The following is a 56880-nucleotide window of genomic DNA, read 5'->3' as shown; positions in this document are numbered from 1 at the left end:
TGGGACGATGCGGGTGTTGGATATGACGCAACCTGTCGATCTGGATCGAATTTATACCTCTGTGAATATCATCAAGGATGTAACTGGGCGGCGGCGGATTGGCTATGACGAGGTGATAGAGGTATGCACCCGTGAGCACTTTGATCGCTTTTTAGTCGGGACAATCCAAGAACGAGTGACTGGGCTTAAAGCGGTTGATGAAATTCAGAAGTTAGTGGTGTTGGGTAAACCGGGGGCAGGAAAAACTACATTTATGAAATATTTGGCGATGTCTTGTCTTGAGAATAAGTTTCATGGGGAACTTGTGCCGATCTTTGTGACGCTGAAGGCTTATGCGGAGGAGAGGGGACAGCCATCGCTAGAAAATTATATTTTGGCGGAATTTGCCAAGCGCAAGGTGTCGCAGGATGTAGCGAAACAGTTGCTAGATAACGGTAAAGCGTTGATCTTGCTGGATGGTTTGGATGAGGTGAAGAAGGAGGATGATCGCCGTGTTAAGCAGGACATTGATCGCTTTTCAAGGGATTGGCTAAAAAATCGCTTTGCAATTACCTGTCGGATTGCGGCGCGAGAATATCTATTTGAGAATTTTACGGAAGTTGAAGTTGCGGATTTTGATGATGGGCAGATTGAAACCTTTGTGAATAATTAGTTTCGGGAGAGGGATGAGTCAAAGTCGGAACGGTTGCTAGAGAGATTAAAGGGTAATCAACCTGTTAAGGAATTAGCAAAAAGTCCTTTGTTACTGACGCTGTTGTGTCTGGTATTTGGAGAGCGTAACGACTTCCCGCCGAAGCGATCGGAACTTTATAAGGAAGGTTTAGAAGTATTGATGAAAAAGTGGGATGCGAAGCGCAATATCGAACGGGAGATAATTTATAAGCATCTTTCGCCTCAAAATAAGGAAGATATGCTGGGACAGATTGCCTTTAATACCTTTGTGAATGGTGAATATTTCTTTCGGCAAGAGGATTTGCAACGTCAGATTAAGGACTATATCTGCAATCTCCCTGAAGCTTCCGCCGATCCTGATGCGTTACGGCTGGATAGTGAGGTGGTGCTAAAAGCGATCGAGCATCATCATGGGTTGTTAGTGGAGAGGGCAAGAAATATTTATTCTTTTTCCCATTTGACTTTTCAGGAATATTTTGCGGCGCGAGAAATTGATAGGGAAAGAAATTTTGAAAGATTGATAGAGAATATTTCTAATCCTAGATGGAAGGAGGTTTTTTATCTGACTGCGGAAATGTTGCGGCGATCGAATGATTTTTTGCAATTAATGAAGGATCATATTGATGGAATGTTTGCAAATGATGAGAAGTTGCAAGCATTTCTAGAATGGGTAGATCAAAAGACAAATTCTGTGAATTCTATCTATAAGACTAGATCTGTTAGAGCTTTTTACTCTTATGTATCTTTACATCAACTTAATCCCGATGTCATGAGAGACTTACTCGATTTTGACCTTATCAAAGGTCTTGATCTTACAGATGAGTTTGACACAGAAACACGGGGCGGTTACCGAAAGAGAGACCTAAGCTATCCCCTCAACATTCCACAAAAGGTATTTGATAACTCTCTCTTCCTCGACCGATATATCAGCCACGCTCTTAATCGTGCTATGAATCTGAAGTATAAAGAACTTGATCCCACTTCTTATATGCTAAGTTATTACCCAACCACGAACATTGAAAGTGCACTCTCCAATGCTATCGACTTAGCTATCGGCAAAGATAAACTAATCCAACTGTTACAAGTACTAAAAGAGCCGTTGTCTAATCCATATCGATGGACTTTTAAGTCATGGTGGACAGTAAATGGACACTATTGGATTGAAGAATTAAGGCAGGTAAGTGTTGATCACCTCAATATTGGTCACGATTGGCAATTTACCGATGAGCAAGTGGAACTTCTCAAACAATATTACTCAGCCAATCTCCTCCTTGTCGAGTGCATGAACCGCAGCTACGTCAGCAAACAAGTCCGCGAAGAAATAGAATTAACGATGCTGTTGCCAAGTAAAAAGTAAAAAGGCAAAAGGAAAAGTAAAGCCCCAGATCTCCGACTTTTTTTGTGAATTCGTAGATCCTTTTTGATAGCGCCCAAAAAGTCGGAGATCTTTGGACATCTGCATTAACCGATATAACCGATATTTCGTAGGGGTTAAGCATTTGCGCCACAATTTTTAAAGCGATCGCAGAGACATCATTCCGCAAATGCTTAACCCTCTTCGCCTTCACCGATCGCTTGTCCCTGCGTTGCGAGATTTAGGGCAAAGCATTCCCTAATGAAGGGAATTGATAAAATCATAAATCTCGGCGGGAATGCTTTGCCCCTACGAAATTTTGGAATTTTGACGATATTTCTCAGTGGACAAATTGCGATCGCCATCGCTTTTGCCAAGGGAAAGAGAAAAAGTATAGAAATAGATTCTTTTTGACTCTTGCTTCATAAATTAGATAATGGAAGCCATTACCCAGTTTTTTTCTTTTTCCTTTTTCCTTTACAAAGCTTGTTCCTTGATCCACAGTCGCATTTCAGTATCTGTGTCAGCATAGACAGATTGCCCAGTAATGGGATTGTATCCATACCACCACTGATTGCCAGCGCGATCGCAAATTTGCTTAACTCTAATTTCGGCTTTCGAGAATAGCAAATTCCGCAGTCCTTGCCATAGCGACGTTGCTGGTGTCTCTACTTGATTGGAGGCGATCGCGCTTCTTTCTAGCTCTAGCATCACCAGAAGTTCAGTGTTGTGGCTGGCGCGGGCAACCTCAAACCGACGTTCCAGTGAAGCCCACATACTAGCAAGATGTTTCTTGTAACTATCAGAAACTGTTGAACCGCCAAAGAATAAGGCAGAATCTGTAACTTTGTTCATAACATTATTCATGATTTTAATTGCACGCTTTCATGCTCATAGATGTTTTCAATCGGGTTACATTAAATAGTATATATTGATACAAAACTAGCTTGTGTGTATTTCTCTCTATTACAAGTTATAAAAACATTAAGAATAAAAATTCTTGCTAAAAAGATAAAGTCATCCAAAGATAGCTGAACAAAATCAACCCAGTTTTTCCTTTTTCCTTTTTCCCTTTTCCTTGAATTACGTTTTATTACAAGCCGTAACTAAGCAACAAGCCTTAGCGTCAAGCAGTATAACAATTCCCAACAAAGCTATGCTGTCAGACCCTAACGCCTCAACACCAAAACCAGCATCTCCATTTCCTCAACTATTCAGTGGAATGCTTGCCCTGTCGATCGCACTTGTCGGTAGTGCCTTTCTCGCTGGCAATGCTCTGCGATCGCTAAGGTCAAATGACATTTTGACCGTGATTGGTTCATCAACTCGTCCTATTCGTGCAGATTTTGTGATTTGGCGTAGCTCTGTATCTAGCCAACAGACGACATTGCCACTTGCTTACCAAGAACTCAAACGCTACAACGATCGAGTGCGAGCCTATCTCAAGAGCAAAAATGTTCCTGATGATGCGATCGTCGTTAGTGCGATCGAAACTCAGCCAATTCCTGAGACCAATAGTAATGGAGTCCAAACTGGTAGAAACATTGCTTATCGATTGATCCAACGCTTTGAGATTCGCTCTAAGGATGTCGATGGCATTAGTGCGATCGCACGTTCAAGCACAGACTTGATTAATGAGGGTATTCCCTTTACATCGGAGCCTGCGGAATATCTCTATACGCAGCTTAGTCAGTTGCGAGTGGAAATGATTTCGGAAGCGACTAAAGATGCAAAGGCTAGAGGCGATGCGATCGTCAATGTTTCAGGCAGTCGCCTCGGCACAATTCGCAAGGCTGAAACCGATGTCTTTCAGATTACGGCGCGATATTCCACTGAGGTCAGCAACAGTGGCTCTTACAACACAACTTCGATTGATAAAGACATTCGAGCGGTGGTAGCGATTACTTTTGCTGTTGAATAAGGGATAATTTACCCCACCCTAGCCCTCCCCTTGCAAATGGGAGGGAACAAGATTTCTGGTCTTCCCCTTTGCAAGGGGGAATTAAAGGGGGTAATTCATTTGTTCTACAATGTTAGTGAGACGCTTAGCGCCACTGCTAAACATTGTCAAAGTGTAAATAATGAGTTATTCCAGTTCGCGATCGCCATCGTCCTCCTGTCCTGTCTGTATGCGTGGCACGATCACCCCCATGCCGATGATGGAAACTTTGGCTTGTGATTTTTGCAATCATATTTTTATCCTTGAGCAAAGCGCCGATCAACGTCAGCAATTTTTGAAGATGGCAGATACAATCTCTTTACTGCGATGGGCATGGACAGGAAAGCGCTGGGAAAATGCAAATGCAGTGCAGGTTTATAACAGCCGTTGGCTAAGCTTTTTGGGGATTTTATTAGTATTAGTACCAACTGCGATCGCATCTATAGCTGTTTATCTTTTTCCAACTGAGCCAGATGTTCCTCTCGCGTGGTTTCCTAAGTTTTGGGCGATCGCCACTTTTTTTGGTCATTTGATTGTGCTGCTATCCATCACCCGTGACTATACTGAGTTTCCGATCAGGGCTTATTGGCAATCAATTAAGCGATCGCTAGCAGGGAATTTTATGGGTAAGGGCAATTCATGAATTGCCCTTACCCATGGCATAAAATGGCTATATGACAAAAAAGAAAAAAAGTGAACAAAAGGGACAGAGATCTCTTAAAAAGACTTTGCGTAAGTCTTTGACAATATTTCGCTATGGGCTCAAGGCTTTAGGTCTAGTGTGGACGACTAGCCGTCGATTAACCCTAGCGATCGCAATTTTTACCCTTGTGAGTGGACTGTTACCTGCGGCGATCGCCTATGTTGGCAAATTGATCGTCGATAGCGTTGTGTTGGCGGCGCGGAGTGGATTGTTAAGCGATCGCAATTTAGCGCTCAGTTACGTGGGATTTGAAGCAATCTTGATCGTGATTTTGGCGGCAGTTCAAAAAGGACTCACCGTATCTCAATCATTGCTGCGTGTGCTGCTTGGGCAGAATGTGAATGTCTTGATTTTAGAAAAAGCGCTTACCCTCGATCTGGCTCATTTTGAGGATTCAGAATTTTACGACAAGATGTCTCAGGCAAGGGCGCAGGCTTCTAGTCGTCCGCTATCCTTAATCAGTCGGATCTTCGGTTTAGGGCAGTCAGCATTAACTCTATTGACCTTTAGCGGATTGTTATTAAACTTTTCCATTTGGGCAGTGATTGTTTTGGTCTTAGCGGCGATTCCTTCTTTTATTGCGGAAACTAGATTCTCAGAACATGCTTTTAGACTATTTCGATGGCGATCGCCTGAAACCCGTCAGCAACATTATCTAGAGACTTTACTAGCGCGAGAAGACTATGCCAAGGAAGTACAGCTTTATCAATTAGGCGGAATGCTATTGCAGCGTTATCGTGATGTCTTTGATCGCCTTTATGTGGAAGATCGCAATCTCACAATTCAAAAAGGATTTTGGGGCTATCTGCTGGGATTGCTGAGTACGGGCGCATTTTATGGGGCTTATGCATGGATTGTGATGGAAGCGATCGCAGGCAGAATTAGCCTCGGAGAAATGACAATGTATCTAGTCGTGTTCCGCCAAGGTCAGTCTACTTTCGCATCAGCATTAACTTCCATTGGCGGTATGTATGAGGACAATCTCTATCTCGCTAATCTCTACGAATTTTTAGAACAGCCAGTTCCCCAATCTCACGGCAAGATTACTAAAGGAATTGGGTCAGCAGGAATTCAATTTGAGAATGTGTCTTTTTGCTATCCTGAGAGCCAAGAGCCAGTTTTAAAGGATATTTCACTGCATCTCAAACATGGCGAAAAACTCGCGATCGTGGGCGAGAATGGCTCTGGCAAGACTACATTAATTAAATTATTAACGCGATTATATACGCCTAGTAGTGGCAGGATTTTATTAGATGGAGTTGATTTGAATGATTGGGATATTGATACGTTACGCAAAAGAATTGGTGTGATTTTTCAGAACTTCGTGCAGTATCAATTTACCGTAGGCGAGAATGTTGGTGTCGGTGATGTGGAACGCATCAATGACGATCAAGAATGGGAAATTGCGACTGAAAAAGGCATGGCTAAACCTTTTATTAACAATATGCCACAAAAATTTGGGACGCAGTTGGGCAAATGGTTTAAGGGTGGTCAAGAGTTGTCAGGCGGACAATGGCAAAAGATTGCGCTTTCGAGAGCATTTATGCGATCGCAAGCCGACATTCTTGTTCTCGATGAACCCACGGCGGCAATGGATGCTGAAGCAGAGATGAATATTTTCAATCATTTCCGTTCTCTCACCAAAGACCAGATGGTCGTTTTAATTTCCCATCGGTTTTCGACTGTGCGCATGGCGGACAAAATCATCGTGATGGCAGATGGTCGAATTATCGAGCAAGGTAGTCACGAGCAGTTATTGGCAGCAGATGGACGCTATGCCCATCTTTTTTCTCTGCAAGCAGCAGGTTACAAATAATAAGTTTTATTACTAAATCAATCAAGTCAATCATTACAGCAAATTAAATCAATCATTGCAATGATTGGATAATTACAGGGCTTTACACCAAATCAAAATCCAAATAATATCTAAGTAAGATATTGCTTGTTCCCTTTTTGAATATAAAAAAAGCTGTATGTAACGAGTGAGATTGACGCAAATCGCTTGATTTTACTCTCATTATTTTTTGAGAGTGTAGAAATGACTATAACAAATGAGAGAAATACTCATAATCCAGATTTCATCAAGTATGCGGCCAGTATTGATGGCTTGGGACTAGCAAATAGTAATGCGATCGCACCAGCAATTCATGAAGAAACTGATAATGATCAAGCTGAGACAGAAAGCATATGCACTGTTATAGCTATATTTCCTTCAAGACACGAAGCTAACGATGCAGTACTAGAAATGCAGAAACAAGGTTTGAGTTCACCTCAGATTGTCATCATTTCTACCCAATATCAAGAACATCAAAACTCAATGCATTGGGAATATATTGCTTCAGATAATGGCTTACCATCAGTGCTGACAGGACTGGGAATTAATGTACTGGACATCTTACAATTTTTAGAAGCTGTTAATGATGGCAAGTTTTTAGTAATAGGACTAGTCAACGATCGCGATGCTAGTCAGGCTCAGTATATTCTCAAGAATATCGGACGTAAAGTGATCGCTGTTTATTAATTTATTACGATGGTTTTAAATTTATCAAAGGTAAATTCAAAACTCAAAATCAAGTTTATATCTAAATACAAAAAAGAATTTGGATGAAAACAATGAATAATCTAAATGAAGGATCGATAGTTTTTTCTGAGTACATCAATACAATTTCAAACCAGAATACTTGTACAAAATATCAAGGAAAATCTCTAAATTATTTTGTACCTGAATCAATCAAGGTCAAGGAAGTAAATACTACATTTATGATTGACGAGGTGATATCTGATAGCATCTTGAGGCTGTCTAGAATTGAAGTTCCTAGAGGGATTCAGATTTTATTTGAGATGAATCATGATTCCATTGTGTATGCACGTCGAGATATGATCTGCTGCATGGTTAGGAATCTCATTATTAATATCGTAAAATTTAGTTCTGATGAGGAGAAGATAAAAATTTCTTCTGAGATTGTTCAGGATAAAGTTAGAGTATCTATCTCTATCTCTGGCGGAAGTACTAACAAAAATGATTTTTATCAGCTATTTCAAGATTATGAGAATATAGTTAATTTCAACAAAGTTGACGAGATAATTGCAAGGATTGAGTTGTTATTGTGTCGCCAATTTGCAGAAGCAAATAATACTGATCTATCAGTTATATATCGAGAAGAAAAACAAGATCTCTTGTTTACATTTTCTCTGTCAAAAGGCATTGCGCGTATACATGATAATAAAGTTAAATCGAATATTACAGCTAACACATCAATACATTGGCATAGCAGCTTTTAAGGAGCTATGCACAATTAAATATAAAACCTCAAAACATTTACCGCCCGCGTAGCGGGCGGTAAATGTTTTGATTTTGTTTTTTTAATTATGCCAAAATACTTAGAAGTTTTTACAAGAGAAAGACTCTTTTTCAACCTATTTGAAAGACATGCAAAATTCTGATTTACATAAATCTAATAAAAAGCCATATTGCTACATTAACCAAACTAAACGGATTCAAATTATTCGATTACAGATAGAGTTAGATGAATGTATTGAGAGAGCAGTTTTTCCAGAAGAGGATTTTTGTTTTGAGGCTCCATCTGATGCTTATTTAGAGATTAGTACTTACGCGATCGCGACCGCCGTTTTAAGCGATCGCATTCCTTGCCGACAACTTTAAAGATATAAAACCCAAATAGAGAAAGGCGGCGCGAAGCGCCGCCTTTCTCTATTTGGGTCTAGTTACACTTTCGGGAATTGGTATAAGTTGATAGACTGTAAGCATCCGCATAGCACGCGACTGCTTAAAAGTAAGATGACAATGCAAGATTTTAATTGGAAAAAGCTCCAGAATGGCTCCGATATTCGTGGCGTAGCGATCGCAGGAGTACCTGACGAATTAGTAAACCTAACTCCTGAAGTTGTTAACATCTTAGGCAAAGCCTTCTCTAGCTGGCTATCTCAGAAATTAGATAAACCAACATCAGAGCTATTAATCTCCATCGGGCGCGATAGTCGGCTCTCTGGCCCAGCATTAACGCAAGCCGCGATCGCAGGAATTAATACATTAGGTAGTCAAGTTTATGACTTTGCGATCGCCTCTACGCCTGCAATGTTTATGAGCACGATTACTGATGGCTTTAACTGCGATGGCGCAATTATGCTTACAGCCAGTCATTTACCCTTTAACCGCAATGGTTTAAAGTTTTTTACGGCGCAAGGTGGTCTAGAAAAAAAAGATATTACAGATATCCTCACGCTTGCAGAAAAGAATGAATTTGTACTTTCATCTGCTCAAGGCAAAATCACCGAACATGATTTTATTTCCGTTTATGCGCATCAGTTTGTCACTAAAATCCGTGAATCTGTCAATCATCCTGAACACTATGAGCAGCCTTTAAAAGGGTTGAAAATCATCGTTGATGCTGGCAATGGTGCTGGTGGATTTTATGCCGATAAGGTTTTACAGCCTTTGGGCGCAGATATTACGGGTAGTCAGTTTCTTGAACCCGATGGCAATTTCCCCAATCATGTTCCCAATCCTGAAGACAAGGTTGCAATGGCTTCTATTTGTGAAGCTGTTATCAAACATCAAGCGGATTTTGGGATTATATTTGATACCGATGTCGATCGCAGTGCGGCTGTCGATCAATTTGGTAAGGAGCTTAATCGTAATCGCTTGATTGCCATAATTTCCGCGATCGTTTTACAAGAGCATCCTCAATCAACAATTGTTACAGATTCCATTACTTCCGATGGCTTAACCAAGTTTATAGAGCAAGATTTGCAGGGTGTGCATCATCGTTTTAAGCGTGGTTATAAAAATGTAATTAATGAGTCTATCCGCTTAAACCAGTCTGGACAAGAATCTTGGCTTGCGATCGAGACTTCAGGACATGGCGCAATGAAGGAAAATTATTTCCTTGATGATGGTGCATATTTAGTCAGTAAGCTGTTAATTGAACTAGCCAAGTCGAAACTGGCGGGTAAATCTCTCACTGATTTGATTGTCAATTTGCAAGAGCCAGTTGAGAGTGAAGAATTTCGAATCAAGATGGGAGTGGAGGATTTTAAAGCATTAGGCGATCGCGTAATTACTGATTTAAAGGCTTTTGCGCTCTCGCAATCGGACTGGAAAGTTGTTCCTAATAATTATGAAGGTATCCGAGTTTCCTGTACTTCCCCAGATGAAAATGGTTGGTTTTTATTGCGACTTTCTCTTCACGACCCTGTAATGCCTCTAAATGTTGAGTCAAATGTTCAAGGTGGAGTTGCAAAAATCGCCCAAAGATTAACCGCTTTTTTCCATCCCATTGATTCCCTTGACATCTCAACACTTCTAGCAAACCTTATTATTCAGTAACACTAATCCCCAAACAGACAAGGCGCACGCTAAGCGTGCACCTTGTCTGTTTGGGGATTAAGCTTTAGGTACTACTAAATATTTTTTCTTGGCTCTCCCCTAGTAGACGGTCAAGGAACGGAGAAACAGAAGCACATTTGATCACTATAGCTTGTAGTAGTCCACTCGAAGGTCATAATGAAAGAAAAAACAATTGCGAGCGGAATATGGGCTTCTATATATGAATGCTAATATTGTTCTAATTGCTTCAACTTGAGTATCTTGCCTATAATCAAGAAACCGTTCAAGATCCTGATCGATAAATCGACGCAGAATCAGTCGTTGAGCTGATTTAGGGAGAAAGCTTTGTGGAAACATTTAAAGCTCTTTCCAAGACTAATACGCAAGTGAAAATTTATAATGCAACTCCTATTTTGATAACCACACTTGGAGCTAAGTGCATATGCTTAGCTCCAAGTGTTAGAGCCCTTTTTCAAGTTCTGTTTGAATACTTTTCTTTCGCTCCATCCAATCATCTAAATTGGAAACAGCATAGTACGATAAAGTCAAAACACCGAGATGAAAGGTCGGCCAACTACTGCCACTGTCCTCAATTACAATTTTTTTGAGCCCTTCCTTGATGGCTTCTTTGCCGAGGTCATCGATTGTGATCGCTTTCAAAGCATCAATCAGTGGACGAAAATAGACTTTGTAAAATGCATCCTCGTACAATTCAGCGTAGCCCTCTGTTGCGAGCGAGTCCCAATTTACCTCAATGGGTATTTCAAATCCAACTATTGCGTCTATCTCTTGTTTGAGCTTGAGATACCGTCCTTCTGAGAAGGCTTTGATCGCTCTTCGTTCAGCTAATCCCATACAATTTCTCCACAAAGAAATGACCAGATATGATTGCCAATTTATACTGTTGTCCCTAACTAAAGTCAACCCCAACGTATAGGCTAACAGCTCAATGCAGTCATTCTAGCCTTTGATTCTCAACAAATCAATCTTAACACTGAGCACATATACAGTAAAAAAAACTCCAACGCCCCAATTCTTTTGTCAAACGAGGTAGCATCAACAATCAATCGCCTAAAGGTGATCGCTAATACTGTGAGTCGTGATTAATAGAGATCACTACATAAGTCGATTATGCGATCACAATGCTTGGCTAGGATGGAAGTCTCCTTAGAATAACCATCCTTGGGCAATATTGTGATGCTTGTTAATTTTCTTAGTGGATTTTGAGGAATCCCTGACAACTGCGCTAGATTAGCAGCAGTTCTGAAAGAGTGGTTTTACCTGTGAAGAAATTAATTAATATTCAGGATATTGGTCAAAACTTTAGCAAGAAATTTTGGCAGCGATCGCTTGTTTCAGGCGCAGCCATCGCTATGCTTGGTACTGTCTCATTACCTGCTGTCAGTATTAATGAATCGGCGGTCGCCCAGCAAATTTCGCAGAAAGATACAAATCAAACGCGATCGCAACCTGTACAAATGATGCAAGCTGGCGATTTCAACTTTCCATTATGGGTATGGGGAATTGGTGGCGTAGTAGTCGTGTTTATTTTTTTGCCACAGATGGGCTGGATCTTAGGACTAATCGTAGTTGGCGAGCGGGAAGTTGGCATTGTCGTCAAGAAATTCTCACTGAAGGGAGATTTACCTCCTGGGCAATTAGTAGCTCTCAATGGTGAAGCTGGCTATCAAGCGGATACCCTCGCCCCAGGGTGGCACTTTGGCTTTTACCCTTGGCAATATGGCATTCGGAAGGAATCTGTCATTGTGGTTCCTCAGGGTGAAATCGGGTTGATTATTGCTAACGATGGTAAGTCAATTCCACCCGATCGCATTCTGGGTAAAACCGTACCCTGTGATAACTTCCAGAACTCTAGAGAGTTCCTTTTAGCTGGCGGCGAGAAAGGAAGGCAGCTTGGTATTCTGACCGCAGGAACCTATCGAATTAATACGGCGCTATTTACGATCATCACTTCTGCTACTGCCGCCGCAAATGGCATGTCTCCTTCAGAATTAAGACTCTATTCCGTAGCGACTGAAAAAGTTGGTATCGTTACAGCTCTGGATGGAATTCCCATTGAGGCAGGTGCGATCGCAGGTGCGATTATTCCCGAGCATGATAATTTCCAAAATGCACAGCTATTCATTAATGGTGGCGGTCGTCGTGGCTTGCAAGAGCAAGTAATTCTCTCAGGCTCATGGAATATTAATCCTTGGTTTGCCCAAATTGAACAGGTAAAAATGACCGAGATTCCTATCGGCTATGTCGGTGTGGTGATCTCCTTTGTCGGTGGCGCTCAAGATGATGTCAGTGGGGCTTTGTTTACTCATGGGCATTTAGTAAACGTCGGCGATAAAGGTGTCTGGATCGAGCCGCTTTACCCTGGAAAGCATCCATTAAATACACATATTATGAAAGTAGAACTAGTTCCCACTACTAATATTGTGTTGAACTTTAGCGATCGCACTGAAGAACATGGCTATGATTCCAAACTCAGAGCTTTAAATGTGCGCTCTATCGATGGGTTTGCCTTTAATCTAGAAGTAGCCCAAATCATCCATGTCGGCTCTTTGGATGCACCAAGAGTGATTTCACGTGTTGGATCGATGCAAAATCTAGTCGATCATGTATTACGTCCTACCGTCGGTAATTACTTCCGCAACTCAGCACAAGCTTATACAGTCCTAGATTTCTTGATTGCCCGTAGCGATCGCCAAGCTGAAGCCGCAGATTTTATTCGTACAGCAATGCAGGCTTATGACGTGCAGGCGGTCGATACATTATTAGGTCAAATCGAGCCACCTGAAACCTTGATGCAAACCCTCACCGATCGCAAGATTGCGGAAGAACAACGCAAAACATACGAAGTCCAGCGGATTTCCCAAACGCAACGACAAGAACTCGTCCGCGAAACATCTCTTGCGGATATCCAAAGAGATGTGGTCACAGCTGAACAAGGTGTGAGAATTGCTGAACTGCAAGCCAATGCCAAAGTCAAAGAAGCAAGTGGTGAAGCTGAAGCAATCAGAGTCACTGGTGAAGCTAAGGCTGATGCCTATCGTGCTGGGGTCGATGCTCTTGGTGGTAACTCCTATGTTGCCCTGCAACTGATGCAAACCATCGGCGATCGCAATGTGCGGGTTGTGCCAGATGTGGCTGTCAATGGTGGCGATCGCGGTGGCGGGTTGCTCGATGGCGTATTAGGAATGTTGCTTTGGAATCAAAATAAAGAAGCCAAAGAAGCCAAAGCTGATAGTCTGCCGAAGCTTCCGTAATACCAAAGCACAAAATGGCGTAGCCATTTTGTGCTTTTTAAACCCTTACAGGGTTTGGTTTTTAATTCACAGAAGTGTCGTTACACTTTTGTGAATTTGTATAAAATCCATAGAGAAAAAATCAAAACCCAAATAACAGAAAGGCGGCGTGAAGCACCGCCTTTCTGTTATTTGGGTTTTATGTACCAAGCAAAACTTGGATTGCTATATAATTACAAAACTGACAAATTTTTTGAATAGTCTAGGTAGTCATTGAGCGTGCCAAAAGTCGGGATTATATATAACGACGCAAAACCTGTCGCTGAACGTGTTGCGTTGGATATGAAGTTATGGCTAGAAAAGCGTGGCATCCAGACTGTTATGGCGACGGGAACTGGCGGTATTTTGGGCTATGGTAAGCCAGATGCTCCTGTATGTCACACCTTGATTGAAAGCTTAGTACCGTTAGGATTTGATCAAGATGTCATGTTTGCAGTAGCTTTGGGCGGCGATGGTACTGTACTATCCGCTTGCCGTCAAATTGCTCCTCTCGGTTTACCAGTGCTAAACGTGAATACGGGACACATGGGCTTTTTAACTGAAACTTACCTAACTGATTGGGAAGATGCGATCGCCCAAGTTGTCGAAGGTAATTATGTTGTCGAGCAGCGATCGATGATGGCAGTGCGTGTTTATGACAACCAAGGCTTACTCTGGGAAGCACTATCGTTGAACGAAATGGTGCTTCACCGCGAACCATTGACCAGTATGTGTCATTTTGAGGTGCAGATTGGTCGTCATATGCCCGTGGATATTGCGGCAGATGGGGTGATTATTTCCACACCCACAGGCTCGACAGCCTATGCTCTCTCCGCAGGTGGCCCAGTGATCGAACCAGGGATTCCTGTGTTTCAGCTGATTCCGATTTGTGCTCACTCGATGGCTTCACGAGCATTAGTATTTGCCAATACCGAGAAAACAGTCGTTACACCTGCTAATAGTCATCGTTTGGTGTTAGTTGTCGATGGCAATGCTGGTTGCTATGTCTATCCCGACTATCGCGTTGAAGTCGAGCGATCGCAATACCCCGCAAGGTTTATTCGGCTCCAAAAAGGAGAGTTCTTTAAGGTCTTGCGTGAAAAATTAGGCTGGGGACTGCCACATATTTCTAAGCCAACCTTGGGCGAATTGACTTAAAATTCATAAAGGTTATGTAGATGTTTTGCGTCTATATAACCTTTATGAATTTATTACAGGCGCTATGAGTCAAAGCCTCAACTTTGCAAATCAAGATTTGCGCGATCGCTCGTTTAAAGGTAAAAATTTAGTCGGTGCTGATTTTAGCGGCGCAGATATTCGTGGATGTGACTTTTATCGTTCTCAACTTAAATCGGCTAATTTTGCGAATGTACGAACGGGGGCAAGCCAACGTCAAAATGTAATCGCCAGTATGGCAGCGTTTGTAATGGCGCTAATGTTTGCTGGTACAGCAATGATTGCCACAATATTACTGATCTCATTTACGATCGCTTTCATTTTTGGTGCAGCAAGAATTGATCGTGCAACAGTCTATTGGGTAGCGATCATCGCAATCGTGGTATTTTCTGTTTGTTTTGCGATCGCTTTCACAGCTAGCAGCTTTACCTTCACTGGTAGAAAAGGAACTTTCATAGCGACTACCATCTCGTTGATCGTTGCCTTTTTATTTGGTTTCTTTGGTTCAACATTCACAAAAATCTTAGTTGCTGGTGCATTTAATGCGATTATTGGCTTATTAAGGTTTAATAGTTTTACAGCGCTACTAACATTCTTAGCGATCGAGCCATTACAAATTTTTGGAAGTCTTTATTTGTTTCGCCTCACAATTAATACATCACGAACAATGATTGGGACAAGATTTCAGTATGCAAATCTAACTAAAGCCTCTTTTCACAAGGCAAACTTAGTTAATTGTGATTTTTCCCATGCAATTACAAATGATGTGGATTGGGAACAAGCTCAAATATCTCGCTGCAAGCTATAGCTGTTTTGTAAAAACTACAGCGCTTTGCGCTCAAAACCAAACCAATACACTTTTTGAAAGCGTTGCGAAGCAACGCTTTCAAAAAGTGTATTGTGGTTCGTTTGATCGGCAATTGCTGTAAAAAGAGAATGGCGGCGCAAAGCACTGCCATTCTCTTTTATCTAAAAAAAGAGTCGCAAAGCGACTCCTTTTTTTATTCATCTTCGGCAAACTGATAGCGGAATAAATCCTTAGGATCGGGTTCAGGAGAAGTCTCTGCAAAGCGGACACATTCTTCGACCACATCACGAATCTTCTTATCGATCGCCTTCAGTTGAGCTTCTTCCACCAACCCATGCTCCAGAAGACGGCTCGCAAAGATTTTGATTGGATCGCGACCAAACCATTTATCTTTGTCTTCCTTGCTCCGCAACTCATCGGGGTCAGCCAGAGAGTGACCTCTAAAGCGATAGGTCATACATTCTAAAACTGTAGGGCCTTCACCCGCACGACCACGACGGATAGCCTCTTGGGTTCTTTCGCGGACTGCCATGACATCCATCCCATCCACTTCAAACCCAGGAATTCCAAATGCTTCAGCTTTCTTGTGAATCCTGACATCAGAAGTAGCGCGATGATGTTTCATACCGATCGCCCAATCATTATTTTCAATTACAAAAATAATTGGCAACTTCCACAAAGCTGCCATATTCAAAGTTTCAAAGAATTGACCATTGTTGCTAGCCCCATCTCCAAAGAAGCAAGCCGTTACTTGGTCGGCATTAGGATCGCCCATCACTTCGCGACGATATTTTGACTGAAATGCTGCTCCCGATGCGACGGGAATTCCTTCAGCTACAAAGGCATATCCACCCAAAAAGTTATTCTTGGCTGAGAAAATATGCATCGAGCCGCCACGCCCCTTACTACATCCTGTCTCTTTACCAAAAAGTTCTGCCATGACTTCGTTAGCGGTAACACCTGCGCTCAAAGCATGAACATGGTCACGGTAGGTACTGCATACATAGTCATCAGGGCGCATTGCTTTAATTACGCCGCTAGCGACGGCTTCTTGACCGTTATACAAATGCACAAACCCAAACATTTTTCCGCGATAATACATTTCAGCGCACTTATCTTCAAAAGTACGCCCCAGTACCATGTCTTCGTAGACAATTAGGGCTTCGTCTGTGGTGATATTGGGTGCAGAAGTCGAAACAGTCGCAACAGTGTCTTGAGGCATCGATTCAATAGGTGTGCTAATCGTTAAATTTTTCTTTTTTTAGTCTAGCAGTGAATGTCGATAGCGGTACAGAGACAAACCCTATTCATAGAGTTGTGGCTTTACTTTTTTGAGGTTCAATGCGCTGTAAAATTCTATCCATCAAATTCAATTAGAAAATCAACCAAAATGACTACTCATTTTATTACTGCGGAAATTGAGATTAACGAAAATCAAGAAGAGATCGCTAAAAGTGTCGAGCAAGAGTTAGCCAAGCATGGCGAACCATTGCGCTGGGCAATCGCCTCTGTCGATAGCAAAGTTGATGCAGCGACAAATCTCAAAACTCAAACTGCCCATATTGAGGCAGTCGTAACTCGCAATTAACTAGAAGCGACGGCGCAAAGCGCCGTCTCTTCTAGTATTTATGAAAGAGATCGATACATCTTGATAACAGTATCTCTGATACTTCGGGTTAAATTTTCTGATTGTAAATCTAGCAATATTTGCCGAAATTCTTGTTGAGATGCCGTTAATTCTTGAACTTGTTGCTGAAGTAAAGCAATTTCATCTAGCTTTTGTTGCATACTTTCTACCAGTTCGCCAACCCTTTGTTGCAAATAATCAACTTTTGTCTGTGTTTGATCTGAGGTTATCCCTTGAGCACAACTTTCTAGCACATCTTCGATGGTTATGGATTCCAAATCAACACCATAGGCTTCTTGTGGAGCATTTATTTGTGAAAAGTCACGAGGATAAGAACTAGATTGATATTGGATTTTTTGATCTAGTTTTTGCATAGCAATATTGATGGCTTGATTAATAGAAGTTTCACTATTTTTGATAAGACTTCTATCCAGAATCTCATTTGTATCCCCATCAAATAAAATGAAGTCTTTGGATACCGCAATCTCATCTAGCATTGGATGAGTTTCAGCTGATTTAGCTTCTAGTTCTTTAGATAGTTCCACTCTTTTGACGAAAAATTCTTCTTGATCATGGAATTCTTCCAAAGACTGATTATCCCCAGATGGAATTTTCTCAGGTGACGATTGACTTGCAAGTAACGATTGTGAGGGTGTGAGCGATCGCAAACTTAATTCCCAAGACTGTAAACATTGACCTAAAACTTGTGATAACTCATACAAGAAATATGCTTCTTGAGGTTGCCATTGTCTTGTACGATCGCATTGTTGGACAAATGATAATCCCCAGATTTTGTCAAATTCCGTCAAGGAATTGAATAAAATCGGAGCTGACATCATTGCTTTAACCTGAGTCTTTTGCCAACATTGATGTAGTTTTTTTAGCTCAGATATTTGATTAATATCTGACAGTTCGACAGTGCGATTACGGCTATATATTTGCAAAGAATCCACTCCAAAACAAGAGATTGGATATATTTGGTTTTTAATATTCTGGGTATTAGGCGAAATTGCCTCTACTAAGATAATTCCCTCATTTTGATTGGTCAATTGATAAATTGCGACTCGGCTAACTGTTAAACGCTCGCCAAGGCTAGTTAAAAAAATTTTTAATAACTCTTCAGGACTATTGCTGGAAAACATTGCTGTAACAATTGATCCACTCTCTATCTTGTCACTAGGGTCAAAAAATGTGGAAGCCCCATTCATAAGTTGTAAAGTATCAGCGATCTACATAATGCCTCTATTTTAAGATTTTCTGTACCTGTAAAATTTAAAATTCGATTTCATAAGTACATCGTTTTCATAAAAACCAAAACCCAAAGAAGCTGATTCGCCCGCTTCGCGGGCGAATCAGCTTCTTTGGGTTTTATATTTAATTGCGCCTACTTAATATGAATTACTGACATAATTTAAGTCTATTAGTCACTGATTGTTTTGCGAAATTGGTCTACCAAATCTTATGAGTACAGGTCGGTTAGTCGTCCAGTTAGGCATCGCCGCCTATATTTTATTTACCCTACTACCCGATAGTAGTTCGCAGATGGTTGCTTTCCCTTGGATCTTGCTGTGGCAAATGGGATTGCTATGCTTTGCGATCGCGGGGTTGCTAAATTTATGGCGGCGCGAGAAACCATTTTATTTATTAGGTAGTGGCTTTGACTGGGCGATCGGTGCTGGCTTGGTAACCCTGTGCCTATCGACAATGTTCTCGCGCTTTCCCAATCAAGGTATGTGGTATAGCCTGACAGCTTTTGGCTATTTTATTGCGTTGTATGTAACTAATAATTTTTTGCATAGAGAATCACCCCAATCAATTTCTCTCCCGCCTTCGGCGGGAGAGAAATTGTCAGCAGTTTTGCCAATTTTGCGCTTTCAAGGCTTATTAGGATTTGTGGTGATTATGTCAAGTTTATTCTTGTGGATCACTCAGACATGGCTGCCACAATTAAATAATTTTGCCAAGCTAAATCAATGGGGATTAAATCTTAGTTACGATTTTTCGGATTTGCAATCTCGTAATTGGGCTCCAATGGGACATCAGAATTATGTGGCGGGATTTCTGATGTTGGTTTTACCGATTTTTGCAAGTTTGGCGATCGCCCAAAAGGGAATGTGGCGATCGCTATGGCTAACTGCGATCGGTTTAGGTTTAATTGATTTGTACACTACCAGTTCGCGGGGCGGATTTTTGGGGCTGGGAGCATTAGTTTTGTATGGAATTATGGTGGCTTTATTACGGAGCAAAGGTAATCGTTGGTTAGTTGCTTTCGGCAGCGGTGGCGCGATCGCCTTACTAGCATTTTTAATTTCTACCAACAATCGCCTGAGATCGCTAATTTCAGGATTAGTTACTAGTTCTGCAAATCCTACCCAAGGATCAGGTGAATTGCTATTTAGAGCGATCGCGGCGGATGTGGGCTGGAGAATTGGCTTAGATCATTGGTTGTTTGGTGCAGGCGCAGGCTCAGCAATTATGCTCTATCAGCAATATCGTCCGCAATGGGCAGGACGAGAAGCTGAGCTTTTATTTCAGTTACATAGTACACCTGTGCATCTTTGGGCAGAACTGGGAATTGGTGCAGTAATTACATTTGTGTTTTTATTAGTGGCGATCGTTGCCCTATTTATCAAATTACATAAATCTCGCACTTGGAAGAATAATCCACAAGAGCAGGCGATCGCCTATGGATTATTTGGCAGTGTGATTGGTTATGGCATGTTAGCGATTACTGACTATCAGCTTGATGTTCCTGCAATTAGTGGCAGCTTAGTGATTGTATTTGCTTGTCTGGCTTATTTAGGGCAAAGACATACGGGCGAATTGATCAGCCTTGGTTATCAAAGGCAACCGCGCCTCTGGTTAGCAACTATTGCCACCGTCTATTTGATAGCCGCGATCGCATGGCTCGTTCCTGTAAACATGGCTTGGCAAGCTTCAAATGTGGGCTTTATCTATTTATCAAGAGCCAAAGAAGATTTAGCGACAGGAAAACAGGAAATCTTACCCGAAGCGATCGCGGCGATTGATAAATTCCAAGATCGGCTCAAATTTGCCCATCAATTTGCACCTTGGGAGCCTTACTATCCCTATCAATTGGGATGGAATTTAGCAGATCTTGCGGTTAATTATCCGAATTTGCCACAATCATCTGCATGGCAAAAAGAAGGCTTGACATGGATTAAAACAGCGATCGCGACTAATCCTAATAATGAAGCTGGATATAATGCCGCCGCTTGGCTTAGCCTGCGGCAAGACTCTACCGAGAAATCGGCTCAAGACGCAGAAGCTTATTTTCGACGCGGTTTGCAGCTAGTTCCCAATAAGCGATCGCTTTCCTTCGGTTTAGGCGTGAGTCTATTACGTCAAGGAAAAAATGTCGAAGGGCTTGCGGCTATGACGACTGAAGTAATTAACGATCCTATTTTTATTACTAGCCCAATTTGGAAAGATCCCCCCTTTCACAACCTTTACCCGCAAGTATTAGCTAATCTGGAAAACAACTATCGCAATAACCCCAATAAAGCAACAAATCTTGCGGCTCTGAGATGGTGGAATGGCAATCCTAATGCAGTGGTCGAACTTAAACAAACAGGCTATTCCACGGCAGTTTTACTAGCTAATGCGATCGCTAATGAGACTCAGGCTCTGCAATCGGTCAAGCAAAATCCTCAAACCCCTTTAGAAATGGTGATTTCAGCTTGGTTAAATCCCAACTTGCGTGACAAGCTACTGGAACGCGCCTATGTATTTGCTACGCGAAGTTTGCCTGACGCTCGTTCAGTTGCAACCGTCAAAGCGATGAGCGATCGCATGGCGCAAGCTCCTAATTTTGATGCTTGGCTGCGTTTACCTTTGCAAGCTAATAGTCCTTTAGTGATTAACTATCGCAGGGCTAGGCTGGGCTTTAGTGTGGTCAGTCGGCACTTGGATGGAGTGGTTCCTCTTGATTTCTTCAATGTCAGCGATCGGGCAGAGATATCGCTCTTTCTCAAAGATTTATTCTCTTGACTTATTTTGCTTAATCCAAAAGATAAGTGGCGGCGCTTCGCGCCGCCACTTATCTTTTGGGTTTTGAATTATACTTTTTCGACTGGGAACTGAATCTCCGTAATATAAGATTCATTATCAAGTTCCGCGCCACCTTCAATGTAAAACTCACGGTTTGCACCAATGCAGCGATAGCCGTTATTCTCAATCCAAGTTAGCAGATGTTGATAACCCTTATTAAGCGTGCTGTAGCTTCCATGATGAACCACACAGGCGATCGCATCATATCCTTGAAGTTCATAGACTTTAATGCGTTCATTCCCTTTTATCGAAGCAGGTACAGACACAACCGCCTCACTATCAACATCGCTCTCCTTATAACCATTGTCATGCCAGATGCCAGCATCATAATCGAACTTGGTAAGCCCTTGCTGAGCGAGATATTGATATAGCTCTTGAAAAAGCTTTGCGATCGCAAAATAATTAGGCAAAATCTCGCGAATTGAAGCAACCGTGATCGGTTCTATCTTCTTAATTACAACTTCATAGTCAGACATTACATTCTCCTGTTCAATTTGTTTGAGTCGGGCTGCTACTCTCATCAATCTCTCTTGTTCTTCCTCAATCTGTTGTTGCAAATCAGCTTGCTTCAGCCGCAACATTCCACGTATCTGCTCTGGAGAAACTTCTTCATTGAGTAATTGAGTAATTTGCTCTAAAGTGAATCCTAAATCCTTGAAAGCGATAATGCGATTGAGTCGGGGCAATTGGCTAGCAGAGTAAAACCGATATCCCGAAGAGCGATCGACTGAGATTGGTTTGAGTAATCCCATTTCGTCGTAGAGGCGCAGAGCCTTAATGGACACCTGACTGAGTTTGGAAAAATCTCCAATTTTGAGCATTTCGTTGACCTCATAAACCTCTAATACCAATTCACAGAAGTGTCGTCACACTTTTGTAAATTAAAAAACAAACCCTATAAGGGTTATACCAAAGTACAAAATGGCTAAGCCATTTTGTACTTTGGTATAAATGTGATTACACAGTATCCCCCTAGGGGAGAGTCAAGAAAAATATTTAGTAGTACCTAACGCTTAAATCCCAAATAGACAAAGTACCCGCCGCTTAGCATGGTGAGCATCTCAGCTTAGTACTGAGTACATATACTCAGGAGAATCAAGAAAACCATTGAGATAAGCACAGCGATGTTTCAAAACTTGAGAGATATTTTTATGATTCCATTGAGCACCAGAAATCTTAATGCGCCGCCCAATTTGCTGAATCTAAGATTCAACTGTGCCAGAGCCAATCGTCAGACCAACTTGACGAAAGTAACTATATTCGGGAATCCGTAGACAATGTTTGCGTATATAGCTCACAAACTTCATGGCTCGATTAAATTTGCAACCCTCAAATAGTGTTGTCACACTTTCGTGGATTGATATTATTACCAATGCTGCCAACCGCAATGAAAATGGGAGAATTTTTATAGGAGGTTTACCCACGGTTCTAGCATTCTGAGAAAAAAATAACAGCTATTTGCATTAGGCAAATAGCTGCGCTTGTTCTAAAGTGAGTTCCATTTTTCGGCTGCCGAGGAGATCGCTTTGTCGCTAGGTTTCTCTTTGAGCATGGCTAGTTGTAGTTCTTCGTAAATAATCTTGCGCAGTTTCTCTATATCTTTGGCAGGAGGAATCAAGACTTCAGATTGAGGCAATTGCGAGGCACTGATAACTCTGGCGCGATCAAGGATTGAAGCATCTTTGGCAGCCTCCGTAAAATAGCGATCGCTAGAACTCTTAACAGTAGAAGGCAAAAGATTCTCTACTTTTGTAAAGGCTAACTGATTTTCAGCATTGGTTAAATACAGTGCAAATTTTACTGCCATAGATTGATTTGTGGATGTAGTTGGTACGGCAACATTCATCACTGCTGCGCTCTTTTTACCCGTTGAACCCGTAATTTGTGAGCCAATATCAGTTACTTTAGCGGTTTCGGGTGCATTCTGAGCCACCGTTTGTAGAAACTGGGGTCCAGTCAATAAAATCGCTAATTCACCAGCTTGATATAGTTCTACTGCCTTGCGATGTCCTTCAGTCAAGATTTCGCGAGGAATTAATTGTTTCTCAAATAGATTGACCCAATAGTCAAAGGCAGCTTTACCAGCAGCATCATTAAAAGCAGCCTTACCATTGGCATCCAGCAGCTTCATTCCCATCTGTACCATCGATTCTAGGACTTGCCCACCATCCATCGTCAGCATAAAAGCATATTTACCAGTTTTCGCTTTAATCTGTTCCGAAACCTTAGCGAGTTCTTCAAAGGTTTTTGGAGGTTTTGCGGGATCTAAGCCAGCTTTTTCAAATAGTGATCGGTTGTAAATTGTAATATCAGTTGCCACATACCAAGGCAGCCCAAAAGTGACGTTATCAAGTTGATTGGCTTTCCAGATGTTCGGGAAATAGCTAGCCTTATCAGCATCAGAGATGACTTTACCCATATCCACTAATGCTTTTTTCTCGGCTAGTTTTGATGCAAATTGAGGATTTAGATTCACGACATCAGGGGCGGTCTTTGCTGCTACTGAACTCAAAATCTTGGTTTCCATCTCTCCCCAAGGAATATCCACCCATTCCACTTCAGCTGTCGGATTTTCTTTCACAAATCCCGCAATCAAGTCCGTCATGTATTTGTCAAACTGCGGTTTTAATTGCATTGTCCAGAAGACTATTTTGCTTTTCCCCGAAGTTGTAGGTTGAGTGGTTTGAGCTCCACAAGCACCTAATAGGAATAGCGTAGAGAGTCCGATAAACTTGCGTCGATTAAGGATTGAGAAGAGATTAGGTGTCATATCAAAGGTACTAACTTGAACTTGATTATATATCATGTTATGTAGTACATGGACGACAAATCTCTTACTACTAGAGCGGTAGGGCAATAGCTACTAGATTCTTGTCTAAATAATTTAGTCTAACTCTTTCCACCAAAAGTTTAGGATTAGTGGTGCGCAGCTTCGCCGCGCACCACTAATCCTAAGAAGGTATATGGCTACGGATGGTGTGTGTCAGTTCTATACCTTAGTTTTAAAGACTTCCACAGAACATCATCTTTTGGATCATCGCCCTTAAACTTCTGCGTAAAGTGCTTTTCTAAAATTGTTGACTGATACTGAAATAAAGAGAAGACTCTTGCAACTTAGAACTGCGATCGCTAAGGTTAAAGTAGGGTGCCGATCAAAGCAAAATATAGTCATAAGAAAAACATCTAGAGGATGATTTACAGCAATTTAATAAGGAACCGATTTTTGATGGCGTGGCAAAGTCGCGCCATCAAAAATCGGTTCGGTAAATCCTGACCATCATCTTTGAAACAGCCCTGTGCCTTAGTCAAGCTTTCAAAAAAAATATAATGAGAATTGCTACAGATACACAACCCACGACTACCAGACAGCAGGTAATATGGTTTGTATATCTTGGTTTTAATTATGCCAAGGTACTTGTCTAACTTTTTGATGCCCAATATTTGGATCTGCATTAAGCATAAACAAAATTGTTAACTTAACCCAATCTGTATGTAACAGACGTTAGAGATGTTATAAACTCTATATAATTGCTATTTGATTCGCTAAATTTTCTACTTCTAATGAGTAAAAGTAAGATCACTATTCTTGTTGTTGATGATACTCGATACAATCTGCAAATTCTATCAATCATGCTAGCTAATCAAGGCTATGCTGTTTTAGAAGCATCAAATGGAATCGACGCGATTGATCTTGCTAAAACACATATGCCAGACTTGATTTTACTAGATATCAAAATGCCTGACATGGATGGATATCAGGTTTGTAGTAATCTCAAAACCCATCTGTCAACTCAACAAATCCCAATTATTTTTATTAGTGCGATTGAAAATGTAGAAGAGAAAGTTGAAGCGTTTACAGTTGGGGGCATAGACTTTATTAATAAGCCTTTTCATCTAATCGAAGTACTAGCAAGAGTAGAGACTCATCTGCGGGTAAGCTCATTACAAGCACAACTATTAGCGCAAACTAAACTTTTGGAAATTCAGAATATTAATTTGCAAAAAGAAATCTCTAATCTGACAGGATTTGATTGGGATTTATATTCGGAGGTAAAAGAAGCTATTGACAGGCAAGAGTTGAGATTGTTCTATCAGCCAATTGTAAATTTCCAAACCGACTTAATTACGGGGTTTGAGGCACTAATTCGCTGGCAACATCCAACAAGAGGCTTACTTGCGCCTATTCATTTTATTGATATTATCGAAGGAACAGATTTAATATATCCAGTTGGACGGTGGGTACTTAATACTGCTTGCAAACAGTTACAGAATTGGCAACAATCTTTTCCTAAATATACTGATTTGACGATGAGTGTAAATGTATCAACTAAGCAGATTTCAGAAATCAACTTAGTTGAACATATCCGTGAAATATTACAGGAATCACAAATTAATCCCCATAGTTTAAAGCTAGAAATAACTGAGAGTACAGTCATGGGCGATCGCGATCGCACTTTACAGATTCTCGATCAATTAAAAGATTTAAAGATTCAGTTTTGTATTGACGATTTCGGAACGGGTTATTCGTCGCTAAGGCGGTTAACAGACTTCCCGATAGATATCCTAAAAATAGATCGCTCTTTTATTAATAATGAAGAATGGGTAATTGTCAAAGCAATTGGCTCGTTAGCGTTTACGCTAGGAAAAAGTGTTGTAGTTGAAGGAATAGAAACATCTACGCAGTTAGAAACTCTCAAAACCTTATTTGGTTCTTCTCTAAATCGATGCTATGGGCAAGGGTATTTATTTGCTAAACCACTTGATGCTGAATCTGCTTCCCAGCTTTTAGCAAAAAATACAACATTTATTAAGTGAGAATAAGTGAGAAGTAATACCAAAGCACAAAATGGCAATGCCATTTTGTGCTTTGGTATAAAGCCCAAAAAGCAAGTGGCAGCGCAAAGCACCGCTATTTTCTTTTTGGGTTTTGTTATAAATCATCAATCTGGAAGTTTTCGAGGGCGATCGCTAGATGTGTCCAATGTGTCCCGCCTTGCAGAAATACTGTATAAGGTTCACGCAAAGGACCATCTGCTGAGAGTTCTAAAGTGCTTCCATCAATAAAAGTCCCCCCTGCCATAACTAGCTGACTGACATATCCAGGCATTTCCCCAGGGATAGGATCGACATAAGAATCTATGGGAGAAAAGCGTTGGAGATTGCGACAGAATTCAATAAGTTTTTTTGGATCACCCAGTTGAATTGCTTGAATAATATCGCGGCGTGGTTCAAAGGGAAGTGGTTTGACTTTGTAGCCAAGTTGATCAAACACATAGGCAGCAAGGTGGCTGCTTTTCATCGCTTCGCCGACCATTTGTGGCGCAAGAAATAGCCCTTGAAAGAGTAAACGATTGAGATCAAAAGTTGCACCGCCTTCGCGCCCAATACCAGGAGCCGTAAGGCGTTGGGCTGCTAGTTCTACATATTCAGCCTTGCCTGCGATATATCCCCCAGCAGTGGCGATCGTACCACCAGGATTTTTGATTAAAGACCCTGCGATAATATCAGCTCCGATCGCAGTAGGCTCGCGATCGCTGATAAATTCCCCATAACAGTTATCCACAAAGCAGACAGTATTGGGATTTTGCTGTTTTACTAATTGAATGATGCGTTCTATATCGGCAATGGATAAACTCTCTCGCCATGCATAACCACATGATCGCTGAATTAATACCATGCGAGTCTGTGGTTTGACGGCTGTTGCCAATGCTTCCCAATCTATCCCGCCTACAGGAGTTAGATCCACTTGTCGGTAGGTAATCCCAAAGTCTTTGAGCGAGCCTGTATAGACAGTTCCTTGACTATCAGATGTGAGTGGATAGCCAATTACTTCTTCGAGAGTGTCATAGGGTGCACCCGCAACTGACAAAAGTTCGTCAAGGGGTCTTAAAATTCCAAATAAACAACAGGCGATCGCATGGGTTCCTGAGACAAATTGCACGCGCACGGCGGCAGATTCTGCGCCCATGATTTGCGCAAACACCTCATCTAAAACATCGCGCCCCATATCACCATGTCCGTACCCTGATACGCTAGCAAAGTGATGTGCTCCCACACGGCGATCGCGAAAAGCTTGCAAAACCCGTTCAAGGTTTTTCTTTACATGAAGGTCGATTTGGGTAAATGTTGGTACAAGAGCGGTAACAGCTTCTGCAACTAGCAACTTCATTTTTTCAGAGGTCATTTGTGCTTAGGATTTTTTGACGGTTCATGATCCTAAGCGAATATGAGTGAATTTGTCTAGCAAAGTTAAATTGAAACCAATTTTGTAGTTTCCATAGCCATGTGCAACGGAAACTACAAAATTGGTTTCATGATCAGAATTGCTGAAATATAACAGTCATTATCTTGATTAAGAATCAATTAGCAGAGTCATCTAACAGATGACTCTGCTAATTGATTCTGCTAATTGATTCTGCTAATTGATTTTCGGATTTGCTGCGCCGCAGGGTCTGAAAAAGTCCAAAACTAATTTCATATTTAATAGCTATAAAATTGCTGAAACAGGAAAAAAAGTCAAAAAAGCGCCATTTTCGCTTTCTGGGATTGAATTTGTACTAGTATCATATAAGTACAAATACTATAGCAATCCTAATTTTGTTTCAGTAACAAAAAGCTTCTCACATATAGAAATCCTAATTCATTTGTGAGATTACAGCTATTGATGCTCACATCCCAGCCAAAAGATTTGTTGAAGGTGTTGCTCTTTACAATACTTTCAACAAATCTTTTGTGGATTGTTTGAACACAAATTGCTGTAACACCAAAAAATAAAATCGCTACTCCATTTTTGTGAAATAAAAACCCTTACTGGGTTAGGTTTTTAAATTGCTATAGACGATTTAGGCTTGTTATAGATAGTTTTTAGATATTGTGAGGAAAAAGTCTTGCCTACACTCGGAGTAAATATCGATCATATTGCTACCATTCGCCAAGCTCGTCGAGGAACAGAACCAGATCCTGTGGCAGCCGCCGTGATTGCCGAGTTAGCTGGCGCTGATGGGATTACCGTACATCTACGCGAAGATCGTCGTCATATTCAAGAGCGTGATGTCCGCTTGCTGAGGCAAACCGTGCGTACTCGCCTTAATTTGGAAATGGCAGCAACTCCCGAAATGGTAGCGATCGCCCTTGATGTAAAGCCCGACTATATTACGCTTGTGCCTGAACGCCGCGAAGAAGTTACTACTGAAGGTGGCTTAAATGTGAAGGCACAATGCGATCGCTTAGGTAAATTTGTGCATCAATTACAGGGTGCTGGTATTCCTGTAAGTTTATTTGTCGATCCAGAGCCAGAGCAAATACAGGCTTCAGCTCGAACAGGTGCAAAATTTGTGGAGTTGCATACAGGAACTTATGCAAATGCCAAAAAAGATGAAGAACTGAAGCATCAGTTAGAAGCCTTAACTAGAAGCGGAGCTTTAGCGATCGAGCTGGGACTAAGACTTAATTCTGGACATGGCTTAACCTATTGGAATACCCGCGCCGTTGCTCAAATCGCTGGCATGGAGGAACTAAATATCGGACATAGCATTATCAGTCGTGCTGTATTAGTGGGTTTAGATAGAGCAATTCGCGAAATGAAAGAATTGATAAACCCATAAAAGAAGGGGCGCAAAGCGCCCCTTCTTTTATTTGTGTAGACCAATCTTCATACGCTCTTCAATATTTTTGATGACGATATAAAGAATCGGAACGATGAATAGGCTCAGGAATGTCGCTACACACATGCCTCCCATAACCGCAGTGCCAATTGACTGTCGCGCCGCCGCACCTGCCCCCGTAGCAATCACAAGAGGGAAGATCCCAATAATTGTCGAGAAGGCAGTCATCAGAATTGGGCGCAGCCGTTGCTGTGAAGCCTCGATTACTGATTTGGTAATACTTAAGCCCCGTTCTCTTAATTGATTAGCAAATTCCACAATCAAGATCGCGTTTTTACTTGCCATCCCAATTAGCATCACCAAACCAATTTGGGTATAGACATCATTGGCGAAACTAGGATTAAATTGACCGCGAAACATTACTGCCAAAAGAGCGCCCAATACCGCCAGTGGCACTGTCAGCATAATGATGATCGGATCAACATAATTTTCGTACTGGGCAGCTAGAACTAGGAAGACAAATACAACTCCAAGCCCAAAGATAAAGAATGCACTATTACCAGAGCCAATTTCTTCTAGGGATAATCCCGACCACTCATACCCAAAGCTCTTAGGTAGAACTTCAGAAGTAATCTTACTAATCGCATCGATCGCTTGTCCAGAGCTTACTCCAGGGGCAGTATTTCCTGTGATTTGGACAGAGCGAAACAGGTTGTAGTGATTGATGATCGAGGGCCCAACGGTTTGGGTAACTTTTACCAAATTACTGAGCGGAATGCTCTGTCCTGTTTGCGATCGCACATAGAGCTTATTGATATCGTCAGGATTAGAACGAAATTTGGCATCAGCTTGCACATAAACCCGATAAGTACGTCCAAAAGTATTGAAATCGTTAACATATTGCGAACCCAATAAGGTCTGCAAAGTACTGTAAATATCCTGCAAAGAGACTTGCAAAGCATTAGCTCTAACGCGATCGACTTCCACAGTCAACTGCGGCGTATTGCCATTGAAGTTAGGACGCAATCCAGCCAAAATCGGACGACTGGGATCGGGATAGGTACTTGCTTTACCGAGTAAAGCTCCCATTGTCTGCTCAATCACGGGAAAACCTTGATTTGCCTTGTCCTGTAATTGAAATTCAAAACCACCATAGTTACTTAATCCTTGAATTGCTGGTGGAGGAAACGGAATCACAAATGCCTCCTTAATAGAAAGCAATTCAGGCATCAGTCCAAAAGGCTTAGGAGCCATCCCACCGATAAGCCCGTCAGCCGATCGCGATCTTTCTTTCCAAGGCTTTAACGTCGCAAAGACAATCCCGTTATTTGGAGTGTTGCCACTAAAGCTAAATCCTCCAATAGCAAAAATATTGGCGATTTCAGGATAAACAGGTTCACCTTTTTCATCCTTACGGCGCATAATTCCTTCAATATTTTCTAGCACCTTTTCTGTGTAATTAAGAGATACTCCTTCAGGAGCCTGCACAATCGTAATCAAATAGCCTTGATCTTCTTGTGGCAGGAAGCCTCTAGGCACGATTGTATATACCCAATAAGTCAAGAAGAGTGAAATTGCAAACAGGATTATTAAAATTCCTTTGAAGTTAGTTGATTTAGTAACTAACCACTTATAGTTCTGTCTTGTACCATCAATTACCCAATTCACCCGACTAAAAAACCAATTGCTACTTGGCTGTTCTTGCTTAAGCAACAACGCCGCTAAGGTTGGTGACAGCGTTAGCGCATTAAAAGTGGAAACTGTAATCGAAAAGGCGATCGTCAACGCAAATTGTTTATACAATTGCCCAGTTGTCCCAGGGAAAAAAGCTACAGGCACAAATACAGCAATTAGCACCAAAGAGCTAGCGATTACTGCTCCCTGCAATTCATTCATGGCTGCGATCGCAGCTTCCATAGGATTCTCACCTTTTTCTTGAATACGGCGGCTAATATCTTCAACCACAACAATCGCATCATCAACCACTAGTCCTGTAGCCAGCGTCAAACCGAACAGAGTAAGGGTATTGATATTAAAATTGAGCAGCTTGATAAAAATGAATGTACCAATTAGGGCAACTGGAATTGCGATCGCAGGAATTAAGGTAGAGCGCCAATTTTGCAGGAATAAAAAGATAATTATGATGACTAGAACAATCGCAATTAAAAGTGAAATAATTACCTCTTCTGTTCCAGCTTCGATAAAAGTAGTTGTATCAAAGGCAACCTCATAATTTAACCCAGGAGGAAAGCTTGGCTTTAGTTCTTGCAATACCTTCTTAACGGCATGCGCCACATCCAATGCATTCGCATCAGGCAACTGTGATACTCCTAAACCAATGCCTCTAGTTCCATTAAATCGTAGCGATGACCCATAATTTTCAGCTCCTAATTCTACTCGCCCAACATCACGTAGCTTAATAGGCGATCCATCACTTGCAGTTCTAATTACAATTTCCGAAAACTCTTCCGTACTTTTTAATCTTCCAGTAGCCGAAATCGAGAGTTGATATTGTTGATTAGGTAAGTTTGGCTGCTGCCCAATTTGACCTACTCCAACTTGTAAGTTTTGTTGCTGAATTGCAGATACGACATCTTGAGCGGTTAATCCCCTCGCTGACAAGCGATTAGGATCTAGCCAAATACGCATGGCGTACTTACGTTCGCCAAAGATAATAACGTTACCGACACCCTTAACCTTCTTAATCGCATCAACAATATAAAGATCAGCGTAATTACTCAAATATAGATCGTCATATTCTCCCTTTTCAGCATATACACCGATCGCAAATAGAAACCCTGAAGATTCTTTACTAACACGTACGCCCGTCTGCTGCACTGGTCCTGGCAACTGCGATTCCACCGTAGAGACGCGATTTTGGACATCAACGGCGGCAAGGTCTTTATCTTTGCCAAGATCAAAAACTAAATCAACGGTACTAGTTCCATTATTAGAGCTAGTTGAAGTTATATATCGAACTCCTTCAATTCCGTTAAGTTCTCTTTCAAGAATATTGGTAACTGTGGACTCGACAACCTCTGCATTTGCGCCAACATAATTGGCGGTAACAGTGACTTTGGGTGGCGTAATTTCGGGATATTGGGCAACGGGCAACAGGAAAATACAAGCTGCTCCCAATAAAGTGATCACTACAGAACAAACTGTCGCAAATACAGGTCGTCTGATGAAAAAGTCAGAGATTGATAGCAGCATGGGCAGAGATATAGGAATTAAGAGTTTCGGAAGTAAGCCTAGCCACTGACTGCTGTAATCTTCTTATAGCAATCCTCAAAACGGTAAAGCCATTTTGAGAATCCAAAAACTTTACTGGGTTGGGGTTTTAGCTCCCAAAAGCAGAACTCCACCTTCGGGAGTTGGGATTACAAAAATACTGCCAAAATATTTGGTAATAATAGCACGCAAGCAATTAGCAAAGCAGCAATCGCTGCAATTAGTACTGCACCAGCCGCGCAATCCTTGGCAATTTTAGCTAACTGATGAAACTCGCGCCCCACAGTCAGATCAACCACAGCTTCCAAAGCTGTATTCAATAATTCCAACACTAGTACTAGGGCGATCGTCAAACTAATAATTGAGCAAGCGACGGCTGACAGGTGGAAATAAAGACTTAAAGACAATGCGGTCACACCAATGATCAGGTGAATCCGAAAATTGCGCTGTGTCTGAAAAGCATAGCTAACACCCTGACCAGCATATTTGAAACTAAGCAACAAATTTGTGGCAATTTGAAAGGAATCGTTGCGTTGGGCTGCGTTCTGTTCAGATGTTTCTAAGTTATCAGTCTTTGTCATTTGCTGGGATAAAGAAGTCGATTTCAACAAAAATAGTCTTGATAGCGATAAATCATTGTTCATGGATATTATTTCCCAAGAGACTTTGCTACGCAATTGCCAAAAACTTTAAAGATTTTAACTCTAGGAAATCAGTTTACTCAAATTACGCACACAAATACTTAAGGATCTTTAAATAAACCCCAAGAATGCTGCGGCGGGCGTAGCCCGCCGCAGCATTCTTGGGGTTTATAGTGAAACTAGCTGCAACATAAGGTCTTGCTGTTTTAGCATCGCCTCTAGACTTTCTTCGTCAGGGTGATCCCAGCCCAATAAATGCAATAAGCCGTGAGCCGCTAGCCAAGCTATTTCATAGGTTAATGAATGACTACGTTCCTCAGCCTGCCTAATTGCCGTGGTCTGAGAAATGATGATATCACCCAAATAAGTTGGCTCAATATAATCAGAGTCATCACTGGGAATCTCTGGTACATCTGACTCTAAAGCCGCAAAAGACAAAACATCAGTAGGGCAATCCAGTTGCCGATATTGCAAATTTAATTTTTGAATTGTTAAATCATCGGTAATTGCTAGTGATAGCTCGTATTCTCCATCTGCGATCGCCTGCTCAGATTGGAGATATACCTCCCACTTTTCAAACCATTCTTGCCATTGCTCCTGTGAGATCGGATGGAGATCGGCAACTTCAGGATAGATTTCACAGTACAGATCAATACTCAATGCTTTGTAACCCCATAAGCTAAACGATAAAAACAACAGAAATAGTGATTCTAGAGAATCTTTAATTTACAGCAACTTCCGATCAAACGAACAAAGAAAGTTTTTGAAAGGGTTGCCAAACAACCCTTTCAAAAACTTTCTTGATTTGGGATTGAATGCAAAGCGCTGTAAGAATCAATTAAAATCATCTGTAGGAGAAAAATAACAAAAAAAAAAAAAAGAGAATTAAGAAGGGCAAAAGCAGAAATTTATGCTGGCTTGGAGACTTCTCAAACACACTTTAAGTTGTTCAATATAGTAAAAAACTTAGCCAATAATCTTCTTAATTACTACTAGAGTAAAAGTGGAATTGAAGTTTTCTATGGGATTAATTCCACTCGATTCAAAGACAAGATTGAATTGCTATCCACAATAGTTGTCTAACAAATCAAATAATTTGAGAGATACCGTTTCACGTACAGAGTCTCTCAAATTATTTAATATCGCAAATAGATCATGGTTATTATATTATTTTTGAAATCTAGCAATTAAGCTCTAGAGATTAGAAAGAGAGTAAATCAAGCCCTAATCTCTTTTGAGTTTATATTGCTAATATTTTGGCAATTACTAATAAAAGGATACAATTCACAAGATTAATTGTTTATAGATACCAATCAATTACTAATGAAAGGCGATCGCTAATCCTATCAATGTCCCAATCACTCCAAAGATCGTAAGTGCGAAATGAAATAGAGATGTACTCCCTTTTTTAACCATATTTCGCATCGCCAATTTCACAAAACCATCGTTCTCTTTTTGTTTACTATTAGTTGTAGCTTGGTTGTTAGGATCAATACCATTAATGTTATTTAAATCGGAATTGGAAGAAATATTTGGATCGCTATTCATGATTTTCTAGGATTTTATGGGGCAATCATCAATGGGTAATTCGCAGAAAAATATTTAGTGTCTTGACTTTATTCTCTTAAAGAAAGTTTATCATCATCTTTCGTGATATCTTATAGAATTAAAAATGTAATCTTTATTAAATAAAGCAAAATTAAGTATAAGTAATTTTGCTGTTGTATAGTACAGTTTGCAAAGGCAGAATTTATATGCCTAACATAGTTAGCTCAAGGAGAACATTACTATGGCAGTCGAAAAAGTCAACTCTTCCTCTAGTCTAGCGGAAGTCATCGATCGTATTTTGGATAAGGGCATTGTCATTGATGCATGGGTAAGAGTCTCTCTCGTGGGAATCGAACTATTGTCAATCGAAGCTCGTGTTGTTATCGCCTCGGTAGAAACATATCTTAAGTATGCTGAAGCAGTTGGTCTAACAGCATCGGCGGCAGTTCCTGCTGCTTAGTCATTTATTCCTAGCATATCGCTAGTAGTGAGTCACTAAACAATAGATTATTAGCCTACCGATTTCTTCTCTACCCCTTTCTCACTAAAAACTATCTTGTCGGTTTCTTGCTGACAAGGCAATAGATTTTTGGCAGGGTAGTTATACGGTGGGAAGGGGGATTAATTCATGAAACTTGCGGCACTTTGAAAGTTTGATTAATTTTGATTTGAATGAGTTAATTTGAGGTTAACGTTATGGCTTCTTTGATGCAAGAGTTTGCAGAAGCAAGGCAGAGACGATTACAAGACAGGGCAGATTTTTTGGCTGAACAACAGCTAGCACGGGAACAAAGGGAAAGAGATTTACAAGTCCAATCAGAGGAAACCACCAAATATTTGGCTCATGCTGAGCAAACTCGTCTTGCATGGGAACAAGGTAGACAGGCAATTGCTGAAAATGCTTTAGAATCTCGTAGGGAAGAAGTGCAAAACCGCGCAGAGCAGGTGTCTGAGTTCTTAGAAGACTTAAATACTTCGCGCACTGAGCAAGCCATTGAAGACAGTGAACAACGCGCTCAAGAGGTCAGAACCCGTACTTTTAAAACTCGATCACAGCTAAAACATATTCGTAAAGCACGTATTCGAGCAGGTCAAGCCGATCAAGCTCAGCGCCAACAACTAGTGCAAGACCGAGCTGTTTTGACGCAAATGCAACTAGAAGATCTCAATAAGACTCGTTTAGCCAATGCAACTGTCGATGCACAGCATAGAGCGCAGGAATTTAGCGATCGCGTTGCTAATGTCAAAGCCTCGTTAAAGCAAATAGAAGCTAATCGGATTGCTGAAGCCGAAGCCCAAAATCTGAAACTAAAAGCTTTTCGTGCTGAATTAGGTGACTCAGTTTGGTCAGGTTCTCGCTCTGTCGCTGTTGGCACTCCACCAGCTAATCCCCAACCAGTTGTTGCTACAAAGCCTACTGAGGTCTCTAGCTCAAAACAAAAAAAGAAAAACACTAAAGCAGAAATTGTTGAGTCTCCAGCACCTGAGCCTGTGATCGCCAAGTCTATAGAGGTAAAGGAATCGCCAAATGAAACTTCTAAACCTTCTGGCAAAATTGAGCAATTTGTGATTGACTATGTTTCCCAATTGTCTACAAACTCTAGTTTGTTAGCAGTCGTCAATGATCGCGATACTGTTAGAGATTTACTAGCTCAAGGGGCAAACACTTTAAAAGTTGATCCGTCGGATATTCTTAATACCCTGCTGCAAATGGCAGAAAACTCCTCATCATGACCACAGTTCTTCACGCCAATGCGCGTCAGTTTATTAGTACTGACTTCACCAAGCAAATAGTCAGAAGAGCTTTACGCTATTTGCAATCGGGCTTTGCGATTCATTTACGGGGCCCTGCGGGTACTGGTAAAACTACTTTAGCGATGCATCTTGCTGGGTTAGTCGGCAGACCAATGGTGCTGATTTACGGTGATGAGGATCTGCGATCGTCACAATTGATTGGTTCTAATTCGGGCTATACGCGCAAGAAAGTTGTTGACAACTATATTCATTCAGTCCTAAAGGTTGAAGACGATCTACGCCAAAGTTGGACAGATTCGCGCCTTACTTTGGCAGCTAAAGAAGGTTTTACTCTAATTTATGATGAGTTCAACCGATCACGACCTGAAGTAAATAATGTATTGCTCAGTGCACTCGAAGAAAAGCTGATCGTCCTCCCCCCCGATAGCTCTCAGACAGAGTATGTAAGAGTACATCCTCTGTTTCGAGCAATTTTCACTTCTAATCCTGAAGAATACGCGGGTGTGCATCCGACTCAAGATGCACTGCTAGATCGCATGATCACGATTAACATTGGCGAAGCCGATGTGGAAACCGAGAAGCAAATTTTGGTAAATCGGGTTGGTTTAGAGCGCACTGAGGCTCTAAAACTAATCAATTTGATTCGTGGGTTCCGCCGACAAATTCAATGTAGCAAGGCTTCGAGTTTAAGAGCTTGTCTCTTAATTGGAAAGATTTGCCATGAGCATGAGATTGCTATCTCTGGGACAAATGATGATTTTCGCGATCTTTGCTTTGATGTGCTGATTTCTCGCTATGGTAGTGGTGAGCCTGAGTCAGAACTCGGACTCGCTAAATTATTGGATCAGATACCTTAATGTCTCAAGCGCTTAGACCTCAAGCAATAAAAACCAGCACAACTGGCTCTTCCCTTGCGGATATTCTCGAAAGAGTATTGGATAAGGGAATTGTCATTGCAGGTGATATCACTGTGTCTGTCGGCAGTGTGGAGTTACTGAGCATCAGGATTCGTTTGCTAGTTGCATCTGTGGATAAAGCCAAGGAAATTGGAATTAACTGGTGGGAGTCCGATCCCTATTTGTCTTCTAGAACTCAAGAGTTGCTTGCGTCTAATCAGCAGTTACTGGAGCGTGTAAATCTTTTAGAAAGAGAGCTAGCTGCCACAAAGCAACTAACCGAGAATTAGCTAATGGAGGCGCTTCGCGCCTCTATTAGTTTTTTATAGTGTCAGCAAACTTTTTGAGACTGATCAAGGCGATCGCTAAAGCAAAAACGCATAATAAAGCTCCATTCATGGAAGAGATTTCGCTTTGAGTTACAACTAATGCGGCAACCACGGCTGTTGCCATGCCATTACCACCAAAATATAAGCCTGTACCAAATCCTGCTTGATTAGGCAGAACCATCGCTAAAGCTAGGGGAATAGTATTTGTCAAAACTAGCCCTAGAGCCATCGCCGCGATCGCACTAATTAATATCAAATAAACGCCATTTTGGCTTAAAACTGTCAATGTGAGACAACCTGCGATCGCTGCTAACCCTAATCCCATGCCAAAGGTTACTTTGTATCTGCGAAATAGCGATCTCAAAGGTAATGTCGCAACTCCTGCAATTAATAGGATTCCCGACTGGATATATTCAACTGAGAAACTGTCTAATGCCTGGGAAAGATGCCGAGGGAGAATATGAAGTAGCAAGTTAATTTCTAAGCCAGATCCTAAGCCTACGACAAATGGCAAAGCGTACTTGACTACTGATTTTGTGGTTAATTTTGTGGTTGAGACTTCGGGGCTTGTTGCTGTGACTAGATGGCGTGGCATCGAGACCCATAATAGTACTGAACCAATTAATAAAGCGATCGCTCCCAAGATAAAAGTCATGGATGCGCCAATCTGTTTAAGTATTAAGCCTAATATTGGGCTAGTAGCGCTAGTGATTGCTAAGACCAGAGCCAAAATCGCATTTGCTTGAGGTAACTGATTAGTTGGCGCAAAGCCTTGGAGTAAAGCAATCGCTGGCCCTCGAAAAATAATCATCGCAATTACCCACATTGTCATCATCACTGGGACAATCCAGCGCATTCCCTCCGAAAGCTGCGTTTCGACCAGCCATGAAGCGATCACAAAAATTAGTCCCGCGAGGGTCACACCCACAACTACCTGTGGCAAGCGACTACCAAATCTCCCAAGAATGCGATCGGAAAACCAACCGACAATTGGTTCCACGATCGCGCCGAGCAGCCCCTGAAAAATCCCTAGCCAGATTGCTAAATCAACAAACCCAATCCGCGCCAAAATTCTTGGCTGGTAAAATCCATAAGCGATCCAACTAAAAGTAATCGCAGCTAATAAAGCTGCTAATCCCCAAACCTGTTGCCACAGAATTTTCGTAGGGGCATTTGGGAAAGAATTAGTTTGAGCATCAGTCACGACATTCATTTCTTTATTAAAGTTGTGTAGCGCGGCGAGTAGGGTGGGCATTGCCCACCTTACAATTTTAGAACCAGTTTTTTGTGGCGCGGCGAAGCCGCGCCACAAAAAACTGGTTCCTTAGACCTTGAGAATCCAAGCATCACGGGTGTCTTTGCTGACAAAAGCAGCAGGAACCACATTCAGAGCAACGCCCAAGGATTGAAATGCAGCCCGAATTACGGTGGCATGGGAAGCTTCAGTGGAACCAATACTTGCACCTGCGGTAATCAGCTCAGGGCTTTTGAGAGTGGCGACCTCACGTCCATAGGCGATCGCAGCATCTACCTCTAACGCAAGGGCAAGCTTAGCAATATTTACATCTGAGTCGAGATTGCCTTCTCCCTTTTCGATATAAGGTGTGACCGTCTTTAGATACTCAGCCTTCGCCATTACAGGGCTACCACCGAGTTTCTTTACTACCGCAGTCAGCAAGTCACGATGCGCTTTGTGATCAGCTTGGTTGGCTAAGGCGATCGCTAATACGGCTTTACCAACATTGCTACCAGTGAGTTTACCTGCCGCAAACCCATAGGCCCAGATCGCTTGATGCTCATAGAACAAAGCGTTATTAAGAACCTTGATGTCATTCATAACATCGTTTTTCTTGGGCATTGCCATGACTTCAGGGACAACTGCGACAGTTGCAATTCCCATAGCCCCAAATAAGCTTGCTTTAATTAATTCGCGGCGCGAAGCGGAACGAGAAAATCTTTCTGTTCTAGACATGGTTTTTACCAGATGATATATAGTTAAAAATCAGTTGTGGCTAGTCAGCGATCGCAAATACAAATGCTCTTATCTCAAAGCACAAAATTGCGTAGCTATTTTGTGCTTTTAAAACCATTACTGGGTTTGTTTTTAATACACAAAAGTGTGGTCACACTTTTGTGTATTGGGATTAAAGATTATTGAAATCGCTGATTTAAAAAGGAATACGAAGAGGATCTGATTTTGGATTCATGCGATCGCAAATTTCTTGAAATTGACTGTGACAGCAAGGTTGACGAAATTTCACTAATTAGCCGAATTGCTGAAATGGATCAAACTGCCCTGTCGTTGCTGTACGATCGCTACTCCAGAGTGATTTATACGATCGCCTATAAAATTCTTAATTCGTCAGAAGAATCCGAAGAGATCGTTTTAGACGTATTTACTCAAGTATGGAGAATTGCGAAAAACTACAATTTCCAAAAAGGTAGAGTAGATACATGGCTGTTTATGCTCACCCGCAGTCGCGCCTTAGATCGCTTACGCAGTCATGCAAGGTTTGACAAAGCTGTTGCTGCTTCAGAAGATCTACTAAAGATGCATTCGCACGTCGATAGTCCAGAAAAAGATGTCCTAATGCAAGAGCGAAGCTCCTATGTTAAGGCTTGTCTTGCTGAACTTCCCGATGAGCAACGTTCAGTTCTAGAACTTGCCTATTTTCGTGGACTTAGCCATAGTGAAATTGCCGCTAAAACTGGTATTTCCCTTGGCACTGTAAAAACTCGCATTCGGCTTGGGTTAAAAAAACTAAGGGAAGCGATCGGCGATGAGTGGTTTAGTTTTTAGGGAATGCTAGTAACATCCATCAAAAAAATAAAAAGCCAAACATTAAATTAATAGAAGCAATGGGCAAAAGCCAAAAGCTAAAAAATCAGGATCTAAACTGCATGAACCAAGAAGAAACTAATAATCTATTAGCATTAACAGCCATGACAGCGATCGCTCCTGAAGAGATCCAATCCGTAGAAGAAATGGCTGGTTTCTCTCCAGAAATAGAGAAAGAATTACGATCGCTACGCGAGACTGCTGCTACTCTTGCCTATGCTGAACCACCTTTAGATGTTCCTGCTAGTCTCAAACAGAGACTCTTTAACCGAATTCAACAGGAAACAGAAGTTTTGGATTTTGTCGCTTTGCGATCGGGCGAGCTAAAGTGGAAGCCCCATCCTGTGAAAGGACTGATGATGGCAGTGTTGCAAATTAATCAAGAGCGAAGAGAGATATCAGCATTAATTCGCGCTGAGGTGACTGTTGATTATCCATCTCATCAACATGCTACGGGGGAAGAAATTTTTATGCTTGAAGGTGAGTTAATCGATCGCGGGGTTACTTATAAAGCAGGGGACTATCTTTACTCCAAGGCTGGATCTGTTCATACGCCTATTGCGATCGCAGGCTGCATGTTTTTTGTGAAAACATCTCTAGATGACAATTTTGTCTAGAAAAGCTATTTAAAAATTAGTTTCAGCAAAATAATTGCCAAAGCTACAAAAATAACAATTAAAACAAATTTCCTTAAAAGTCTTTCAGTAGATGTAAGGGGAATTAATTCCTTTTTGAGTAACAGACAGGGAATCCAAATATATTCAGAAGAATAAAATCCTGACTTTCTAACTATAGAGTATCCGTGCTTCTGGTAAAAATCTATCGATTCAAGGGATGACAAAACAAATAATATCCTTGTTCTTTGAGCTATATAAGTAAGCTCTGCTTCTTTCATTAGTTTTCCACCTATGCCTTTACACATATAGTCTGGATGTACATATATCCCGTATATGTGTACATATATTCCGTATCTGCTAGCCAACTTAAAATTATTTGCAAAAGCTATAAATCCAATTATTTTATCGCTCTGTTCAGCAACAAAAATTGACTCAAAATTTAAAAATGCATTTTTTCTGGCTTCTGCTTGAGATGTTATAAGCGAGCTAATTTGATTCTCGTTATACTTTCTATTATTAAAATTGTTGCCTGATAAAGATAAAGTTTGTAACTCAATAATTGCTTCTATTTCTTCAGGTTTAGCTAGACGGATACTAACTTCCATATTTATTTAGAACTAAGCAAAAAATTATATCGCGGTTAATAAATTAGAAACCATTAAACCAGTACCACCCACTAAGCTGGCGGTACTGGTTTTGACGCTGAGTTTTAATTACGTCGATTTACTTAGAAATGCGTAATTCTCTAAGTTGATCGTCAATACGACGCAAAACACCATTGATAAATCTATAGCCGTCTTCGCTGCTGTAGCGTTTGGCTAATTCTACTGCCTCATCGATCGCAACTTTGCTAGCCACACTCATAAACATCATCTCCGCAGTGGCAATTCGCAAAATATCTTTATCTACCTGAGCAAGGCGATCGATTTGCCAATTAACTAAAGCGCTGCTAATCATCTCATCGATCTCAGTGCGTTTGACGTTCACAGTTTTGAGAATATCGATCGCATAGTTACGTACTTCGTTACGTTGAGCTAATACCAATGTCACAGGAAAATCTAAAGCTGCACCAATATTGTTAATTGCATTTTTTGTTAATTCGATCGCTTCGCGCACCATGCCCTCGACAGCTTGAATGTCTTGACGAATATCACCAGTGCGGGTTTCGCTAGCGGACACACGCTCTTGTCCACGCTGTAGCTCAGCGCTGGCAGTTTGTAATAACTCTTTGGTCTCATCGTGCAGCGATCGCACCACTGCCGTCACAATGTCATCTAGGGTTTTTGTTTCTAGTTTTTGAGGTTGACTAGGCAATTGGTTGATGCTAAAGAGTGCGAGTTCGCGGGCGATGTGACGAGGTTGCATAGGAGGAGATAAAATTAAGCCAATTGAACATCGTATCATTCTCTTTGCACAATCATTAAACAGGTAAAGTGTGACGCAAAGCTCAACACCTTACCCATCAACAACAACCAGAAACAAAAAAACGTACCGCCCGCTGCGCGGGCGGTACGTTTTTTTTTGATTTACAACAACAACCAACTAATTTTTAGAAAAATGACTCAGACTTTTACAGCCACACTTCATCATCAAGGACAAACATTTACTGTGTCTGTTCCTGAAAATCAATCGATCCTTGATGCTGCGATCGAGCAAGGGCTAGATTTGCCATGTTCTTGCTATGCAGGTGTATGTACGACTTGTGCATCTCAAATTGTCAAAGGTGAAGTCGATCAGAGCCAAGGTATGGGCATTGGCGGCATGGGTGAAGAGCTAGATGCCAAAGGCTATATTCTCCTATGTGTATCGCACCCTAAGTCCGATGTCGAAATCTACACCGACAAAGAACAGGACGTATACTCGATTCGATTTGGATCTAGCTCCTAAAATTTTTCAAGCAAGAGTGCGCATAGCGCACTCTTGCTTCAGCGAATCGATTAGCAATATCTTGTTTTGCTTGTTCTCGAAAATCGATGAGGTAATTCCCACATGTCAATAAACACTCGCACACAACTCCATCAACAAATTGACAGTTTGCCAGATCACATCATCGAACAAATCGCTAAATTTACTCAAATATTGACGAGTAAGCAAGAAATTTCAGAATATAGTGATTGGGAAAGTGGTCAATGGCAGGAGTTTTCACTTGCCCAATTTTTTTTGGAAGATGAAGAAATCGAGTATTTCTTAGAAGATGCTAAGTAAGTCTATAAATCATGAAATCGGGAGATATTGTTCTAGTTCGGTTTCCTCAAGCTGAATCATCGATTATTAGCGCTCGTCTTGGGAATATTTCACTGGACAGATTGAAACGTATCACAGTTAGTTTGATTGATTGGCTAAACACATAGCAATAGCAAAATGGTAAGTTCACTTAGGAAAAAAACGGCGCTTTGCGCCGTTTTTTTCCTAAGTGAGGCTAGCAATAAAGAGGCTGCCTATACATGCCATACTGACCCCCCACATTGGCGATCGCAACCAAGGTAAATCGAGAATATAAAACAGGCTAAATAAAAATCTTGCTGCTAAAAAAACAAGTACATAAAGCGAAGTTTGATCAGAAGCAACATTGCTAACATAGGCTGTTAGTGCCGCTGCTGCAAAGAGAGCAAATACTTCAAAAGAATTTTGATGTGCCCATGTTGCCCGTTTTGCATAGTCAGGCAAGCGATCAAACATCGCTCTTGGAGAATTCATGTCATAGCCAATACTCACCCGCCCAAATGCGACAACAATATATGGCAAATATACAAGCCCTGCCGCGATCGCAATACCATAAAGCAATATATGTGAAGGAGAAAAAGTCAAATTCATTGTGCGTTTGATCAACCAATCTAAAACATTTTCTATTTTAGAGCTATAGCAATGCAAGATCCCAACAGATAAGTGACAGCGCTTTGCGCTGTCACTTATCTGTTGGGATATAAGCTAAAGCTTATGATATAAGACAGCTAGAAAATAAAGGCTTTGCAAGGAGTACTCCATGATTGTTACAGAGCGATCGCTGTTGGCTAGTCTTCAAGCTTATGTAAATCGATTTGAAACACCTACTTCTCGCGAAGATCTCCTTGCGATCGCGAGTTCGATTTTGACATTTCAGCAAAAACAAGGAAGCATTGCGATCGCGCCCAATCAAGCTGAAGCTTTAATCCAGCAGGTCGTCGATCAGTTTAAATCAACAACTGGATCTTCTGTTATTGAAGCAAATACTGATACATTGGTTCAAGAAGTAAATCAATGGCGGCAGTCATTAGAAGATCAGGTTCTTAATACGCTCAATGCCTACGCTCAGAAGGTACAGCCAGAGAAAATGTTGGATTTATTGCCAGATACGATTTTATCTATTCTCCCTTTAGTAGAAAGTGCCCAACTGCGTAAAGTAGAAGCTGAGTCTTTAATACAGCAGGTAAAATCAAAATTTAATTTGACTAATGCGTTAGCGCAGGTCATTGATCCCAAATCTCTGGCGAATGCAGAAAAATTAGTGCAATTATTAAAGTTTGAGAACCTAGAGAAGTTATTACAAGATTCGCTTTTGGGAAATCAAGACTTAATCAATCACACCCTTGAGAATGTAACTGAATCTCTGGTAGAAAATGAACTCGCCAAAATCCTCGGCGGTGATGCTGTAAATTTTGATATTGACGTTGATGCACAGCAACTTATGATCAAACAGGTAACGCTCAAGCTCAATCTGATGCAATCTTCTACTCCACCTTCAAAAAGCAACGAGGAAATCTCTGCGCAAATAGATGATGAAATCGAGCGGTTTAAATCCTCCCGTCCAACTCCATTTCGTTTGTTTTAGCTGAATAATTATTCAAAGCGAGTATTTACAATTTATGTCTCAAGTTCAATTTACGATCCGCGCTGCGACTATCGCTGATACTCCTGCCATTTTTTCTTTAATTGTCTCGCTTGCCGACTATGAGAATCTTTCTGATAAAGTCACAGGCAATATTGAATCTCTACAAGAAGATTTGTTTGGTGCAAAACCTTGTATCGAAGCGATCGTCGCAGAGATAGAACCAAATCAACAAATTGTCGGATTTGCACTATTTTTTACGAGTTATTCCACCTTCTTAACTCGGCGTGGCATCTATTTAGAAGATCTGTTTGTACTGTCGGAATATCGCGGTATGGGTATCGGCAAAGCTCTAATCACCAATCTTGCTCAAATTGCTGTATCTCGAGAATATGGACGTTTTGAATGGTCGGTTTTAGATTGGAATGAACCTGCGATCGCATTTTATAAGCGCATTGGTGCAGAAATCCTCCCAGATTGGCGCATCTGCCGAGTTAATGGTGACGCATTAGAAAGACTGGCTAATCAATAAAGGCGGCGATTGCGCCGCCTTTATTTAACAATCACGATTTGAGGTTAATCCGTTTGATAAAACTGTCTTACAGAGCTTTGCATTAACTAACTGTGCTTCTGAAATATTTGCACTAGTCAGATCAGCTTCCGTCAGATCTGCTTTATCTAAGATCGCGTTGGTAAAGTTGGCTAGCAACATCTTGGTGCGTTTAAAGTTGGCATGGCTAAGATTTGCGCCAGTGAGATTGGCTCGGCTCAGATTTGAGAAAGTAATACTCGCGCCAACTAAGTTAGCCTGACTTAGGTCAGAGGCTAGTAAATATGTATAGTCTAAGTTGCTAACTGGTAGGTAGGCTCCTGTCAAATCACAGACTTGACAGCTTTTTGTCGTTTGCAATTGGACAATTTGGCTAGGATTCGCCGCCCATGCTGGCAGGGGGAACAAAAATAAGATAAGTAGCACGATCGCTAAAAAAATACGGTATTTCATAGTTCAGGATTTTTTACCTATTGAAAAATGATCTGAGTTTGATTAGAGCGTCAAGTACTAAAACTAATCAATGGTCACAATCACAGGTGTGTGATCGCTGGGTTGTGTGAGTTTCCGAGGTTCAGGATCGATCGCACAGGCTGTAGCTCTTTCATAGAGTGCATCTGTGAGGAAATGATAATCAATTCGCCAACCACGATTGCGTTGAAAACCTCCAGAACGATAATCCCACCAACTATAGTACCCGCCGTCTGATTCAAACTTCCGAAATATATCTTTAAACCCAAGATTTAAGACTTCAGCGAGAGCTTCTCGCTCGATATCGGTTGACATTACTTTGTTTTCGCGACCTTTTGGATCATATATGTCAATATCTGCGATCGCGACATTAAAGTCACCGCAAATCAGGATATTGGAATTTTTTGCTAATAATGCCTGCAAATATTCTTTTAATAGTTTCAGCCAGCGTAATTTGTATTCATATTTCTCGCTGCCTACTTCTGAGCCATTAGGCACATACATATTCACGATTTGAGTGTCGCCAAATCTACAGGTGATCAAGCGTTTTTGGTCATCTAGGCTGGGTTCTGAGATTTCGCCTAATACTGAGGCAAACCCTGTTTGAATATCCTCAACAGGCGATCGCGCAATAATTGCTACGCCGTTATAGGATTTCTGACCATAGATGTGAGTCTGATAGCCTAAATCTGTAAATGGTGTATGGGGAAAGTCGGCATCTACGACCTTTGTTTCTTGTAAACACAACAGATCGACTTCAGGATTTGCTTGTAGCCAATCACAAACATGGGTAATCCTTGTACGAACCGAGTTTACATTCCAAGTTGCGATTTTCATTAAATCAGTATTTCAAAAATGTGTAAGATAGTCTGGCGCTTTGCGCCATTAATACTATCATTTTCAGCAGATTATGCTGTGAAAAGCTTAAAGTCCAAAATAGAAAATGGCATAGCCATTTTCTATTTCTAAAACACTCACTGAGTGTAATTTTTAATTCACAAAAGTGTCGCCATACTTTTGTGAATTGGTATAACCTCTTGCATATGGCACAATGTGAAAAGCCCAATTAAATTTTGTACATTTTGAGTTTGTCCAGCATGATTTCCCAAAATAATATTGCCGAATTAATTAGAACTGCTTTGCCCAACGCCAAAGTTCAAGTTGAAGATCCTAATCAAGATGGGCAACACTTCTCCGCGATCGTGGTTGCCGAGCAGTTTGAGGGCTTATCGATGATTAAGCAGCATAAACTGGTTTATGGAGCAATTCAGGAGCATCTTGATACTGGTGCAATCCACGCGCTGCAACTAAAGACTTACAGCCTTTCTCAGTGGCAAAGTATGCAGGTTCAGGTTCTTTAACTACTACAGAGTCTGAATTATTCAAGCAGGGAAACTCCTCCGTGTTTGCCCTGCTTAGCTAGCAGATTCAGATCGTAAATTTAAAGTAAGTGATTGCGAACTGCAAAAACTGCCGCTTGCACGCGATCGTTCACACCGAGTTTGTTCAAGATGCTATTGACATGAGACTTGATTGTGTTAAGGCTAAGATATAGTGCGGAAGCTATTTGGGGATTACTTTGCCCTTCAACGATCCTTGAAAGCACTTCAAATTCTCTTTCTGTTAGTTTAAAACGATAGGGAACAGGGGCTTTGATGCGGGAAGTTTTAGGTGAAGACATAACTGTTATTCCTTAAAATTCAAAAATTTTTAAAATAGCGCATTGGCGATCATTGAGCTTCAGGATTTTTCGCCGCAAGTCTGCCATCTTCCATATAGACAATGCGATCGGCGACATCCAAGATACGGTTGTCGTGAGTCACCATCAAAATCGTGCAGCCTTGTTCTCTTGCTAGTTTCTGCATCAAAGTTACGACTTCTCGACCAGACTGTTTGTCCAAGGCAGCGGTTGGCTCATCGGCGAGGATGATTTTAGGATGACTGATCAAAGCACGGGCGATCGCAACTCTTTGCTTTTGTCCACCAGAGAGATTCTCAGGATAATAGTCAATTCGTTGCTCTAAACCGACAATGCCGAGGATTTCTCTAGCCCGATCGCGTCTTTCTGGACGGGAATAGGTTCCTTGGACTTCTAATCCCATCATCGCATTCTCGATCACAGTTAGAGAACTATGTAAATTATGAGCTTGAAAGATATAGCCGCAGGATCTTCGCGAGTTCAAAGCAGTGCCCTTAGGTGCGCCGACTAGTTCAGTGTCAATAATTTTGAGGCTGCCAGATTGGGGCGATCGCAACCCGCCCATGAGAGACAGTAGGGTGGTTTTACCAGATCCAGAGGGACCAGTCAGGATCACAATCTCACCACGATCAATTGAGAGATTAATGTCAAATAGAACTTGTTTTTGGAGTTCGCCTTTACCAAAGAAGTGACTCAAGTTTTCAACAGAGATCGCCTTTAGTATAGGGTCTCTGGGAGATTGAGCAATGGTTGATAGAGATTTGTTAATTTGCATAACTATCCTAAATTCAAAAAATGTCCGCAGGATCGGCGGACTGAAGCTTTCTGATTGCAATCAGCCCTGATACACCACACATAACTAAGGTGAGAAAAAATACAAAAGAGAACCGAGCAAACGTCATCGCGATCGGCAAAGCTGCAACGTTCTGAATCAAGGCATACTGGGCAAGCGCTAAACCCACCCCTGGGATAAATCCTAATATGGCAAGGATCATTGCTTCTTCTAAGACAATAAAAACGATGAAGCGATCGCCATAGCCCATCGCCTTAAAGGTGGCATATTCCGAAAGGTGATCGTTAACATCAGTAGATAGAATCTGAAACACAATCACAATGCCGACCACAAAAGCCATTGCTGTACCGAAGCCAAAGACGACACCGATAGGAGTTGTTTCACCCCAGTAAGCTAATTCATAATCGATATATTCCTGCTTAGTGGAGGCGATCGCATCTTTAGGCAGAACCGCTTTAATATCTGCTAGAACTTGTTTAACATCAGATCCATCCTTTACTTTCACTAGTCCTAGAGTGATCTGACCTGACGTGCGTTCAGGGAAAAACCTCAAAAAGTTCTCTTGACTGGTAATTAGAGTGCCATCTGTCGCAAAGGAAGCACCCAAGGAAAATAATCCTGCAACTTTGATGGAACGGCGCTCGATTTCGGTAGTAGCCATCTTGCCATTTTCCACTGCTGCGACAACATTCTCATATTTACCTCTAGCTTTGCGGTCAAACAAAAAAGTATCTGGCTGCTTGAGTTTATCTAAGTTTTTATTTACTTCAGGAAAGTTCAAAGCTGGTCTTTCCACACTCTGCCCCACCAAAGTGAGTTGGGTCTTGAGGCGTGTTTCAGGATTTCTCCAAACTACAGTGGAAATGTAAAGTGCATCCGCAGAGGCGACATTAGGTATATCTTGAACTTGATAAATGCGGCGGCGCGGTAAGGTATTTGCCAGAGACAAATCTCGATATTGAGCGCTCCGAATCACAATATCAGCATCCATACTCCGATTAAGTAAGACATTGCCATCAAAAAGTGCAGCTTGGATTCCCATCTGAGCAAACATAAGTAAATCAGCAAACCCAATTCCTGCGATCGCCACAAATAATCTGCCTTTTTTCTTGGTTAATTGTTTCCATCCAATCGGAGTACGTTGAGTGAAGCTCTGCCAAAATCCCTGTTTAGGTCTTACTTGTGGTGCTTCTAGTAATGGAACTTTGGGTTCTTCTTGCTCAGGCAAAATTAAAGTCATAGTTGAATCTCTCCTGTCACTTGGAGATTGGTCAACGATCTCACTTGGCTCGCTGAATCAGGATCGAGTTTTACCCTTACTTCCACAATTCGTGCATCAATATTTGCTGATGTATCGGAATTCACAACATTCTGACGTTGCACCCTCTTGCCAATTTCGATTACTTCACCTGTAAGCGCCTTGGGTAGACTATCGCCAAAGAGTTTTACCATTTTTCCTTTCTCTACTTTGACAATATCGCCTTCAAACACTTCTAGAACTGCCAGCATCTGATTAGTTTGTCCGATCTCGACAATGCCATTACTAGAAACCAATTCTCCAGCGCGAGTATTTACTTCTAGTACCACGCCCGCTTGAGGTGTTCGCACATAGGCTAAATCCAGTTGCGCCTTGGCTTGTTGCACCAAAGCGATCGCGCGATCCACCTGTGCTTGCGAGGCAAAGATATCCACAGTGCGAACTTCAGAAATTCTGTCTAAAGTAGATTGGGCTTCATTTAATTCAGGCGATCGCGTAGTTTGAATACGATTAATGACGGCTTGAGCTTCTTGTAAATTCCTTTGAGCTACCGCTAAAGCCAATCGCTTACTATCCCGCAGCGAGGCATTGGTTGCCCCCTCGGTATAGAGCATCTCATAGCGTTGAGACTCTGTTTGCGCATTTTGCACTTCCATCTGAAGTCTGGCAATTGTTGCTTGTTGCGCTTGAATATCTCCTTCGCGTTGGGCGGCAATACGAGAGATCGTCGCTTGCTGGGAATTAATTTCTCCACGTTTTGCGCCAGACTTGACTACTTCTAAATTTGATAGAGCTACTTTTACCTGCTCTTCAGCTTCGGCTAAGGACGCTTCAAGGCGATCGCGACTATCCAAAATCGCCACTACTTGACCCGCTTTAACCGTATCGCCTTGTTTGACCAAAAGTTTTTCTACGCGACTATTGCCGCCACTGGATGACGAAGGCGCGGCAAGTTTAATTACTTTGCCCTGCGGCTCTAAATACCCCAAAGCTGTAACAGTCTTGGCTTTAGGTGCAGCATTTTCAGTAGGCTGAGCTTGTGAACTAGGAGATAGCGATCGCCGCAAGGTAAACGTACCGAATGTGCCGAGGAGTATGAGAGGCAAGATTACAAAAATCTTTTTGGGAATTTTAGGGGTGTTTGCTACCTGCATATTACAAGCTCCTTACTGAACTTTAGCGAATAACTAAACTAAACCGTTTAGTAAAGTTTATTTGTTAATAAATTAAACGATGTAGTAAACTTGTGTCAAGTACATCTCTAAACTTTTTTATTCATGGAATCTTCCAAGCCTTCGCAGCCCAATCGCCCCGAAAAAACAGCAGCTATCTTAGATGGAGCTATGCGGGTTTTTTTAGATCAGGGATATGCTGGCACGACAATGGATAAAGTTGCCTCGGCGGCGGGGGTGTCAAAACCAACGGTATACAATCATTTTCAAGATAAGGAAGCGTTGTTTAACGCTCTAATGAAGAAACTAGTTCTTGAGAAAGAATGGGCAAAATGTCCGTTAGGCCTACAAAATTTCTCTTCAGAGCCACCTAATATTGTGCTGAAGCGGATAGCTAACGAAGTGCTAGATAATTGCACTACTTCTTCTGAACAGATGACTTTTATCAGACTTGTGATAGGGGAATCAGGACGTTTCCCTGAACTCAGTAAATCATTTGTTACAAATATGGACAAGCCAATTATTGATGCGCTCACTAATTATTTTACAAGCCAAAATATACCAACGCCTGAAGTGGCAGCGCGAATGTTTATGGGTACGTTGGTTTTCTTTTTAATGACGAGTGAGGTGATGGGAGGAAAAGATATTATTCCAATCGAGCGTGATTATTTGGTGGATAATTTGATTAATATGATTATGAAGCAAAGCGCATAGCAGGGTATACACCAAACTTTAAAGCGATTTGGAGAAATAATTTAAAAGTAATCAGGGGAGAAACAATCACTTTAACCTAACTGTTCCATAAACCAAGAACCAATTTGGGAATTATCTATTTCACGGCTACGTTGTAAAGCTTCCTCTAACAAACTCAAGTGTAATCCTCCCAATACAGAGGATTCTGTAATTCTTTCGCTTCCCAAACCCTGCAAGATGCGGAACGCAGTGATTTTCATATTCTGAACATCAATCACCCAATATTCACCAACGCGCACTTCTTCGTATAACAAGCGCTTTGCACCGAGGTCATAGCCTAATGAGGTGTCGGCAATTTCAATCACGATATCAGGGGGCAAACTCTCATCAAGATCGACAATGGCGCTACTTTGAGGTGCGTTCTGAGTGCGATCGCCTACATAATAAGAAATATCTGGCTGACATTCACGCATTCCCACTTTGCGATAACTACAGTTTGTATAGCCCTTGAGAGGAATTTTGCACATCATACAGTAAAGATTTACTAAAAAACCAATCAAATCATTATCAAAAGCATGATCTGCACCAACACCCATTTCGCTGTAGTAACTCCCTTGAAAATAGTAAAATTTCGCCTTATCATTACTTACTGCCTGAGATATCTGCAAGAAATCTTCCCAAGTTGCTGATATCCATCCTTTCGGAATAATACTTTGATGTAAAGCTGGTTCTTTTTCAACTATCGCAACCATAACCTCTTGCCTCTCAAGATAAAAAGTAAGATCTAAATTCCTAATTGCTACTCATATAATATCTTATTCTCTTAAAAATCTCCCAATCTCGACTTAATAATCAAATCAATATTTTGCCATTCTTCAATACTGGATTGAAACAATGTCAGATGTTTTTGCGAAGCCAATTTCAACTTATCTTCAATCTTGTAATATGGGTCACGTTGGTTTGCCAAAGGGTCTGTCAAATAATATTCAGCTATGGCAGTATTGAAGGAAAACCATAGACAATAAACTAAGTAGCAATAACTATCATTTCTCAGTTTCCCTAAAGATTTTTCTATTGCTGAAGCTATTCTACCAAACTCTTCTTCTGCCTTGGAATTAGCCAATCCGATTTCGCATACTAGATCATAATTTAGTTCAGAATATTTATTTTTGGCTTTAGTCCAGAATCTATTAAAAAGTTCATCGGGATGCACTTTTTTTGAGTTTTCTTGATTATTGATGATTCTACAAATAGAAGCTATAAGATCATCAATAGCAAAATAAAGGGTGTAAATTTTGGCTTTATTGATCATATTGATTCGCGCCTAGCTACTTATGAGCCTCAGGCAATTGAACCACGTTGCCTGCAATGAGTTGCCATTGACCATTTAGGATCGCCCAAGTTCTTCCATATCGGTAATAGCCATGAAAGTCTTGACCATTCATAGTGCCTCTAATTTCCGCCTTAACGGTTACAGTAGCTAAATTTTCAAATGATTGAATGATTTGGTCGGTGAAAGTGATGCTGTGGAAGATGACTAACTTATTCCTATGCGCTTCTAAGTCGTCAGATTTTGACGCTACAGATCCATCTAGAAAAACGAACTGCAACTGATTAGAAATCAATTCGTCGAGTGTATTTACATCATTAGAGAGTTGAGCTTTGCGGATGCGCTCTTCCAGATCTTGAATTATTTTTTCCATATTTATTGCCATATCAATATTCTTATTTTTATTCTGACTCATAATTTTTCCATATCGCCAACTAATCCCCACTATCAAATCCTCTAAATATAACCAAAAGCTGTGGTGCACGCTGAACGTACACCACAGCTTTTGGTTATATTTTTTAATTATGCCTAGCTACTTACAACAAAAAATCTCTACTATAATCAAAACAATCCAAACACCAGTTCAGGAGACAACCATCATGGTCAGTCAAATCAGCAAACCTGAAATCATCTACCCTGACAGCGATGGTAAGCCAATGGCGGACAATACCAAACAGTTTGAACTCATCGTTGAAATCAAAAAAGGCTTAGATCTACTCTATATCAACGAACCTAACGTTTTCATTGCAGGCGACCTTTTCTGGTATCCCGTTCAAGGACAGTCCAAAATTGTTACTGCCCCTGATGTCATGGCGGTTTTCGGTCGTCCCAAAAGCGATCGCGGTTCCTATCGCCAATGGGAAGAAGACAACATCGCCCCTCAAGTCGTCTTCGAGATTCTCTCTCCCAGTAACGATCGCATTGAAATGAGCAAAAAGCTTCTCTTCTTCGATCGCCACCAAGTCGAAGAATATTACCTCTATGACCCCGAAACCAACTTTCTCGACATCTGGATTCGCACTAGTGAAGGACTAGAACCGATCGCCCAATCCGATAACTGGATAAGTCCTCGCCTCGGAGTCCGCTTTGACACTTCCACAGGTCGCCTCCAACTCTACAAACCCGACGGCACAAAATTTTACTCATACATTGAGGTCAATCAATTACTAGAGCAAACCACACAACAACTCGCTGAAGCCCAAGCTTTATTACAGCAATATCGCGATCGCTTCGGTGAATTGCCTAGTAGCTGATAGTTTTAATGGGAATTAATTTCCTCATTGCAATAAAAATTGTAAGTTGTTTTTAAGCGATCGCCTGTTCGAGTAGGTAAGCAATCAACAAAAAAGCAGCCTGTTTGACGGACTGCTTTTTTATTAGGCGATCTCGTTCCCCAGTGAGTAGGAGACTAATTTTGATAATGCTAAAATTGACAATAACTCGTCAGCTAATAAGAATCGATCGCCTTAATCACCTCTTCCAAATCTTTATAAACCTGTGATAGCAAATTTGATTCTATTCCTGATTATATTTTTTGAAATTTTCGGCTTGTTCAAAAATCTCTTTAAATACTTCATCTTTAGGAACTGGCGGATAGTCATTTTCGGCAAGAACCAAAATCAAGGTAACTTTTAATTCGGCTTTGATATCTTCCCTCTGTGACCAGTCTGTATATTTTGCTTTGTCATCGACAATACTCTTAACTTCACGGGCAAGCTTAATCAACTTGTCTTCTGGATATGTAAACTCATATTTTGGAGCTACAGATTTTAAAATGTCGTAAAAAGCTTTCTCTTCAAAATTGATACCTAGTAGCAGTTTATAGGCTGAGCATAATTTTTTGACCATGCCCATAAAGCGCTCTACAAAACTTGACGGTTGATTAAAACAGAGTTTTAGCTAATAATCACTATTTTGGCTTTCAGGAAATTTACGCCTTTCACCAGTTAGGCTTAAAATGCTAACCTAATACCAATTTTGCAAATTAAGATCTAAGCAAATCTAGCTATGACTATGCTTTACAAAATCCCATTATTATTAACTCCACAGCCAGAAGGTGGTTTTTACGCTGACTTCTCCGCTTTCGCCAGAGTTAGTTACGGAGAATCTATTGATGAGGTTTTAGTCAATGTGCGCGATGCGTTTGAGGCTATTCGTAAACTTTATGAAGATCTAGGTAAAAAACTAACAATCTAGGTAATTAAAATGTATGAATGGCGATTAGAGATATTCTTCAAATATGCTTTCAGTGATCTCAATAAATGGAGAAAGATAATTGGCTTATTAGTTCAGCATAATGACCTTAAATGGGGTGTTGTTACACGAATTGAGGGCAACAGTAATGTAGTCATAAATATAGACGATAAAAATATTTGTGTTTACTTTGATAAATTGCTAAAGTTTTCGTGGCAAGAATTTTTCTATAATTTTCAAGATATTATCCTAAGTGCCGAGCTATTAATTGAATTATATGAATATTTTATTGTTCAAGATCGAGCTAGTCGATTAAATGAAAATCTATATAATTTACTCACAGATGAATATCTACAAGAACAAATTAAAAGTGATGAATCAATAATTGAATCTATACGATCAGCAAGATATAACTCTGATGATGACTTGTTAGAAATGAATTTAAGAAGACAAGTTAAAACTGATAAATCAATAGTAGAGAGAGTAGAATCAGATAGATATAAATCTGACGGTGATTTAATAAATGATGAATTTTTAGTTGATAAATTCTTAGAACGCTTAGATAATTTATCTTCTTTAAATGAAAAAAAACTTCTTCTAACAAAAGAAATAAATGTACTATTTGAAGAAAAATTTCTAAGTGTTGATGAATTTTATCAACTTAAATGTACTTCTTATGTTCCACAATTAGAGTATCAACACAAGAAACAAATATTTATTCAATCATGGGTACAAAGAAATAATTTAGGCAATAAACCTGATCTAGAACAAGCCCTAGCCATTGGTACGGTCAATAGCCATGTGCAAGTAATAGCAAGGGCTGGTAGTGGTAAAACATCCACTCTTGTTAATCGTGCAATTTTTCTACAAAAGCACTGTGGGGTAAATCCTTCAGAAATATTATTACTCGTATTCAATCGTAAAGCGGCGCAAGAAATCACAGACAGATTAAAAAAATATCTGCCAAATGATATGCCTCATGTGATGACATTTCATGCTTTAGCCTATGCAATAGTTCATCCTACAGAAAAACTTCTATTCAATGCGCCCAATGGAGGACAAGACCAAAGCCGTGCTTTGCAAAGTGTTATTGATGACTATTTGCGTGATCCCAATTACTATGAGGAGATTAAGACTCTGATGATGAAAAGATTTAGGGAAGACTGGTCAAAAATCATTCATCAAGGTTTTGATAAATCTCCAGAGGAGGTAATTAAATTTCGACGTTCTTTAACTGAGATGGGAATTGATGGTAAATATTACAAATCATACGGAGAAAAAGTTATTGCCGATTTTTTGTTTGAACACAATATCCAATTTGCTTATGAACGTCATGTTTGGTGGGACGGAATGAACTATCACCCTGACTTCACTATTTTTTCTAATACTTCTGAGAAAAAAGGAGTTGTAATTGAATATTTTGGAATGAAAGGTGATCCTGACTACGATGAAATGTCAGCAAAAAAAAGACGATTTTGGCAAGATAATTTTGAATGGGATTTTGTTGAACTAGATCCACAAATCTTGAGAGAAGAAGGACGTGAAAGTTTTGATAACTTTTTAAAAAGTACTCTACAGGAGATAATGAGGGTTGAATTCAACCGTTTAAGTGATGAACAAATTTGGTTGAAAATTAAAGATAGGGCTATAGATCGATTTACCAAAGCAGTGGTTAGTTTAATGCAGCGTTCGCGCAAATTATGCTTAACCCCTGATCAGCTTAGTCAAAAAATTGATAACCATCAGCTTAATGATTCTGAAATTGGTGAAATTGAATGGAGATTTCTAAATCTTGGACAAGATTTCTACAAGTCATACTTAGAACGTTTAGAAGAAACAGGTGAGGAAGATTTTGATGGACTTATGCAACGAGCATCCCAAACTTTAAATGATGGAGTTACTCAATTTAAACGTAAATTAGGATCTGGCGATCTGAAATCATTGAAGTACATCATGATTGACGAGTATCAAGACTTTTCGCTACTTTTCTATAATTTAGTTCAAGCAATTAGAAATCAAAACAATGAAGCATTATTTTTCTGTGTTGGCGATGATTGGCAAGCTATAAATGGTTTTGCTGGATCTGATCTCCACTACTATGAGAATTTTTTACAAATATTTAATCCATCACAAAAGTTAAACATTCCAACCAACTATAGATCGAGAACTAAGATAGTTGAGATTGGCAATAAATTAATGGAAGGGAAGGGTATAGCCGCCAAAGCATCTACAGAGGTACAAGGGATAGTTGATATAGTTAATCTTGCCAAGTTTAAGTTATCTACTATTGAACAAACAGAATATAAAAATGACTCTTTTACTCCTGCAATATTGAGGTTACTAAGGAATGAAAAATAAATAACTTATGCATTTCAGTTATTTTGAGGAATAGCTCTATAATTCCATTTAGGAAGATATTCATCAAAAATGATAGGTAGATTTTCCTTGAAACCATCAGCGACTTCT

The 56880-nt window shown here is 40.8% G+C and carries 58 protein-coding genes and 1 pseudogene (1 of these 59 only partly in view); 31 read left to right on the top strand and 28 right to left on the bottom strand.

From position 1 onward, the window contains the following. Nucleotides 1-652: the 3' portion of an NACHT domain-containing protein gene (locus tag PseudUWO311_RS19520; protein WP_142656893.1), read on the top strand. The gene continues 290 nt to the left of window position 1, outside the view; the window shows 652 of its 942 coding nt (coding positions 291-942); its start codon lies beyond the left edge, outside the window; its stop codon occupies nucleotides 650-652. Between the two features lie 33 nt (nucleotides 653-685). Beyond that, nucleotides 686-2029, top strand: a complete 1344-nt coding sequence (locus tag PseudUWO311_RS19515) for an NACHT domain-containing protein (RefSeq protein WP_142656892.1) — start codon at nucleotides 686-688, stop codon at nucleotides 2027-2029. A 191-nt stretch (nucleotides 2030-2220) separates the two neighbouring features. On the opposite strand, the gene PseudUWO311_RS24150 is transcribed toward PseudUWO311_RS19515, so the two are convergent. Further along, complete coding sequence (locus PseudUWO311_RS24150) at nucleotides 2221-2391, bottom strand: hypothetical protein (RefSeq protein ID WP_190303575.1); 171 nt, start codon at nucleotides 2389-2391, stop codon at nucleotides 2221-2223. Nucleotides 2392-2503: 112 nt separating this feature from the next. Beyond that, complete coding sequence (locus PseudUWO311_RS19510) at nucleotides 2504-2881, bottom strand: hypothetical protein (protein WP_190303574.1); 378 nt, start codon at nucleotides 2879-2881, stop codon at nucleotides 2504-2506. Between the two features lie 301 nt (nucleotides 2882-3182). On the opposite strand from PseudUWO311_RS19510, the gene PseudUWO311_RS19505 reads away from it, so the two are divergent. The 7 genes from PseudUWO311_RS19505 to PseudUWO311_RS19475 all read left to right on the top strand — a co-directional run bounded on the left by PseudUWO311_RS19505 (nucleotide 3183) and on the right by PseudUWO311_RS19475 (nucleotide 10015). Beyond that, complete coding sequence (locus PseudUWO311_RS19505; protein ID WP_142656890.1) at nucleotides 3183-3947, top strand: SIMPL domain-containing protein; 765 nt, start codon at nucleotides 3183-3185, stop codon at nucleotides 3945-3947. Between the two features lie 160 nt (nucleotides 3948-4107). After that, entirely contained in the window at nucleotides 4108-4608 is a 501-nt protein-coding gene (locus PseudUWO311_RS19500; RefSeq protein WP_142656889.1) for a hypothetical protein, read from the top strand. 31 nt (nucleotides 4609-4639) lie between these two features. Beyond that, nucleotides 4640-6484, top strand: a complete 1845-nt coding sequence (locus PseudUWO311_RS19495; RefSeq protein ID WP_142656888.1) for an ABC transporter ATP-binding protein — start codon at nucleotides 4640-4642, stop codon at nucleotides 6482-6484. 222 nt (nucleotides 6485-6706) lie between these two features. Beyond that, nucleotides 6707-7189 carry a hypothetical protein gene (locus PseudUWO311_RS19490; protein WP_142656887.1) on the top strand — a complete coding sequence of 161 codons (483 nt, stop codon included), beginning with the start codon at nucleotides 6707-6709 and terminating at the stop codon, nucleotides 7187-7189. Between the two features lie 92 nt (nucleotides 7190-7281). Beyond that, nucleotides 7282-7950, top strand: a complete 669-nt coding sequence (locus PseudUWO311_RS19485) for an ATP-binding protein (RefSeq protein WP_142656886.1) — start codon at nucleotides 7282-7284, stop codon at nucleotides 7948-7950. Between the two features lie 148 nt (nucleotides 7951-8098). Next, nucleotides 8099-8332, top strand: a complete 234-nt coding sequence (locus tag PseudUWO311_RS19480; RefSeq protein ID WP_142656885.1) for a DUF1830 domain-containing protein — start codon at nucleotides 8099-8101, stop codon at nucleotides 8330-8332. Nucleotides 8333-8473: 141 nt separating this feature from the next. Beyond that, nucleotides 8474-10015, top strand: a complete 1542-nt coding sequence (locus tag PseudUWO311_RS19475) for a phosphomannomutase/phosphoglucomutase (protein ID WP_142656884.1) — start codon at nucleotides 8474-8476, stop codon at nucleotides 10013-10015. A gap of 459 nt (nucleotides 10016-10474) precedes the next feature. Here the strand turns inward: PseudUWO311_RS19475 and PseudUWO311_RS19470 are convergent, their stop codons facing one another. Continuing rightward, on the bottom strand, nucleotides 10475-10870 hold the full coding sequence (locus PseudUWO311_RS19470; RefSeq protein ID WP_142656883.1) for a hypothetical protein: 396 nt from the start codon (nucleotides 10868-10870) through the stop codon (nucleotides 10475-10477). A 518-nt stretch (nucleotides 10871-11388) separates the two neighbouring features. Here PseudUWO311_RS19470 and PseudUWO311_RS19465 point away from each other — a divergent pair. The 3 genes from PseudUWO311_RS19465 to PseudUWO311_RS19455 all read left to right on the top strand — a co-directional run bounded on the left by PseudUWO311_RS19465 (nucleotide 11389) and on the right by PseudUWO311_RS19455 (nucleotide 15292). Further along, entirely contained in the window at nucleotides 11389-13290 is a 1902-nt protein-coding gene (locus PseudUWO311_RS19465) for an SPFH domain-containing protein (RefSeq protein WP_142656901.1), read from the top strand. Nucleotides 13291-13548: 258 nt separating this feature from the next. Beyond that, nucleotides 13549-14466 carry an NAD(+) kinase gene (locus PseudUWO311_RS19460; RefSeq protein ID WP_142656882.1) on the top strand — a complete coding sequence of 306 codons (918 nt, stop codon included), beginning with the start codon at nucleotides 13549-13551 and terminating at the stop codon, nucleotides 14464-14466. Nucleotides 14467-14530: 64 nt separating this feature from the next. Continuing rightward, complete coding sequence (locus PseudUWO311_RS19455; RefSeq protein WP_142656881.1) at nucleotides 14531-15292, top strand: pentapeptide repeat-containing protein; 762 nt, start codon at nucleotides 14531-14533, stop codon at nucleotides 15290-15292. A gap of 193 nt (nucleotides 15293-15485) precedes the next feature. Here the strand turns inward: PseudUWO311_RS19455 and pdhA are convergent, their stop codons facing one another. After that, nucleotides 15486-16514 carry a pyruvate dehydrogenase (acetyl-transferring) E1 component subunit alpha gene (pdhA, locus tag PseudUWO311_RS19450; RefSeq protein WP_142656880.1) on the bottom strand — a complete coding sequence of 343 codons (1029 nt, stop codon included), beginning with the start codon at nucleotides 16512-16514 and terminating at the stop codon, nucleotides 15486-15488. Between the two features lie 168 nt (nucleotides 16515-16682). Here pdhA and PseudUWO311_RS19445 point away from each other — a divergent pair, with 168 nt between their 5' ends. After that, entirely contained in the window at nucleotides 16683-16880 is a 198-nt protein-coding gene (locus PseudUWO311_RS19445; protein WP_142656879.1) for a hypothetical protein, read from the top strand. Between the two features lie 38 nt (nucleotides 16881-16918). Here PseudUWO311_RS19445 and PseudUWO311_RS19440 read toward each other — a convergent pair whose 3' ends face one another. Beyond that, complete coding sequence (locus tag PseudUWO311_RS19440) at nucleotides 16919-18127, bottom strand: GAF domain-containing protein (RefSeq protein WP_142656878.1); 1209 nt, start codon at nucleotides 18125-18127, stop codon at nucleotides 16919-16921. A 253-nt stretch (nucleotides 18128-18380) separates the two neighbouring features. Here PseudUWO311_RS19440 and PseudUWO311_RS19435 point away from each other — a divergent pair, with 253 nt between their 5' ends. Then, nucleotides 18381-20930 carry an O-antigen ligase family protein gene (locus PseudUWO311_RS19435; RefSeq protein WP_142656877.1) on the top strand — a complete coding sequence of 850 codons (2550 nt, stop codon included), beginning with the start codon at nucleotides 18381-18383 and terminating at the stop codon, nucleotides 20928-20930. A gap of 68 nt (nucleotides 20931-20998) precedes the next feature. Here the strand turns inward: PseudUWO311_RS19435 and PseudUWO311_RS19430 are convergent, their stop codons facing one another. From PseudUWO311_RS19430 to PseudUWO311_RS19425, 3 genes are all read right to left on the bottom strand, one after another. Beyond that, nucleotides 20999-21811 carry a MerR family transcriptional regulator gene (locus PseudUWO311_RS19430; RefSeq protein WP_142656876.1) on the bottom strand — a complete coding sequence of 271 codons (813 nt, stop codon included), beginning with the start codon at nucleotides 21809-21811 and terminating at the stop codon, nucleotides 20999-21001. Between the two features lie 381 nt (nucleotides 21812-22192). Beyond that, nucleotides 22193-22336: a hypothetical protein gene (locus PseudUWO311_RS24955; protein ID WP_190303573.1), complete on the bottom strand. Its 144-nt coding sequence runs from the start codon at nucleotides 22334-22336 to the stop codon at nucleotides 22193-22195. A gap of 140 nt (nucleotides 22337-22476) precedes the next feature. Next, the gene (locus PseudUWO311_RS19425; RefSeq protein WP_190303572.1) at nucleotides 22477-23760 is read right to left on the bottom strand and encodes an ABC transporter substrate-binding protein; all 1284 of its coding nucleotides are present in this window, start codon (nucleotides 23758-23760) and stop codon (nucleotides 22477-22479) included. Nucleotides 23761-24551: 791 nt separating this feature from the next. Here PseudUWO311_RS19425 and PseudUWO311_RS19420 point away from each other — a divergent pair. Further along, nucleotides 24552-25805, top strand: coding sequence for an EAL domain-containing protein (locus PseudUWO311_RS19420; protein ID WP_142656875.1), 1254 nt, complete (start codon nucleotides 24552-24554; stop codon nucleotides 25803-25805). A 115-nt stretch (nucleotides 25806-25920) separates the two neighbouring features. On the opposite strand, the gene PseudUWO311_RS19415 is transcribed toward PseudUWO311_RS19420, so the two are convergent. Continuing rightward, the gene (locus PseudUWO311_RS19415) at nucleotides 25921-27174 is read right to left on the bottom strand and encodes an aminotransferase class I/II-fold pyridoxal phosphate-dependent enzyme (RefSeq protein WP_223807645.1); all 1254 of its coding nucleotides are present in this window, start codon (nucleotides 27172-27174) and stop codon (nucleotides 25921-25923) included. Nucleotides 27175-27877: 703 nt separating this feature from the next. Between PseudUWO311_RS19415 and PseudUWO311_RS19410 the strand changes: the two genes are divergently transcribed. Further along, nucleotides 27878-28594, top strand: a complete 717-nt coding sequence (locus PseudUWO311_RS19410; protein ID WP_142656874.1) for a pyridoxine 5'-phosphate synthase — start codon at nucleotides 27878-27880, stop codon at nucleotides 28592-28594. Between the two features lie 27 nt (nucleotides 28595-28621). Here PseudUWO311_RS19410 and PseudUWO311_RS19405 read toward each other — a convergent pair whose 3' ends face one another. The 4 genes from PseudUWO311_RS19405 to PseudUWO311_RS19390 form a co-directional block, all read right to left on the bottom strand. Next, nucleotides 28622-31807, bottom strand: a complete 3186-nt coding sequence (locus PseudUWO311_RS19405; RefSeq protein ID WP_142656873.1) for an efflux RND transporter permease subunit — start codon at nucleotides 31805-31807, stop codon at nucleotides 28622-28624. Between the two features lie 167 nt (nucleotides 31808-31974). Continuing rightward, complete coding sequence (locus PseudUWO311_RS19400) at nucleotides 31975-32469, bottom strand: diacylglycerol kinase family protein (protein ID WP_142656872.1); 495 nt, start codon at nucleotides 32467-32469, stop codon at nucleotides 31975-31977. A 165-nt stretch (nucleotides 32470-32634) separates the two neighbouring features. Then, nucleotides 32635-33126: an rRNA maturation RNase YbeY gene (gene ybeY, locus PseudUWO311_RS19395; RefSeq protein WP_142656871.1), complete on the bottom strand. Its 492-nt coding sequence runs from the start codon at nucleotides 33124-33126 to the stop codon at nucleotides 32635-32637. 660 nt (nucleotides 33127-33786) lie between these two features. Next, complete coding sequence (locus PseudUWO311_RS19390) at nucleotides 33787-34014, bottom strand: DUF3285 domain-containing protein (protein ID WP_142656870.1); 228 nt, start codon at nucleotides 34012-34014, stop codon at nucleotides 33787-33789. A 241-nt stretch (nucleotides 34015-34255) separates the two neighbouring features. On the opposite strand from PseudUWO311_RS19390, the gene gvpA reads away from it, so the two are divergent. The 4 genes from gvpA (at nucleotide 34256) to PseudUWO311_RS19370 (ending at nucleotide 36955) form a co-directional block, all read left to right on the top strand. After that, the gene (gene gvpA / locus PseudUWO311_RS19385) at nucleotides 34256-34474 is read left to right on the top strand and encodes a gas vesicle structural protein GvpA (RefSeq protein ID WP_009626980.1); all 219 of its coding nucleotides are present in this window, start codon (nucleotides 34256-34258) and stop codon (nucleotides 34472-34474) included. Nucleotides 34475-34710: 236 nt separating this feature from the next. Beyond that, nucleotides 34711-35748, top strand: coding sequence for a hypothetical protein (locus PseudUWO311_RS19380; RefSeq protein WP_142656869.1), 1038 nt, complete (start codon nucleotides 34711-34713; stop codon nucleotides 35746-35748). Beyond that, nucleotides 35745-36626 carry a gas vesicle protein GvpN gene (gene gvpN, locus PseudUWO311_RS19375; RefSeq protein ID WP_142656868.1) on the top strand — a complete coding sequence of 294 codons (882 nt, stop codon included), beginning with the start codon at nucleotides 35745-35747 and terminating at the stop codon, nucleotides 36624-36626. Before PseudUWO311_RS19380 ends, gvpN begins: the two co-directional genes overlap by 4 nt. After that, the gene (locus PseudUWO311_RS19370; RefSeq protein ID WP_103666603.1) at nucleotides 36626-36955 is read left to right on the top strand and encodes a gas vesicle protein; all 330 of its coding nucleotides are present in this window, start codon (nucleotides 36626-36628) and stop codon (nucleotides 36953-36955) included. Before gvpN ends, PseudUWO311_RS19370 begins: the two co-directional genes overlap by 1 nt. Before the next feature lie 25 nt (nucleotides 36956-36980). Here PseudUWO311_RS19370 and PseudUWO311_RS19365 read toward each other — a convergent pair whose 3' ends face one another. Further along, a complete protein-coding gene (locus PseudUWO311_RS19365) occupies nucleotides 36981-38249 on the bottom strand; it encodes an MFS transporter (RefSeq protein ID WP_142656867.1) in 1269 nt (422 codons plus the stop codon). A gap of 69 nt (nucleotides 38250-38318) precedes the next feature. Next, complete coding sequence (locus PseudUWO311_RS19360) at nucleotides 38319-38966, bottom strand: ferritin-like domain-containing protein (protein WP_142656866.1); 648 nt, start codon at nucleotides 38964-38966, stop codon at nucleotides 38319-38321. A gap of 225 nt (nucleotides 38967-39191) precedes the next feature. On the opposite strand from PseudUWO311_RS19360, the gene PseudUWO311_RS19355 reads away from it, so the two are divergent. Both PseudUWO311_RS19355 and PseudUWO311_RS19350 read left to right on the top strand, forming a co-directional pair. Beyond that, nucleotides 39192-39794 carry a sigma-70 family RNA polymerase sigma factor gene (locus tag PseudUWO311_RS19355; RefSeq protein ID WP_142656865.1) on the top strand — a complete coding sequence of 201 codons (603 nt, stop codon included), beginning with the start codon at nucleotides 39192-39194 and terminating at the stop codon, nucleotides 39792-39794. 101 nt (nucleotides 39795-39895) lie between these two features. After that, on the top strand, nucleotides 39896-40450 hold the full coding sequence (locus PseudUWO311_RS19350) for a cupin domain-containing protein (protein ID WP_190303571.1): 555 nt from the start codon (nucleotides 39896-39898) through the stop codon (nucleotides 40448-40450). A gap of 5 nt (nucleotides 40451-40455) precedes the next feature. Here PseudUWO311_RS19350 and PseudUWO311_RS19345 read toward each other — a convergent pair whose 3' ends face one another. After that, the gene (locus tag PseudUWO311_RS19345) at nucleotides 40456-41055 is read right to left on the bottom strand and encodes a GNAT family N-acetyltransferase (protein ID WP_142656863.1); all 600 of its coding nucleotides are present in this window, start codon (nucleotides 41053-41055) and stop codon (nucleotides 40456-40458) included. Nucleotides 41056-41173: 118 nt separating this feature from the next. After that, nucleotides 41174-41815 (bottom strand): transcription antitermination factor NusB, encoded by a 642-nt coding sequence (gene nusB / locus PseudUWO311_RS19340; protein ID WP_142656862.1) that lies wholly within the window; start codon nucleotides 41813-41815, stop codon nucleotides 41174-41176. Nucleotides 41816-42007: 192 nt separating this feature from the next. Between nusB and PseudUWO311_RS19335 the strand changes: the two genes are divergently transcribed. Both PseudUWO311_RS19335 and PseudUWO311_RS19330 read left to right on the top strand, forming a co-directional pair. Beyond that, nucleotides 42008-42337, top strand: a complete 330-nt coding sequence (locus PseudUWO311_RS19335; RefSeq protein WP_142656861.1) for a 2Fe-2S iron-sulfur cluster-binding protein — start codon at nucleotides 42008-42010, stop codon at nucleotides 42335-42337. A gap of 102 nt (nucleotides 42338-42439) precedes the next feature. Continuing rightward, nucleotides 42440-42655, top strand: coding sequence for a hypothetical protein (locus PseudUWO311_RS19330; RefSeq protein WP_142656860.1), 216 nt, complete (start codon nucleotides 42440-42442; stop codon nucleotides 42653-42655). A 204-nt stretch (nucleotides 42656-42859) separates the two neighbouring features. On the opposite strand, the gene PseudUWO311_RS19325 is transcribed toward PseudUWO311_RS19330, so the two are convergent. Further along, the gene (locus PseudUWO311_RS19325; protein WP_142656859.1) at nucleotides 42860-43264 is read right to left on the bottom strand and encodes an MAPEG family protein; all 405 of its coding nucleotides are present in this window, start codon (nucleotides 43262-43264) and stop codon (nucleotides 42860-42862) included. Between the two features lie 169 nt (nucleotides 43265-43433). On the opposite strand from PseudUWO311_RS19325, the gene PseudUWO311_RS19320 reads away from it, so the two are divergent. Further along, complete coding sequence (locus PseudUWO311_RS19320; RefSeq protein ID WP_142656858.1) at nucleotides 43434-44258, top strand: hypothetical protein; 825 nt, start codon at nucleotides 43434-43436, stop codon at nucleotides 44256-44258. A gap of 34 nt (nucleotides 44259-44292) precedes the next feature. After that, nucleotides 44293-44787 (top strand): GNAT family N-acetyltransferase, encoded by a 495-nt coding sequence (locus PseudUWO311_RS19315; RefSeq protein WP_142656857.1) that lies wholly within the window; start codon nucleotides 44293-44295, stop codon nucleotides 44785-44787. Between the two features lie 24 nt (nucleotides 44788-44811). Here PseudUWO311_RS19315 and PseudUWO311_RS19310 read toward each other — a convergent pair whose 3' ends face one another. Then, a complete protein-coding gene (locus PseudUWO311_RS19310; protein WP_142656856.1) occupies nucleotides 44812-45258 on the bottom strand; it encodes a pentapeptide repeat-containing protein in 447 nt (148 codons plus the stop codon). A gap of 63 nt (nucleotides 45259-45321) precedes the next feature. Beyond that, nucleotides 45322-46113: an exodeoxyribonuclease III gene (gene xth / locus PseudUWO311_RS19305; protein ID WP_142656855.1), complete on the bottom strand. Its 792-nt coding sequence runs from the start codon at nucleotides 46111-46113 to the stop codon at nucleotides 45322-45324. 260 nt (nucleotides 46114-46373) lie between these two features. Between xth and PseudUWO311_RS19300 the strand changes: the two genes are divergently transcribed. Beyond that, nucleotides 46374-46637: a BolA family protein gene (locus PseudUWO311_RS19300; protein ID WP_142656854.1), complete on the top strand. Its 264-nt coding sequence runs from the start codon at nucleotides 46374-46376 to the stop codon at nucleotides 46635-46637. An 80-nt stretch (nucleotides 46638-46717) separates the two neighbouring features. On the opposite strand, the gene PseudUWO311_RS19295 is transcribed toward PseudUWO311_RS19300, so the two are convergent. The 4 genes from PseudUWO311_RS19295 to PseudUWO311_RS19280 are packed head-to-tail and all read right to left on the bottom strand — an operon-like array spanning nucleotide 46718 to nucleotide 50180. Then, nucleotides 46718-46957 carry a response regulator transcription factor gene (locus tag PseudUWO311_RS19295; RefSeq protein WP_142656853.1) on the bottom strand — a complete coding sequence of 80 codons (240 nt, stop codon included), beginning with the start codon at nucleotides 46955-46957 and terminating at the stop codon, nucleotides 46718-46720. 49 nt (nucleotides 46958-47006) lie between these two features. After that, nucleotides 47007-47750 carry a DevA family ABC transporter ATP-binding protein gene (locus PseudUWO311_RS19290; RefSeq protein WP_142656852.1) on the bottom strand — a complete coding sequence of 248 codons (744 nt, stop codon included), beginning with the start codon at nucleotides 47748-47750 and terminating at the stop codon, nucleotides 47007-47009. A 13-nt stretch (nucleotides 47751-47763) separates the two neighbouring features. After that, complete coding sequence (gene devC, locus PseudUWO311_RS19285; protein WP_142656851.1) at nucleotides 47764-49008, bottom strand: ABC transporter permease DevC; 1245 nt, start codon at nucleotides 49006-49008, stop codon at nucleotides 47764-47766. Beyond that, nucleotides 49005-50180 carry an HlyD family efflux transporter periplasmic adaptor subunit gene (locus PseudUWO311_RS19280; RefSeq protein ID WP_142656850.1) on the bottom strand — a complete coding sequence of 392 codons (1176 nt, stop codon included), beginning with the start codon at nucleotides 50178-50180 and terminating at the stop codon, nucleotides 49005-49007. The genes devC and PseudUWO311_RS19280 overlap by 4 nt, the downstream gene beginning before the upstream one ends. 123 nt (nucleotides 50181-50303) lie before the next feature. Between PseudUWO311_RS19280 and PseudUWO311_RS19275 the strand changes: the two genes are divergently transcribed. Beyond that, nucleotides 50304-50912 (top strand): TetR/AcrR family transcriptional regulator, encoded by a 609-nt coding sequence (locus tag PseudUWO311_RS19275; RefSeq protein WP_142656849.1) that lies wholly within the window; start codon nucleotides 50304-50306, stop codon nucleotides 50910-50912. A gap of 71 nt (nucleotides 50913-50983) precedes the next feature. Here PseudUWO311_RS19275 and PseudUWO311_RS19270 read toward each other — a convergent pair whose 3' ends face one another. The 3 genes from PseudUWO311_RS19270 to PseudUWO311_RS19260 form a co-directional block, all read right to left on the bottom strand. Beyond that, nucleotides 50984-51643, bottom strand: coding sequence for a Uma2 family endonuclease (locus PseudUWO311_RS19270; protein WP_142656848.1), 660 nt, complete (start codon nucleotides 51641-51643; stop codon nucleotides 50984-50986). A gap of 71 nt (nucleotides 51644-51714) precedes the next feature. Then, nucleotides 51715-52203, bottom strand: a complete 489-nt coding sequence (locus PseudUWO311_RS19265) for a hypothetical protein (protein WP_142656847.1) — start codon at nucleotides 52201-52203, stop codon at nucleotides 51715-51717. Between the two features lie 16 nt (nucleotides 52204-52219). Further along, nucleotides 52220-52636, bottom strand: coding sequence for a nuclear transport factor 2 family protein (locus PseudUWO311_RS19260; RefSeq protein ID WP_142656846.1), 417 nt, complete (start codon nucleotides 52634-52636; stop codon nucleotides 52220-52222). A 184-nt stretch (nucleotides 52637-52820) separates the two neighbouring features. On the opposite strand from PseudUWO311_RS19260, the gene PseudUWO311_RS19255 reads away from it, so the two are divergent. Further along, on the top strand, nucleotides 52821-53474 hold the full coding sequence (locus tag PseudUWO311_RS19255) for a Uma2 family endonuclease (RefSeq protein ID WP_142656845.1): 654 nt from the start codon (nucleotides 52821-52823) through the stop codon (nucleotides 53472-53474). 262 nt (nucleotides 53475-53736) lie between these two features. On the opposite strand, the pseudogene PseudUWO311_RS19250 reads toward PseudUWO311_RS19255, so the two are convergent. Then, nucleotides 53737-54033 (bottom strand): annotated as a pseudogene (locus tag PseudUWO311_RS19250) (type I restriction enzyme endonuclease domain-containing protein); the annotation flags it as partial. Nucleotides 54034-54228: 195 nt separating this feature from the next. Here PseudUWO311_RS19250 and PseudUWO311_RS19245 point away from each other — a divergent pair. Continuing rightward, a complete protein-coding gene (locus PseudUWO311_RS19245; protein WP_223807643.1) occupies nucleotides 54229-54417 on the top strand; it encodes a type II toxin-antitoxin system HicB family antitoxin in 189 nt (62 codons plus the stop codon). A 9-nt stretch (nucleotides 54418-54426) separates the two neighbouring features. Continuing rightward, entirely contained in the window at nucleotides 54427-56772 is a 2346-nt protein-coding gene (locus tag PseudUWO311_RS19240; protein ID WP_223807642.1) for a UvrD-helicase domain-containing protein, read from the top strand. Nucleotides 56773-56880 lie beyond the last annotated feature (108 nt).

Origin of the sequence: Pseudanabaena sp. UWO311 (assembly GCF_006937785.1) — a bacterium.
Taxonomy (GTDB): Bacteria; Cyanobacteriota; Cyanobacteriia; order Pseudanabaenales; family Pseudanabaenaceae; genus Pseudanabaena.
The sequence above is the reverse complement of the archived record's forward strand: the minus strand, read 5'-3'. Positions and strand labels throughout refer to the sequence as shown.

Bases quoted from the DNA above. Each gene is read 5' to 3' on its own strand.
- pdhA (WP_142656880.1), bottom strand. From the start codon at position 16,514: ATGCCTCAAGACACTGTTGCGACTGTTTCGACTTCTGCACCCAATATC.
- PseudUWO311_RS19510 (WP_190303574.1), bottom strand. From the start codon at position 2,881: ATGAACAAAGTTACAGATTCTGCCTTATTCTTTGGCGGTTCAACAGTT.
- PseudUWO311_RS19475 (WP_142656884.1), top strand. From the start codon at position 8,474: ATGCAAGATTTTAATTGGAAAAAGCTCCAGAATGGCTCCGATATTCGT.
- PseudUWO311_RS19435 (WP_142656877.1), top strand. From the start codon at position 18,381: ATGAGTACAGGTCGGTTAGTCGTCCAGTTAGGCATCGCCGCCTATATT.
- PseudUWO311_RS19430 (WP_142656876.1), bottom strand. From the start codon at position 21,811: ATGCTCAAAATTGGAGATTTTTCCAAACTCAGTCAGGTGTCCATTAAG.
- PseudUWO311_RS19390 (WP_142656870.1), bottom strand. From the start codon at position 34,014: ATGAATAGCGATCCAAATATTTCTTCCAATTCCGATTTAAATAACATT.
- PseudUWO311_RS19345 (WP_142656863.1), bottom strand. From the start codon at position 41,055: ATGGAAGTTAGTATCCGTCTAGCTAAACCTGAAGAAATAGAAGCAATT.
- gvpA (WP_009626980.1), top strand. From the start codon at position 34,256: ATGGCAGTCGAAAAAGTCAACTCTTCCTCTAGTCTAGCGGAAGTCATC.
- PseudUWO311_RS19320 (WP_142656858.1), top strand. From the start codon at position 43,434: ATGATTGTTACAGAGCGATCGCTGTTGGCTAGTCTTCAAGCTTATGTA.
- nusB (WP_142656862.1), bottom strand. From the start codon at position 41,815: ATGCAACCTCGTCACATCGCCCGCGAACTCGCACTCTTTAGCATCAAC.
- PseudUWO311_RS19470 (WP_142656883.1), bottom strand. From the start codon at position 10,870: ATGGGATTAGCTGAACGAAGAGCGATCAAAGCCTTCTCAGAAGGACGG.
- PseudUWO311_RS19315 (WP_142656857.1), top strand. From the start codon at position 44,293: ATGTCTCAAGTTCAATTTACGATCCGCGCTGCGACTATCGCTGATACT.
- PseudUWO311_RS19290 (WP_142656852.1), bottom strand. From the start codon at position 47,750: ATGCAAATTAACAAATCTCTATCAACCATTGCTCAATCTCCCAGAGAC.
- PseudUWO311_RS19415 (WP_223807645.1), bottom strand. From the start codon at position 27,174: ATGACCTCTGAAAAAATGAAGTTGCTAGTTGCAGAAGCTGTTACCGCT.
- PseudUWO311_RS19505 (WP_142656890.1), top strand. From the start codon at position 3,183: ATGCTGTCAGACCCTAACGCCTCAACACCAAAACCAGCATCTCCATTT.
- PseudUWO311_RS19335 (WP_142656861.1), top strand. From the start codon at position 42,008: ATGACTCAGACTTTTACAGCCACACTTCATCATCAAGGACAAACATTT.
- PseudUWO311_RS19295 (WP_142656853.1), bottom strand. From the start codon at position 46,957: ATGTCTTCACCTAAAACTTCCCGCATCAAAGCCCCTGTTCCCTATCGT.
- PseudUWO311_RS19300 (WP_142656854.1), top strand. From the start codon at position 46,374: ATGATTTCCCAAAATAATATTGCCGAATTAATTAGAACTGCTTTGCCC.
- PseudUWO311_RS19445 (WP_142656879.1), top strand. From the start codon at position 16,683: ATGACTACTCATTTTATTACTGCGGAAATTGAGATTAACGAAAATCAA.
- PseudUWO311_RS19440 (WP_142656878.1), bottom strand. From the start codon at position 18,127: ATGAATGGGGCTTCCACATTTTTTGACCCTAGTGACAAGATAGAGAGT.
- PseudUWO311_RS19425 (WP_190303572.1), bottom strand. From the start codon at position 23,760: ATGACACCTAATCTCTTCTCAATCCTTAATCGACGCAAGTTTATCGGA.
- PseudUWO311_RS19405 (WP_142656873.1), bottom strand. From the start codon at position 31,807: ATGCTGCTATCAATCTCTGACTTTTTCATCAGACGACCTGTATTTGCG.
- PseudUWO311_RS19360 (WP_142656866.1), bottom strand. From the start codon at position 38,966: ATGTCTAGAACAGAAAGATTTTCTCGTTCCGCTTCGCGCCGCGAATTA.
- PseudUWO311_RS19495 (WP_142656888.1), top strand. From the start codon at position 4,640: ATGACAAAAAAGAAAAAAAGTGAACAAAAGGGACAGAGATCTCTTAAA.
- PseudUWO311_RS19275 (WP_142656849.1), top strand. From the start codon at position 50,304: ATGGAATCTTCCAAGCCTTCGCAGCCCAATCGCCCCGAAAAAACAGCA.
- xth (WP_142656855.1), bottom strand. From the start codon at position 46,113: ATGAAAATCGCAACTTGGAATGTAAACTCGGTTCGTACAAGGATTACC.
- PseudUWO311_RS19370 (WP_103666603.1), top strand. From the start codon at position 36,626: ATGTCTCAAGCGCTTAGACCTCAAGCAATAAAAACCAGCACAACTGGC.
- PseudUWO311_RS19245 (WP_223807643.1), top strand. From the start codon at position 54,229: ATGACTATGCTTTACAAAATCCCATTATTATTAACTCCACAGCCAGAA.
- PseudUWO311_RS19350 (WP_190303571.1), top strand. From the start codon at position 39,896: ATGAACCAAGAAGAAACTAATAATCTATTAGCATTAACAGCCATGACA.
- PseudUWO311_RS19485 (WP_142656886.1), top strand. From the start codon at position 7,282: ATGAATAATCTAAATGAAGGATCGATAGTTTTTTCTGAGTACATCAAT.
- PseudUWO311_RS19255 (WP_142656845.1), top strand. From the start codon at position 52,821: ATGGTCAGTCAAATCAGCAAACCTGAAATCATCTACCCTGACAGCGAT.
- PseudUWO311_RS24150 (WP_190303575.1), bottom strand. From the start codon at position 2,391: ATGGCGATCGCAATTTGTCCACTGAGAAATATCGTCAAAATTCCAAAA.
- PseudUWO311_RS19310 (WP_142656856.1), bottom strand. From the start codon at position 45,258: ATGAAATACCGTATTTTTTTAGCGATCGTGCTACTTATCTTATTTTTG.
- PseudUWO311_RS19270 (WP_142656848.1), bottom strand. From the start codon at position 51,643: ATGGTTGCGATAGTTGAAAAAGAACCAGCTTTACATCAAAGTATTATT.
- PseudUWO311_RS19280 (WP_142656850.1), bottom strand. From the start codon at position 50,180: ATGCAGGTAGCAAACACCCCTAAAATTCCCAAAAAGATTTTTGTAATC.
- PseudUWO311_RS19330 (WP_142656860.1), top strand. From the start codon at position 42,440: ATGTCAATAAACACTCGCACACAACTCCATCAACAAATTGACAGTTTG.
- PseudUWO311_RS19500 (WP_142656889.1), top strand. From the start codon at position 4,108: ATGAGTTATTCCAGTTCGCGATCGCCATCGTCCTCCTGTCCTGTCTGT.
- PseudUWO311_RS19455 (WP_142656881.1), top strand. From the start codon at position 14,531: ATGAGTCAAAGCCTCAACTTTGCAAATCAAGATTTGCGCGATCGCTCG.
- PseudUWO311_RS19465 (WP_142656901.1), top strand. From the start codon at position 11,389: ATGCTTGGTACTGTCTCATTACCTGCTGTCAGTATTAATGAATCGGCG.
- PseudUWO311_RS19380 (WP_142656869.1), top strand. From the start codon at position 34,711: ATGGCTTCTTTGATGCAAGAGTTTGCAGAAGCAAGGCAGAGACGATTA.
- PseudUWO311_RS19420 (WP_142656875.1), top strand. From the start codon at position 24,552: ATGAGTAAAAGTAAGATCACTATTCTTGTTGTTGATGATACTCGATAC.
- PseudUWO311_RS19240 (WP_223807642.1), top strand. From the start codon at position 54,427: ATGTATGAATGGCGATTAGAGATATTCTTCAAATATGCTTTCAGTGAT.
- devC (WP_142656851.1), bottom strand. From the start codon at position 49,008: ATGACTTTAATTTTGCCTGAGCAAGAAGAACCCAAAGTTCCATTACTA.
- PseudUWO311_RS19365 (WP_142656867.1), bottom strand. From the start codon at position 38,249: ATGCCCACCCTACTCGCCGCGCTACACAACTTTAATAAAGAAATGAAT.
- PseudUWO311_RS19325 (WP_142656859.1), bottom strand. From the start codon at position 43,264: ATGAATTTGACTTTTTCTCCTTCACATATATTGCTTTATGGTATTGCG.
- PseudUWO311_RS19265 (WP_142656847.1), bottom strand. From the start codon at position 52,203: ATGATCAATAAAGCCAAAATTTACACCCTTTATTTTGCTATTGATGAT.
- PseudUWO311_RS19480 (WP_142656885.1), top strand. From the start codon at position 8,099: ATGCAAAATTCTGATTTACATAAATCTAATAAAAAGCCATATTGCTAC.
- gvpN (WP_142656868.1), top strand. From the start codon at position 35,745: ATGACCACAGTTCTTCACGCCAATGCGCGTCAGTTTATTAGTACTGAC.
- PseudUWO311_RS19260 (WP_142656846.1), bottom strand. From the start codon at position 52,636: ATGAGTCAGAATAAAAATAAGAATATTGATATGGCAATAAATATGGAA.
- PseudUWO311_RS19400 (WP_142656872.1), bottom strand. From the start codon at position 32,469: ATGAACAATGATTTATCGCTATCAAGACTATTTTTGTTGAAATCGACT.
- PseudUWO311_RS19490 (WP_142656887.1), top strand. From the start codon at position 6,707: ATGACTATAACAAATGAGAGAAATACTCATAATCCAGATTTCATCAAG.